Source organism: Streptomyces sp. NPDC058678 (assembly GCF_042714835.1).
GTDB lineage: Bacteria > Actinomycetota > Actinomycetes > Streptomycetales > Streptomycetaceae > Streptomyces.
In genome coordinates this window covers 1-55,425 of record NZ_JBHXSG010000059.1, presented here as the reverse complement: position 1 = coordinate 55,425, position 55,425 = coordinate 1, and the positions used below count along the sequence as shown (strand labels likewise).

General features: G+C 71.0%; 52 protein-coding genes, 2 pseudogenes and 1 riboswitch. Of the genes and pseudogenes, 25 read left to right on the top strand and 29 right to left on the bottom strand.

The window, feature by feature from the left end; all coding sequences use genetic code 11:
• Positions 1-212 precede the first annotated feature (212 nt).
• Together ACFWWR_RS37600 and ACFWWR_RS37595 are read right to left on the bottom strand one after the other, a co-directional pair.
• The gene (locus tag ACFWWR_RS37600; RefSeq protein WP_384308104.1) at positions 213-1,604 is read right to left on the bottom strand and encodes a trehalose-6-phosphate synthase; all 1,392 of its coding nucleotides are present in this window, start codon (positions 1,602-1,604) and stop codon (positions 213-215) included.
• A 100-nt stretch (positions 1,605-1,704) separates the two neighbouring features.
• Positions 1,705-2,649, bottom strand: coding sequence for a glucosyl-3-phosphoglycerate synthase (locus tag ACFWWR_RS37595; RefSeq protein WP_383870614.1), 945 nt, complete (start codon positions 2,647-2,649; stop codon positions 1,705-1,707).
• 187 nt (positions 2,650-2,836) lie between these two features.
• A riboswitch (SAM riboswitch) is annotated at positions 2,837-2,977 on the top strand.
• A gap of 17 nt (positions 2,978-2,994) precedes the next feature.
• Between ACFWWR_RS37595 and thrC the strand changes: the two genes are divergently transcribed.
• From thrC to ACFWWR_RS37560, 7 genes are all read left to right on the top strand, one after another.
• The gene (gene thrC / locus ACFWWR_RS37590; protein ID WP_383870617.1) at positions 2,995-4,278 is read left to right on the top strand and encodes a threonine synthase; all 1,284 of its coding nucleotides are present in this window, start codon (positions 2,995-2,997) and stop codon (positions 4,276-4,278) included.
• Positions 4,279-4,363: 85 nt separating this feature from the next.
• Positions 4,364-4,639: a MoaD/ThiS family protein gene (locus ACFWWR_RS37585; RefSeq protein ID WP_053749951.1), complete on the top strand. Its 276-nt coding sequence runs from the start codon at positions 4,364-4,366 to the stop codon at positions 4,637-4,639.
• Between the two features lie 432 nt (positions 4,640-5,071).
• Positions 5,072-5,278: a cold-shock protein gene (locus ACFWWR_RS37580; RefSeq protein ID WP_007493268.1), complete on the top strand. Its 207-nt coding sequence runs from the start codon at positions 5,072-5,074 to the stop codon at positions 5,276-5,278.
• Positions 5,279-5,653: 375 nt separating this feature from the next.
• Positions 5,654-7,279, top strand: a complete 1,626-nt coding sequence (gene groL / locus ACFWWR_RS37575) for a chaperonin GroEL (protein ID WP_383870623.1) — start codon at positions 5,654-5,656, stop codon at positions 7,277-7,279.
• 188 nt (positions 7,280-7,467) lie between these two features.
• Positions 7,468-8,598: an NADH:flavin oxidoreductase gene (locus tag ACFWWR_RS37570; protein WP_383870626.1), complete on the top strand. Its 1,131-nt coding sequence runs from the start codon at positions 7,468-7,470 to the stop codon at positions 8,596-8,598.
• A 27-nt stretch (positions 8,599-8,625) separates the two neighbouring features.
• The gene (locus ACFWWR_RS37565; protein ID WP_384308101.1) at positions 8,626-9,501 is read left to right on the top strand and encodes a metallophosphoesterase; all 876 of its coding nucleotides are present in this window, start codon (positions 8,626-8,628) and stop codon (positions 9,499-9,501) included.
• A 43-nt stretch (positions 9,502-9,544) separates the two neighbouring features.
• Positions 9,545-11,098, top strand: a complete 1,554-nt coding sequence (locus ACFWWR_RS37560; protein ID WP_384308098.1) for a carboxylesterase/lipase family protein — start codon at positions 9,545-9,547, stop codon at positions 11,096-11,098.
• Positions 11,099-11,105: 7 nt separating this feature from the next.
• Here ACFWWR_RS37560 and ACFWWR_RS37555 read toward each other — a convergent pair whose 3' ends face one another.
• From ACFWWR_RS37555 to ACFWWR_RS37530, 6 genes are all read right to left on the bottom strand, one after another.
• Complete coding sequence (locus ACFWWR_RS37555; protein WP_383870632.1) at positions 11,106-11,675, bottom strand: hypothetical protein; 570 nt, start codon at positions 11,673-11,675, stop codon at positions 11,106-11,108.
• Positions 11,676-11,721: 46 nt separating this feature from the next.
• On the bottom strand, positions 11,722-11,970 hold the full coding sequence (locus ACFWWR_RS37550) for a type II toxin-antitoxin system Phd/YefM family antitoxin (RefSeq protein WP_383870635.1): 249 nt from the start codon (positions 11,968-11,970) through the stop codon (positions 11,722-11,724).
• Positions 11,971-12,206: 236 nt separating this feature from the next.
• Positions 12,207-12,740, bottom strand: coding sequence for a DinB family protein (locus tag ACFWWR_RS37545; protein WP_383870638.1), 534 nt, complete (start codon positions 12,738-12,740; stop codon positions 12,207-12,209).
• A 221-nt stretch (positions 12,741-12,961) separates the two neighbouring features.
• The gene (locus ACFWWR_RS37540) at positions 12,962-13,804 is read right to left on the bottom strand and encodes an aldo/keto reductase (protein WP_384308095.1); all 843 of its coding nucleotides are present in this window, start codon (positions 13,802-13,804) and stop codon (positions 12,962-12,964) included.
• 52 nt (positions 13,805-13,856) lie between these two features.
• Positions 13,857-14,789 (bottom strand): N-acetylmuramic acid 6-phosphate etherase, encoded by a 933-nt coding sequence (gene murQ, locus ACFWWR_RS37535; RefSeq protein ID WP_383870644.1) that lies wholly within the window; start codon positions 14,787-14,789, stop codon positions 13,857-13,859.
• Between the two features lie 47 nt (positions 14,790-14,836).
• A complete protein-coding gene (locus ACFWWR_RS37530) occupies positions 14,837-15,724 on the bottom strand; it encodes a MurR/RpiR family transcriptional regulator (RefSeq protein WP_383870647.1) in 888 nt (295 codons plus the stop codon).
• Positions 15,725-15,779: 55 nt separating this feature from the next.
• Between ACFWWR_RS37530 and ACFWWR_RS37525 the strand changes: the two genes are divergently transcribed.
• Positions 15,780-16,163, top strand: a complete 384-nt coding sequence (locus ACFWWR_RS37525; RefSeq protein WP_383870650.1) for a hypothetical protein — start codon at positions 15,780-15,782, stop codon at positions 16,161-16,163.
• Positions 16,160-16,438 carry a DUF4031 domain-containing protein gene (locus tag ACFWWR_RS37520; RefSeq protein ID WP_383870653.1) on the top strand — a complete coding sequence of 93 codons (279 nt, stop codon included), beginning with the start codon at positions 16,160-16,162 and terminating at the stop codon, positions 16,436-16,438. Before ACFWWR_RS37525 ends, ACFWWR_RS37520 begins: the two co-directional genes overlap by 4 nt.
• Here the strand turns inward: ACFWWR_RS37520 and ACFWWR_RS37515 are convergent.
• Together ACFWWR_RS37515 and ACFWWR_RS37510 are read right to left on the bottom strand one after the other, a co-directional pair.
• A pseudogene (locus ACFWWR_RS37515) lies at positions 16,420-16,908 on the bottom strand (GNAT family N-acetyltransferase); the annotation flags it as partial. The gene ACFWWR_RS37520 and the pseudogene ACFWWR_RS37515 sit on opposite strands and share 19 nt — an antisense overlap.
• 75 nt (positions 16,909-16,983) lie before the next feature.
• On the bottom strand, positions 16,984-17,631 hold the full coding sequence (locus ACFWWR_RS37510; RefSeq protein WP_383870655.1) for a hypothetical protein: 648 nt from the start codon (positions 17,629-17,631) through the stop codon (positions 16,984-16,986).
• 47 nt (positions 17,632-17,678) lie between these two features.
• Here ACFWWR_RS37510 and ACFWWR_RS37505 point away from each other — a divergent pair, with 47 nt between their 5' ends.
• The gene (locus ACFWWR_RS37505) at positions 17,679-18,344 is read left to right on the top strand and encodes a maleylpyruvate isomerase family mycothiol-dependent enzyme (RefSeq protein ID WP_384308092.1); all 666 of its coding nucleotides are present in this window, start codon (positions 17,679-17,681) and stop codon (positions 18,342-18,344) included.
• Positions 18,345-18,462: 118 nt separating this feature from the next.
• Positions 18,463-19,170: a copper homeostasis protein CutC gene (locus ACFWWR_RS37500; protein WP_384308090.1), complete on the top strand. Its 708-nt coding sequence runs from the start codon at positions 18,463-18,465 to the stop codon at positions 19,168-19,170.
• Between the two features lie 25 nt (positions 19,171-19,195).
• Here the strand turns inward: ACFWWR_RS37500 and ACFWWR_RS37495 are convergent, their stop codons facing one another.
• A complete protein-coding gene (locus ACFWWR_RS37495) occupies positions 19,196-21,253 on the bottom strand; it encodes a HelD family protein (RefSeq protein WP_384308088.1) in 2,058 nt (685 codons plus the stop codon).
• A gap of 364 nt (positions 21,254-21,617) precedes the next feature.
• On the opposite strand from ACFWWR_RS37495, the gene ACFWWR_RS37490 reads away from it, so the two are divergent.
• Entirely contained in the window at positions 21,618-21,803 is a 186-nt protein-coding gene (locus ACFWWR_RS37490; protein WP_383870664.1) for a hypothetical protein, read from the top strand.
• A 19-nt stretch (positions 21,804-21,822) separates the two neighbouring features.
• Here ACFWWR_RS37490 and ACFWWR_RS37485 read toward each other — a convergent pair whose 3' ends face one another.
• Together ACFWWR_RS37485 and ACFWWR_RS37480 are read right to left on the bottom strand one after the other, a co-directional pair.
• Positions 21,823-23,466, bottom strand: a complete 1,644-nt coding sequence (locus ACFWWR_RS37485; protein WP_383870667.1) for a DNA repair helicase XPB — start codon at positions 23,464-23,466, stop codon at positions 21,823-21,825.
• Positions 23,467-23,595: 129 nt separating this feature from the next.
• Positions 23,596-26,124 (bottom strand): helicase-associated domain-containing protein, encoded by a 2,529-nt coding sequence (locus tag ACFWWR_RS37480; protein WP_383870670.1) that lies wholly within the window; start codon positions 26,122-26,124, stop codon positions 23,596-23,598.
• A gap of 380 nt (positions 26,125-26,504) precedes the next feature.
• Between ACFWWR_RS37480 and ACFWWR_RS37475 the strand changes: the two genes are divergently transcribed.
• Both ACFWWR_RS37475 and ACFWWR_RS37470 read left to right on the top strand, forming a co-directional pair.
• Complete coding sequence (locus ACFWWR_RS37475; protein ID WP_384308085.1) at positions 26,505-27,584, top strand: hypothetical protein; 1,080 nt, start codon at positions 26,505-26,507, stop codon at positions 27,582-27,584.
• 71 nt (positions 27,585-27,655) lie between these two features.
• Complete coding sequence (locus ACFWWR_RS37470) at positions 27,656-28,288, top strand: HAD family hydrolase (RefSeq protein WP_383870676.1); 633 nt, start codon at positions 27,656-27,658, stop codon at positions 28,286-28,288.
• Here the strand turns inward: ACFWWR_RS37470 and ACFWWR_RS37465 are convergent.
• A complete protein-coding gene (locus ACFWWR_RS37465; RefSeq protein WP_383870679.1) occupies positions 28,267-28,515 on the bottom strand; it encodes a hypothetical protein in 249 nt (82 codons plus the stop codon). The genes ACFWWR_RS37470 and ACFWWR_RS37465 overlap by 22 nt on opposite strands.
• Before the next feature lie 164 nt (positions 28,516-28,679).
• Between ACFWWR_RS37465 and ACFWWR_RS37460 the strand changes: the two genes are divergently transcribed.
• Positions 28,680-29,063: a cold-shock protein gene (locus ACFWWR_RS37460; RefSeq protein ID WP_217236935.1), complete on the top strand. Its 384-nt coding sequence runs from the start codon at positions 28,680-28,682 to the stop codon at positions 29,061-29,063.
• Positions 29,064-29,070: 7 nt separating this feature from the next.
• Here ACFWWR_RS37460 and ACFWWR_RS37455 read toward each other — a convergent pair whose 3' ends face one another.
• From ACFWWR_RS37455 to ACFWWR_RS37440, 4 genes are all read right to left on the bottom strand, one after another.
• A complete protein-coding gene (locus tag ACFWWR_RS37455) occupies positions 29,071-29,943 on the bottom strand; it encodes a 1,4-dihydroxy-6-naphthoate synthase (protein WP_384308083.1) in 873 nt (290 codons plus the stop codon).
• Positions 29,933-30,664: a futalosine hydrolase gene (locus ACFWWR_RS37450; protein ID WP_383870686.1), complete on the bottom strand. Its 732-nt coding sequence runs from the start codon at positions 30,662-30,664 to the stop codon at positions 29,933-29,935. Before ACFWWR_RS37450 ends, ACFWWR_RS37455 begins: the two co-directional genes overlap by 11 nt.
• A 13-nt stretch (positions 30,665-30,677) precedes the next feature.
• Positions 30,678-31,178, bottom strand: coding sequence for a hypothetical protein (locus ACFWWR_RS37445; RefSeq protein ID WP_383870689.1), 501 nt, complete (start codon positions 31,176-31,178; stop codon positions 30,678-30,680).
• 61 nt (positions 31,179-31,239) lie between these two features.
• The gene (locus ACFWWR_RS37440) at positions 31,240-32,694 is read right to left on the bottom strand and encodes an MFS transporter (RefSeq protein WP_383870692.1); all 1,455 of its coding nucleotides are present in this window, start codon (positions 32,692-32,694) and stop codon (positions 31,240-31,242) included.
• A gap of 269 nt (positions 32,695-32,963) precedes the next feature.
• Here ACFWWR_RS37440 and ACFWWR_RS37435 point away from each other — a divergent pair, with 269 nt between their 5' ends.
• Positions 32,964-33,890, top strand: a complete 927-nt coding sequence (locus ACFWWR_RS37435) for a DUF3027 domain-containing protein (RefSeq protein ID WP_383870695.1) — start codon at positions 32,964-32,966, stop codon at positions 33,888-33,890.
• Between the two features lie 15 nt (positions 33,891-33,905).
• Here the strand turns inward: ACFWWR_RS37435 and ACFWWR_RS37430 are convergent, their stop codons facing one another.
• The 3 genes from ACFWWR_RS37430 to ACFWWR_RS37420 all read right to left on the bottom strand — a co-directional run bounded on the left by ACFWWR_RS37430 (position 33,906) and on the right by ACFWWR_RS37420 (position 36,403).
• Positions 33,906-34,799 carry a hypothetical protein gene (locus ACFWWR_RS37430; protein ID WP_383870698.1) on the bottom strand — a complete coding sequence of 298 codons (894 nt, stop codon included), beginning with the start codon at positions 34,797-34,799 and terminating at the stop codon, positions 33,906-33,908.
• Between the two features lie 34 nt (positions 34,800-34,833).
• Positions 34,834-35,730 carry a helix-turn-helix domain-containing protein gene (locus ACFWWR_RS37425; protein WP_384308081.1) on the bottom strand — a complete coding sequence of 299 codons (897 nt, stop codon included), beginning with the start codon at positions 35,728-35,730 and terminating at the stop codon, positions 34,834-34,836.
• A gap of 208 nt (positions 35,731-35,938) precedes the next feature.
• Complete coding sequence (locus tag ACFWWR_RS37420) at positions 35,939-36,403, bottom strand: ATP-binding protein (RefSeq protein WP_384308078.1); 465 nt, start codon at positions 36,401-36,403, stop codon at positions 35,939-35,941.
• A gap of 155 nt (positions 36,404-36,558) precedes the next feature.
• On the opposite strand from ACFWWR_RS37420, the gene ACFWWR_RS37415 reads away from it, so the two are divergent.
• The 3 genes from ACFWWR_RS37415 to ACFWWR_RS37405 all read left to right on the top strand — a co-directional run bounded on the left by ACFWWR_RS37415 (position 36,559) and on the right by ACFWWR_RS37405 (position 38,060).
• A complete protein-coding gene (locus ACFWWR_RS37415; RefSeq protein ID WP_383870702.1) occupies positions 36,559-37,437 on the top strand; it encodes a helix-turn-helix domain-containing protein in 879 nt (292 codons plus the stop codon).
• On the top strand, positions 37,434-37,643 hold the full coding sequence (locus ACFWWR_RS37410) for a DUF397 domain-containing protein (RefSeq protein WP_383870705.1): 210 nt from the start codon (positions 37,434-37,436) through the stop codon (positions 37,641-37,643). Before ACFWWR_RS37415 ends, ACFWWR_RS37410 begins: the two co-directional genes overlap by 4 nt.
• A gap of 81 nt (positions 37,644-37,724) precedes the next feature.
• Positions 37,725-38,060: an ankyrin repeat domain-containing protein gene (locus tag ACFWWR_RS37405; RefSeq protein WP_383870707.1), complete on the top strand. Its 336-nt coding sequence runs from the start codon at positions 37,725-37,727 to the stop codon at positions 38,058-38,060.
• Here the strand turns inward: ACFWWR_RS37405 and ACFWWR_RS37400 are convergent.
• The 3 genes and pseudogenes from ACFWWR_RS37400 to ACFWWR_RS37390 form a co-directional block, all read right to left on the bottom strand.
• Positions 38,032-38,127, bottom strand: a pseudogene (locus tag ACFWWR_RS37400) (IS5/IS1182 family transposase); the annotation flags it as partial. The gene ACFWWR_RS37405 and the pseudogene ACFWWR_RS37400 sit on opposite strands and share 29 nt — an antisense overlap.
• A 100-nt stretch (positions 38,128-38,227) precedes the next feature.
• A complete protein-coding gene (locus tag ACFWWR_RS37395) occupies positions 38,228-39,241 on the bottom strand; it encodes a hypothetical protein (RefSeq protein ID WP_383870710.1) in 1,014 nt (337 codons plus the stop codon).
• Complete coding sequence (locus tag ACFWWR_RS37390; protein WP_384308075.1) at positions 39,238-41,862, bottom strand: hypothetical protein; 2,625 nt, start codon at positions 41,860-41,862, stop codon at positions 39,238-39,240. The genes ACFWWR_RS37395 and ACFWWR_RS37390 overlap by 4 nt, the downstream gene beginning before the upstream one ends.
• A 239-nt stretch (positions 41,863-42,101) precedes the next feature.
• Here ACFWWR_RS37390 and ACFWWR_RS37385 point away from each other — a divergent pair, with 239 nt between their 5' ends.
• The gene (locus ACFWWR_RS37385; RefSeq protein WP_384308072.1) at positions 42,102-45,230 is read left to right on the top strand and encodes a sacsin N-terminal ATP-binding-like domain-containing protein; all 3,129 of its coding nucleotides are present in this window, start codon (positions 42,102-42,104) and stop codon (positions 45,228-45,230) included.
• 63 nt (positions 45,231-45,293) lie between these two features.
• On the opposite strand, the gene ACFWWR_RS37380 is transcribed toward ACFWWR_RS37385, so the two are convergent.
• The gene (locus tag ACFWWR_RS37380) at positions 45,294-45,452 is read right to left on the bottom strand and encodes a hypothetical protein (RefSeq protein WP_383870718.1); all 159 of its coding nucleotides are present in this window, start codon (positions 45,450-45,452) and stop codon (positions 45,294-45,296) included.
• A 136-nt stretch (positions 45,453-45,588) separates the two neighbouring features.
• Between ACFWWR_RS37380 and ACFWWR_RS37375 the strand changes: the two genes are divergently transcribed.
• Positions 45,589-46,512 carry a hypothetical protein gene (locus ACFWWR_RS37375; protein WP_384308070.1) on the top strand — a complete coding sequence of 308 codons (924 nt, stop codon included), beginning with the start codon at positions 45,589-45,591 and terminating at the stop codon, positions 46,510-46,512.
• 217 nt (positions 46,513-46,729) lie between these two features.
• The gene (locus ACFWWR_RS37370) at positions 46,730-47,626 is read left to right on the top strand and encodes a hypothetical protein (RefSeq protein ID WP_383870723.1); all 897 of its coding nucleotides are present in this window, start codon (positions 46,730-46,732) and stop codon (positions 47,624-47,626) included.
• A 15-nt stretch (positions 47,627-47,641) separates the two neighbouring features.
• Here ACFWWR_RS37370 and ACFWWR_RS37365 read toward each other — a convergent pair whose 3' ends face one another.
• Entirely contained in the window at positions 47,642-50,035 is a 2,394-nt protein-coding gene (locus tag ACFWWR_RS37365) for an HAD-IC family P-type ATPase (RefSeq protein ID WP_384308067.1), read from the bottom strand.
• Positions 50,036-50,729: 694 nt separating this feature from the next.
• Complete coding sequence (locus ACFWWR_RS37360) at positions 50,730-50,996, bottom strand: DUF2530 domain-containing protein (protein ID WP_383870729.1); 267 nt, start codon at positions 50,994-50,996, stop codon at positions 50,730-50,732.
• Between the two features lie 151 nt (positions 50,997-51,147).
• Between ACFWWR_RS37360 and ACFWWR_RS37355 the strand changes: the two genes are divergently transcribed.
• On the top strand, positions 51,148-52,599 hold the full coding sequence (locus tag ACFWWR_RS37355) for an NCS2 family permease (protein WP_384308064.1): 1,452 nt from the start codon (positions 51,148-51,150) through the stop codon (positions 52,597-52,599).
• 10 nt (positions 52,600-52,609) lie between these two features.
• Here the strand turns inward: ACFWWR_RS37355 and ACFWWR_RS37350 are convergent, their stop codons facing one another.
• Entirely contained in the window at positions 52,610-52,792 is a 183-nt protein-coding gene (locus tag ACFWWR_RS37350; RefSeq protein WP_383870735.1) for a ribbon-helix-helix protein, CopG family, read from the bottom strand.
• A 150-nt stretch (positions 52,793-52,942) separates the two neighbouring features.
• On the opposite strand from ACFWWR_RS37350, the gene ACFWWR_RS37345 reads away from it, so the two are divergent.
• Both ACFWWR_RS37345 and ACFWWR_RS37340 read left to right on the top strand, forming a co-directional pair.
• Positions 52,943-53,380, top strand: coding sequence for a MarR family winged helix-turn-helix transcriptional regulator (locus ACFWWR_RS37345; RefSeq protein ID WP_383870737.1), 438 nt, complete (start codon positions 52,943-52,945; stop codon positions 53,378-53,380).
• Between the two features lie 25 nt (positions 53,381-53,405).
• Positions 53,406-54,755, top strand: a complete 1,350-nt coding sequence (locus ACFWWR_RS37340) for an MFS transporter (protein WP_383870740.1) — start codon at positions 53,406-53,408, stop codon at positions 54,753-54,755.
• Between the two features lie 43 nt (positions 54,756-54,798).
• On the opposite strand, the gene ACFWWR_RS37335 is transcribed toward ACFWWR_RS37340, so the two are convergent.
• A complete protein-coding gene (locus tag ACFWWR_RS37335; RefSeq protein ID WP_383870743.1) occupies positions 54,799-55,323 on the bottom strand; it encodes a GNAT family N-acetyltransferase in 525 nt (174 codons plus the stop codon).
• Positions 55,324-55,425 lie beyond the last annotated feature (102 nt).

The following is a 55,425-nucleotide window of genomic DNA, read 5'->3' as shown; positions in this document are numbered from 1 at the left end:
TCCGGCGGATCATGCCGCAGACGCGGGGCCTGGCACGCCGATCTGCGGCGTTGTCGTCGGTTGCCGACTCCCGCCACTCTCGACTTCGCTCGAGCAGGGGGCCCCATCGCGTCGACGCCCTCCTCCGCCTTGCAGCTCGACGCACCAGGCCCAGCTCACCTGCGTCGATGAGGCGCCGCGGACTTCCTGCGACTTGATCCGCCGGACGGGCCCTAGCCCAGCCGGCGCAGCGCGTCCAGCTGGTCCAGGAACCACCGTGCCGGCGGCAGGGCGGTCGCCGCCGCGGTGAGCCTCTTCGTCCGCTCCGCCCGTTCGCCGGTCGGCATGCTCAGCGCCTGGTGCAGCGCGCCCGCCGTGCCGACCACGTCGTACGGATTGACGGCGATCGCGTCCTCGCCCAGCTCCTCGAAGGCCCCCGCCTCCCGCGACAGCACCAGCACGCACCCCTCGTCGGAGACCAGCGGCACCTCCTTGGCGACGAGGTTCATGCCGTCCCGGATGGGGTTGACGAGGGCCACGTCGGCGAGACGGTACGCGGCCAGGGAGCGCGCGAAGTCGTCCTTCAGGTGCAGCAGGACCGGGGTCCAGCCCGGCGTGCCGTACTCCGCGTTGATCTCGTCCGCCAGCCGCTGCACCTCCGCCATGTACTCCCGGTACACGGCGAGGTCCTGGCGGGACGGGTACGCGAACGCCACGTGCACCACCCGCTCACGCCACTCGGGGTGGTCGTCGAGGAGCTGCCGGTAGGCGAGCAGGCCGCGCACGATGTTCTTGGACAGCTCGGTGCGGTCGACGCGGACGATCGCGCGACGGCCTTCGCCGATCTCCGCCCGCAGCGCCACCATGCGCTCCTCGACGTCCGGCTCGTGCGACCGCTCGCGCAGGAAGTCCGCGTCCGCGCCCAGTCCGTGCACGCCGATTTGGGTGTCCCCGAGGCCCCCGGCGAACTCCGTACAGCACGCGGTGAAGGCGTCCGCCCAGCGGCGGGTGAGGAAGCCGAGCCGGTCCGCGCCGAGCATGCCGCGCAGGATCTGCCCGGCGATGTCGTCCGGCAGCATCCGGAAGTACTCCGGCGGCGCCCACGGCGTATGGGAGAAGTGGCCGATCCGCAGGTCCGGGCGCAGCTCGCGGAGCATGCCCGGGACCAGGGTGAGGTGGTAGTCCTGTACGACGACCGCCGCCCCCTGGGCCGCCTCCTGTGCCAGCGCCTCGGCGAACGCGCGGTTGTACGTCTCGTACGAGGCCCACTGCCGCCGGAACTCCGTGTCGAAGACCGGCTCCAGCGGGGTCTGGTACAGCATGTGGTGGACGAACCACAGCACGGAGTTGGCGATGCCGTTGTACGCGTCGGCGTGCACGTCGGCGGGGATGTCGAGCATCCGGACGCCCGGCTCGCCGACCCCGCGCCGCACCGCCTCGCGGTCGCCGTCGCCCAGCGCCGAGCACACCCACAGGGCGCCCGCGTCGGGTCCGATGGCGGACAGGCCCGAGACCAGCCCGCCGCCACCCCGTTTGGCGTGCAGCGAGCCGTTCTCGCGCACCTCGTACGAAACCGGGCCGCGGTTGGACGCGACGAGTACCTCAGCATGGTGCGTGGAAGCCATACGCCTCAACTTAGCCCGGCCTGTAAACACTCAAACGTTCGGGCGGCTCCGAGGGCCGTATACGGACGTAGACGGCCCTCGGACGCCGGAACACGCCCGGTCAGGCGACCTTTCGATGTGCGTACTCGACGATCTCCACCATCGGCGGCCGCTCCTCGGTGTCCACGGAGTAGGTACGCGGCTCGAAGCCGTCCTCACCCCGTTCGAACTGGGTGAGGGAGGGGCGGACGAGGTGCCCGCGGGCCAGCCGCAGCTGGGCCGTGCGGTAGATCGCGGCGGACATCCTGCCCAGCGCCTGGCCGTCCTGGTGGCGGTGCTTGCGCACACCCACGTCGACCTGGGCCAGTGCGTCGAGGCCCACCAGGTGCAGGGCGTCGATCAGCATGCCCAGCTCCACGCCGTAGCCCACCGGGAAGGGGAGCTGTTCCAGGAGCGAACGACGGGCCGCGTACTCGCCGCCGAGCGGCTGGACGAAACCGGCCAGCTGCGGCCAGTGCATGTTCAGCAGCGGGCGGGCCATCAGTTCGGTGACCCGGCCGCCCTGGCCGGCCGCGCCGCGCAGCGGACGGTCGTACATGCCCTTGACGAGGTCGATGCCGGGGTCGGTGAGCAGCGGGCCCACGATCCCGGAGACGAAGTCGGAGGAGAACTCCTTCAGGTCGGCGTCGATGAAGCAGACGATGTCGCCGCTGGTGACCAGGAGCGAGCGCCAGAGCACCTCGCCCTTGCCGGGAGCGGTCGGGATGCGGGGCAGGATGTCGTCGCGATGGACGACCCGGGCCCCCGCGGCGGCGGCCACCTCGGAGGTGCGGTCGGTGGATCCCGAGTCCACGACGACTATCTCGTCGACGAGCGGGACCTGCTGCATGAGGTCGTGACGGATCACGGCGACGATGTCACCGACCGTCTCCTCCTCGTTGAGCGCGGGCAGCACGACACTGACCGTCTGGCCCGTGGCGCGTTTCGCGGCCAGGATCTTGTGGAGCGGGCGATCGGTCTTCGACCAGGAGTGAGTGCTCAGCCAACGCTCGACTTCCTTCAGCACAGTGCGCGGCTCCTCTGCGTTCTCTCGGCGAGCGTGTGATCCATGGTCTCTCGCAGAACATGTGATCCATCTCGCGGTTCGGACGGCTATCTCAACTGTCCTGGCCTTCGGTTACAGTCTTGAACAACGCTGATGACCATCGCATGTCGGGGTCCGCGTTCCGTTTCAACGATCAACAACTACATACCGCTCATCCAGAGGGGCAGAGGGATACGGCCCGATGAAGCCCCGGCAACCCTCCAGTCGGTTCTCGTCACCAGCGAGGCTCCCGACTAGGGAAGGTGCCAAATCCGTCTCACGGCGAAGTGCGTCGTGAGGAAGATGAGGAGAAAGGGCCTCGCCTCCATGGCTGTGCAGACTGATGCAAGCACCACGAACACCGTAGACCTCGGCCCCGCCGCCGCGCTGAGCTGCCGCGAGTGCGGTCACCGCGTGCCCCTCGGCCCGGTCTTCGCCTGCGAGGAGTGTTTCGGCCCGCTCGAGATCGCCTACGACTTCTCCGCCTACGACACGGAGGAACTCCGCAAGCAGATCGAGGCGGGACCCGCGAACATCTGGCGCTACGCGCCGCTGCTGCCCGTCCCGGCCGACGTGGCGGACAAGCCGAACATCAACCCCGGCTGGACCAAGCTCGTCCAGGCCGACAACCTCGCCCGCGAGCTGGGTGTCGACGCCGGCAAGCTCTTCGTCAAGGACGACTCCGGCAACCCGACGCACTCCTTCAAGGACCGCGTCGTCGCCCAGGCCATCGAGGCCGCCCGCGCGTTCCACTTCACCACCCTCTCCTGCTCCTCCACGGGCAACCTGGCCGGTGCCGTCGGCGCCGCCGCCGCCCGCGCCGGATTCCGCTCCTGCGTGTTCATCCCGCACGACCTGGAGCAGGGCAAGGTCGTCATGGCCGCCATCTACGGCGGCGAGCTCGTCGGCATCGAGGGCAACTACGACGACGTGAACCGCTTCTGCTCCGAGCTCATCGGCGACCCGGCCGGGGAGGGCTGGGGCTTCGTCAACGTCAACCTGCGGCCGTACTACGCCGAGGGCTCCAAGACCCTGGCGTACGAGATCTGCGAGCAGCTCGGCTGGCGGCTCCCGGACCAGCTGGTCGTCCCGATCGCCTCCGGCTCGCAGCTCACGAAGATCGACAAGGGGCTGCAGGAGCTGATCAAGCTCGGGCTCGTCGAGGACAAGCCGTACAAGATCTTCGGTGCGCAGGCCGAGGGCTGCTCGCCGGTGTCCGTCGCCTACAAGGCCGGTCACGACGTCGTCCGGCCGCAGAAGCCGAACACCATCGCCAAGTCGCTCGCGATCGGCAACCCGGCGGACGGTCCCTACGTCCTCGACATCGCGCGGCGTACCGGCGGTGCGGTGGAGGACGTGAACGACGAGCAGGTCGTGGACGCGATCAAGCTCCTCGCGCGCACGGAGGGCATCTTCGCGGAGACCGCCGGTGGTGTGACCGTGGGTGTGACGCGGAAGCTGATCGAGAGCGGTCTCCTCGACCCGACGAAGACCACGGTCGTGCTGAACACCGGTGACGGTCTCAAGACGTTGGACGCGGTGGCGGGGACCGGGCTGACTGCGACCATTCGTCCGAACCTCGATTCGTTCCGCGAGGCCGGACTCGCATAGCCGTTGTCATCTGCGGGCCGGTGGGGGCTGGTCGCGCAGTTCCCCGCGCCCCTGAGGGCGATTACCTGACCGGAGGTCATCAGACATGAGCGTTACCGTCCGCATCCCCACCATCCTGCGCACCTACACCGGTGGCAAGGCCGAGGTGGCCGCCGAGGGGGCCACCCTCGCCGAGGTCATCACCGACCTGGAGAAGAACCACACCGGCATCGCCGCGCGAGTCCTGGACGACCAGGGCAAGCTGCGGCGGTTCGTCAACGTGTACGTCAACGACGACGACGTCCGCTTCGAGCAGGGCCTGGAGACGGCGACGCCGGACGGTGCCGGAGTCTCCATCATTCCGGCCGTCGCCGGCGGCTGATTATTACCGTCGGTAACGCCGGTTACCGAGCGTTTCATTGAATTGCCCCCTCCGTGAGAGAAGCGGAGGGGGCAATTCAATGTGGTTGAGCGCGGTACAGTTGGGGAACGCGATGCCGATCCCCGGGTCGGAAGCCCTTGATCTCCACCTTGCACCCGATAAGAAGTAGCCAAAGTGTGCGCTTCTTTCGCGGCTTTTGTGCTTTTTGTGGAGCCCGACTTGCCCCGAATTCGGGTGAATTCTCGCCACATTCCGGACCCCGCGCGTCCGGAATTCTCGTCCGATTGACCTGTTGCAGAGGGCAGTTGGACAGATACATTCGGCCGCGGTCGACGCGTTCCGGCGCACGCCCCCAACCATGTGGGGGGTGAGGTCTGACCCGGATCCGCGAAGTGCGGATCTGTGCAAGGGCCAGTAATAGGGGAGTTAGGCATGGCTCAGGGCACCGTCAAGTGGTTCAACGCGGAGAAGGGGTACGGCTTCATCGCGGTCGACGGTGGTGCGGATGTTTTCGTCCACTACAGCGCGATTCAGATGGACGGCTACCGCACCCTGGAGGAAGGTCAGCGAGTCGATTTCGAGATCTCGCAGGGCCAGAAGGGGCCGCAGGCGGACATGGTCCGACTGGCGACCGGCTGAAGCACGCGCCGACTGACAGCGACGTTCTTCTGTTCTTCGAAGGGCTCGTATCCCATGGGGAGTCATGGGTTACGAGCCCTTCGGCATGTCCGGAACGGGTCGCCGCGGTGCGGACCGTTCCCCGGTGGGCGCTTGCGCCCACCCGTCACCCGACCGCCACCCCTCAACGAGCCCGCTTCGCGGGCGCTTGCACTCTCGAGGGGCGAGTGCTAATCATTGGCGTTAGCACTCTGAAGGTGAGAGTGACAACGAGGACCGGGTCGGTGAGGCCCGCAGGCCATGTGGGGCAAGGAACCACGAGGCAGGCAGGCCGTCCGTCGCGGGCGCCAGCGCGGTCCGGAGAAATCCACCCCCTGTCCGGGAGGACCACTTCACATGGCCAAGATCATCGCGTTCAACGAGGAGGCACGGCGCGGTCTCGAGCGCGGGATGAACCAGCTCGCCGACGCCGTCAAGGTCACTCTTGGCCCCAAGGGCCGCAACGTCGTCCTCGAGAAGAAGTGGGGCGCGCCCACGATCACCAACGATGGTGTTTCCATCGCCAAGGAGATCGAGCTCGAGGACCCGTACGAGAAGATCGGCGCCGAGCTGGTCAAGGAAGTCGCCAAGAAGACGGACGACGTCGCCGGCGACGGAACCACCACAGCGACCGTGCTCGCCCAGGCGCTCGTCCGCGAGGGCCTGCGCAACGTAGCCGCCGGCGCCAACCCGATGGCTCTCAAGCGCGGTATCGAGAAGGCCGTCGAGGCCGTCTCCGGTGCCCTGCTCGAGCAGGCCAAGGACGTCGAGACCAAGGAGCAGATCGCCTCCACGGCCTCCATCTCCGCCGCCGACACCCAGATCGGCGAGCTCATCGCCGAGGCGATGGACAAGGTCGGCAAGGAAGGCGTCATCACCGTCGAGGAGTCCCAGACCTTCGGGCTTGAGCTTGAGCTCACCGAGGGTATGCGCTTCGACAAGGGCTACATCTCGGCGTACTTCGCCACCGACATGGAGCGTATGGAGGCGTCGCTCGACGACCCGTACATCCTGATCGCCAACTCCAAGATCGGTTCCGTCAAGGACCTGCTCCCGCTCCTGGAGAAGGTCATGCAGTCGGGCAAGCCGCTGCTGATCATCGCCGAGGACGTCGAGGGCGAGGCCCTGTCGACCCTGGTCGTCAACAAGATCCGTGGCACCTTCAAGTCCGTCGCCGTCAAGGCCCCGGGCTTCGGTGACCGCCGCAAGGCGATGCTGAACGACATCGCCATCCTCACCGGCGGCGAGGTCATCTCCGAGGAGGTCGGCCTCAAGCTGGAGAACACCTCCATCGACCTCCTGGGCCGTGCCCGCAAGGTCGTCATCACCAAGGACGAGACCACCATCGTCGACGGTGCCGGCTCCTCCGAGCAGGTTCAGGGCCGGGTCAACCAGATCCGCGCCGAGATCGAGAACAGCGACTCCGACTACGACCGCGAGAAGCTCCAGGAGCGCCTGGCGAAGCTCGCGGGCGGCGTGGCCGTCATCAAGGCCGGTGCCGCGACCGAGGTCGAGCTCAAGGAGCGCAAGCACCGCATCGAGGACGCCGTTCGCAACGCGAAGGCGGCCGTCGAGGAGGGCATCGTCGCCGGTGGTGGCGTGGCCCTCATCCAGGCCTCCTCGGTCTTCGAGAAGCTGGACCTGGAGGGTGACGAGCTGACCGGCGCCAACGCCGTGAAGCTGGCCCTGGAGGCCCCGCTCAAGCAGATCGCCGTCAACGGTGGCCTCGAGGGTGGCGTCATCGTCGAGAAGGTGCGCAACCTGCCCGTCGGCCACGGCCTGAACGCCGCGACCGGTGAGTACGTCGACATGATCGCCGAAGGCATCATCGACCCGGCGAAGGTGACGCGCTCTGCCCTGCAGAACGCCGCCTCCATCGCCGCGCTGTTCCTCACCACCGAGGCCGTCATCGCCGACAAGCCGGAGAAGGCGGGCGCTGCCCCGGCCGGCGGCGGCATGCCGGGCGGTGACATGGACTTCTGATCCTCTCGAGGATCGCGAGTTCATCGCTGTACGACGCCGAGGGCGGTACTCCCTGGAGACAGGGGGTGCCGCCCTCGGGCGTGTCCGGGATCACAGCCCGGGCGGAATGTGGTGGCCGGTGGGTCAGTTGAAACCTGCGTACCGTATATGCGCATGCACATACCGCCTGGTTTCATTGGAGCCCCCACGTGACCGCCACCACCGCCGAGTCCACCTCCCGCGCGGCCCGCATCCTCGCCCGGCCGACCGCGATCAACGGCCTGACCGTCCCGAACCGCATCGTGATGGCGCCCATGACCCGCGCGTTCTCCCCGGGCGGCATCCCCGGCGCGGACGTGGCGTCGTACTACGCGCGCCGCGCCGCCGCGGGCGTCGGCCTGATCGTCACCGAGGGCACCTACGTCGGCCACGAGTCGGCGGGGCAGAGCGACAGCATCCCGCGCTTCCACGGCGAGGAGCAGCTCGCCGGCTGGGCGAAGGTCGCCGCTGACGTGCACGCGGCGGGCGGCACCATCGTGCCGCAGCTGTGGCACATCGGCATGGTGCGCGAGCAGGGCCAGCCGCCGTACGCCGACGCCCCCGCCGTCGGCCCCTCCGGCCTGCGCATCGGCGCCGACGAGCCCACCGGCAAGGCGATGACCCGGCGCGACCTGGACGACGTCATCGGCGCGTTCGCCGAGGCCGCCGCGGCCGCCGAGCGGATCGGCTTCGACGGTGTGGAGATCCACGGCGCCCACGGCTACCTCGTGGACCAGTTCCTGTGGGCCGGCACCAACCGCCGTACGGACGCCTACGGCGGCGACCCGGTGGCCCGCGCCAGGTTCGCCGAGGAGATCGTGGCGGCGGTCCGCGAGACCGTCTCGGCCGACTTCCCCGTGATCTTCCGCTACTCGCAGTGGAAGCAGGAGGCGTACCGCGCGCGTCTCGCCGAGACCCCCGAGGAGCTGGAGGCCGTCCTCGCCCCGCTCGCCGCGGCCGGTGTCGACGCCTTCCACGCCTCCACCCGCCGCTACTGGCTGCCCGAGTTCGACGGCTCGGACCTCAACCTGGCCGGCTGGACCAAGAAGCTCACCGGAAAGCCGGTCATCACGGTCGGCTCGGTCGGCCTCGACGGCGACTTCATCAAGGGCTTCATGGGCGAGGGTTCTCCGCTCAGGGGCATCGACGACCTGCTCGACCGGCTGGAGGCCGAGGAGTTCGACCTGATCGCCGTGGGCCGCGCCCTGCTCCAGGACCCGGAGTGGGCGGCCAAGGTGCTCTCCGACCGCTTCGCCGAGCTGAAGCCGTACGACGCGGCGGCGCTGAAGACCCTGAGCTGATCTCCAGGTCCCTCTAGTGTTCGAGAGATGCGGATACTGCATCTCTCGGACACCCACCTCGACCGGACCGCCACCCCCAACAAGTACGGCGTCGACGCCACCGAGTCGCTGCGCCTGATGCTCGCCGAACTCCGGCACCAGCAGGGCGTGGACGCGATCGTCGTGACCGGCGACCTCGCCGACGCCGGGGAGGTGGAGGCCTACGCGGCCGTCCGTGACCTGGTCGGGGAGTTCGCGCGGCGCACGGGCGCGCCGGTCTTCCTCACCACCGGCAACCACGACGAGCGGACGGCCTTCACCAAGGTGCTCGGCAGCGGCCACCTGACGGCGGACGGCACCGAACGCGCCGAGACGGTACTGGAGTCGGCCGTCGGTGAGCGGGCTGCGGTGAGCACGGTCGGCGGTTGGCGGTTCGTCACGCTGGACTCGCTGGTGCCGGGGAAGGTGCACGGCCACCTGAGCCCGGCCCAACTGGGCTGGCTGCGCCAGGTGTTGAGCGAGCCCGCGCCGAAGGGCACGATCCTCGCCTTCCACCACCCGCCGATCGCGCTGGACGTCGAGACGCAGCGCGTCTTCGGCCTGCGCGACCCGGAGGACCTGGCGGCGGTGATCGAGGGCACCGACGTGCGGGTCGTCCTCACCGGCCACTTCCACCTCCAGCTCCTCGGTTTCCTGGCGGCCGTGCCGGTCTGGGTCACCCCCGGCGTGGTCAACCGCATCGACCTGACGGCGGCACCAGGCACGGAACGGGCGGTGCGCGGGGCGTCCGCCTCCCTGGTGGAGCTGGGCGGGGCGACCGGCCCCCTGTTCCACACCTTCCACGCGCGGGACCCGCGGGCCCACGAGACGGTGTGGGAGCTGGGAGAGGAGCAGGTGCGGTCGCTTGTCGAGAATCATGGCTGAGGGCAGTGATTCAGCGGAGCAACGATCAGGAGGAGCGCCGACGATGACGACATCCGAGCCCCGAGACCCCGGGACCGACTCCGCCGCACCGCCCGTGGTCCGTACCCGCGCCGGTGCGGTGCGCGGGCGCCGGGAGGGCGCGCTGACCGTCTTCCGCGGTATCCCGTTCGCCGCCCCGCCGGTCGGGGAGGCCCGTTTCCAGGCGCCGCGCCCGGCCCCGGCGTGGGACGGCATACGCGACGCGTACTCCTTCGGCCCGCCGCCCCCGCAGGAGGCGGCCTTCCTGGGCCGTGGCGACGTACGGGACGTGCCCCCGGGTGACGACTGGCTGACGGTCAACGTCTGGACGCCCGACCCGGACCCGGCCGCCCACCGTCCGGTCATGGTGTGGATCTACGGCGGCGCCTACAAGCTCGGCCACGCCGGCAGCCCGGGCTATGACGCCCGGCACATCGCGCACGACGGCGACGTCGTGGTCGTCAGCCTGAACTACCGCGTCGGCATCGAGGGTTTCGCCCACATCGACGGGGCGCCCGCCAACCGCGGCCTGCTCGACCAGGTCGCCGCCCTGGAGTGGGTGCGGGACAACATCACGGCGTTCGGCGGCGACCCCGGCCAGGTGACCGTCTTCGGCGAGTCGGCCGGCGCGGGGTCGGCGGCGGCCCTGCTGGCCATGCCGAGGGCGTCCGGCCTGTTCCGGCGGGCCATCGCCCAGAGCGTGCCGGGCACCTACTTCTCCGACGCGCTGGCCCGTGACATCGCGACGGCGATCGCGGCGGAGGCGGGGCTGCGGCCCACGGTGGCCGATCTGTCCACGGTCGACCCGCGCGCACTGCCCGCCGCGGGCGAGGCACTGGGCACGAAGATGCTGCAGTACGTCGGCAGGTGGGGTCAGGCCGCTCCCACGCTGACCCCCTTCTCCCCTGTCGTCGACGGCGAGGTGCTGCCGGTCACGCCCTGGCAGGCGCTGGCCGCCGGGGCGGGCCGGGACGTGGAGCTGGTCGTCGGTCACAACCGGGACGAGTTCCGGCTGTTCCTGGCGATGGGCGGGCAGCTGGGGATGATCACGGAGGAGCAGGCGCGGGGGGCGTTGCGGTTGTTCGCCCCGGGTGCGGCCGGAGAGGCGGGGTACCGCGCGGCCTTCCCCGACGCCTCACCGGGTGAGCTGTTCGAACGCGTCCAGACCGACTGGCTGTTCGCCATGCCCAGCCATCACCTGGCCGAGGCGCAGACCACGGGCGGCGGCCGCGCCCACCTCTACGAACTGACCTGGCCGGCGCCGGGCAACGGAGGCGCCCTGGGTGCCTGCCACGCGCTGGACATCCCGCTGCTCTTCGGCACGTTCACCGCCGATGTCGGCCTCATGCTGTTCCCCGGCGGGGAGGTCCCGCCGGAGGCCGAGGCGCTGTCGGCCCGCTTCCGGGCGTCCTGGACGGCGTTCGCGAGGACGGGCGACCCGGGCTGGCCGGCGTACGGCACCGAGGAGCGGCTGGTACAGGTGCTGGACGTGGAGCCGCAGGTCAGGGCCTATCCGGAGGAGGCGTCGAGGCGTATGTGGGAGGGGTACGAGTTCGCGCCGATGCCGCTGCTGACGTGAGTGAGCCCTACAGGTTCCCGAGCGGCTCGATGTCGACGCGCACCGGGGTGCCCCACACGCGCAGCACCTCGTAGTCGGTGAACTCGTGCACGAGCCGGTAGGCCATGGCCGCCCGGGGCCCGCGCCGCTGGGCGGCGAGATACAGCTCGGCCTCGTGCCGGTCCCGACGGGGGGTCCCGCACAGCTGCCACGCCTGTCCGTTCCACAGCTCCGGCAGCCAGCGCTGCTGGGGCTGCGGCCGGTCCTCCCGCACGCCGTACCGGGAAGGGGTGGGATCGGCGGGGCGGGCATGCGCGGAGGGTCCGTTGAACTCGGAGCGCCGGGCCGCCCGCCGCCGGGTCTCGCACAGCAGACACAGGTCGGGGGCGTTCTCGTCGACCGGGCCGCCCGGGTGTTCGGGGCACCGCGTGGAGGGCACGGCCCCGGTGACGCTGTCCGCCAACAGGTCCAGGGCGCGCTTGAGGTCCGCCTTGACCTCGTGGAGCCGGGTGTCCGGGGTGTCACCGGTGAGGGCCTCGCCGTGCTCTCCGAGGAGACGCAGGGCGCGGCCGAGGGCGGTGAGCTGGGCGTGGTTCATTGGGTGCGGCTCCGGTTCTCGCGGGTGCCTCGGGCTGGACGCTGCATCAGCGGATGCGCCCGACCTTGAGTCGGTCCTCTGCCTCCAGCCCGGACGCAGCCCTCTCACGGGCCCGGGCTTCGGCGATGTCCGCCTCGTCGCGCAGCCGCTGCAGTTCTTCCAGCTCGCTCATCGGGATGAGCGCGGCCGCGGGCTTGCCGTACTCGGTGATCAGGATGTGCTCCTGGCCGTGCCGGACCCGGCCGACCAGTTGACCGAGTTGGTTGCGGGCTTCCACCAGCGGATACGTCTCCATGGGGGAACCGTACACACCTGCGACTGTGTGCGATGCGTATGCCGACGGAAGGCGGATGTCGTCATACCGGTGTCCTTCCTCGTCGCTGCGCCATGGCGCAGCGACGAGGAAGGACACGTCGCTGCGCCATGGCGGCGCGAATCCCTGCCGTGTGGGCGTGGCTCGGGCGGGTTGAGGCCCTCCGGCCATTCCTTGCAAAGAGGGCTCGGAGCTGGGGGCTTGAGCTTCGGGACCGGTCAGCCCATGCTCTTGGCACCGTCCAGGGCCTCGCGGATGATGTCGGCGTGGCCGGCGTGCTGGGCGGTCTCGGAGGCGATGTGCAGCAGCACCCTGCGGGCCGACCATCGAGCCCCGGGCTTGTTCCATGGGGCCTTGGGCAGCGGGTGGGTGGCGTTCAGGTCGGGCAGGGTCGTGACGAGTTCGTCGGTCCGGCGGGCCGTCTCGTCGTAGTCGGCCAGCACACCGGCCAGCGTCTCGCCGGGCAGCATCCGGAACTCGTCGGCCCGCCGGGCGAAGTCGGCCTCGGTCATGGCGGTGAAGTCGGGCATCGCTGTCGGGCCGTTGAGGATGAACTCCGCCCAGTGCCGCTCCACCGATGTGACGTGTTTGATCAGGCCGCCCAGACACAGCTCACTGACGGTGGTCCGCTGCCCGGCTTGTTCGTCGGTGAGGTCCCGGGCGGTGAAGCGCAGGAAGTGCCGGCTGTGGGCCAGCGTTTCCAGCAGGTCGGCGCGCTCGTCGGTCGCGATGGCGTGTGTGGTGTCGGTCATGCGGCCACGCTAGAAGTCATGTAGGTCAGATCCTGACCTCCATGACCGCCGTAGCGCGTCACGGTGGCGGGGTCGTCCTCCAGCCGTCCGGTGCCGACACCTTCGAGGTAGACCAGTGGGCAGGCGCGTCGTCGCAGCGCCGAAGGGCGGGAGTGGGACTGTCCGCCGGAGTCGACGGGGCCTGCGCCGCGAGGAGGTGCTGCGGGCGAGGGTCCGCAGAGTCAACAAGGAGGAGCGGCTGCCCGGTTGAGGCGGTCGTACTGGTCCCGGGTCAGTCGGATGTCCGCCGCCGCCACGTTCTCCTCCAGGTGTCCCAGGCTCGCCGTACCCGGAATCGGCGCCATCACCGGCGAGTGCGCGAGCAGCCACGCCAGGGCGACCTGTGTCGGGGTCGCCTCCAGTTCGGATGCCACGGCCGCGATCTCGGGCTCCTTGTCCGCCGCCCCGGGCGCCAGCGGACGCCACGGCAGGAACGCGATGTCCGCCGCCTCGCACGCCTTGAGTACCGGCTCGTACTCGCGGTCGAGCAGGTTGTAGCGGTTCTGGACGCTCGCGATGTCGACGATCGAGCGGGCCTCGGCCAGCTCCGCGACCGTGACCTCGGACAGGCCGATCCGGCCGATCTTGCCTTGGGAGCGGAGTTCGCCCAGTGCTCCCAGCTGGTCGGCGAGCGGGGTGTCCGGGTCGATGCGGTGGAGTTGGAGGAGTTCGACGCGGTCGGTGCGGAGGCGGCGCAGGGCTTCGTCCACCTGGGTGCGCAGGGAGGCCGGGCGGGCGTCGTAGGCCCATGCGTCGGCGGCCGGCCGGACGACGCCGACCTTTGTGGTGACGAGGAGGCCGGAGGGGTAGGGGTGCAGCGCCTCGGCGACCAGTTCCTCGTTGGCTCCCCAGCCGTACAAGTGGGCCGTGTCGATGAGGGTCACGCCCAGTTCGACCGCCCGCCGGAGCAGCGCGACGGACGCGGCGCGGGCGTCCGCCGGCTCGGTCGGCAGTCGCATCGCGCCGAATCCGAGCCGGCGTATCTCCAGGTCTCCGCCGACACGGAACGTGGTCGTGGGCTTCATTTCGGTTCCTCCCCCTGGTCGAACGCCCACGCTAACAAGACCAGTTGGCGTATCAGCGGGCCGCCGCCAGCGCGACGCGCAGGTGGCCGTCGGAGTCCTCCAGGAGGCGGGCCGCCGTCGGACCGTCGACGCCGGCCAGGATGGTCAGGATGGCGTTCTTCACCTCGCCGTCGGTGGCGGCGAGGGCCCGCTCGATCTCGTCGTCCCGCGCGCCGGTGGCGAGGGCGACGATGCGGCGGGAGCGGGCGCGCAGCTTCTCGTTCGAGGCGCGTACGTCGACCATGAGGTTCCCGTACGTCTTGCCCAGGCGGATCATCGTGATCGTCGACAGCATGTTGAGGACGAGCTTCTGGGCCGTGCCCGCCTTCAGGCGGGTGGAGCCGGTGAGCAGCTCGGGGCCGACGACGATCTCGATGCCGTGCTCGGCGGCCGCCGCGAGCGCGCTGCCCGCGTTGCAGGCCAGGCCGATGGTCAAGGCGCCCTGATGCCGGGCGTGTTCCACCGCGCCGATGGCGTACGGGGTACGGCCGGAGGCGGAGATGCCGACCACCGTGTCGGCGGCGGTCAGCGCGAGGGCGTCGAGGTCGGCGCGGGCCAGCTCCGCCGAGTCCTCGGCCCCTTCGACCGAGGTGATCATGGCCTCCCGGCCGCCCGCGATCAGCCCGACGACCTGCTCCGGCTCGGTGTTGAAGGTCGGCGGACACTCGGACGCGTCCAGCACCCCGAGCCGTCCGGCGGTACCGGCGCCCGCGTAGACCAGCCGCCCGCCCCGCTCCATCCGCTCGGCCACGGCGTCGATCGCGGCGGCGATCTCCGGCAGCCGTCGCGCCACCGCGTCCGGCACGGAGGCGTCCTCGCCGTTCATGAGACGGGCGATGTCGAGGGTGGGCAGCCGGTCGATGTCGGCGAGCTCGGGGCGGAAGGCCTCGGTGGTGAGGGACTCCAACTGGGCCTGGAGGTCACGGGGGTCGGAGGTGGAGGTCATGGCGTGACGGCTCTTTTCCACGTCGTTCTGTCGGTCTGCCCTGCGGTCTACCGCCGGTGCCGGTGCGCGAGCGCCTCGTACGACGCCGCCAGCGCCGGCGCCGCCGTCTCGTACGTCTGCTGCGCCACCCCCACCAGCAGACAGTCCACCACCAGCAACTGGCTGGTCCGCGACGACATGGCCGCCGGCCGGAGTTCACTCTCGCGGGCCGTGGACGTGGTCAGCACATGGTCGGCGTACTGCGTGACGGGTCCGTCGGGCCGGCCGGTGATCGCCACCGTCGTCGCCCCGTGCTCGAAGGCGACCCGGAGCGGCTCGATGACGTCACCGGTTGAGCCCGAGTGGGTGATCGCCATCGCCACGTCCCCCGCGCGCAGTTGCACGGCGTTGGTGACGGCGAGGTGCGGATCGCTGTGGGCGTGCGCGATCAGCCCTATCCGCAGCAGCTTCTGGGTGAGGTCCTGGGCGACCAGCCCGCTCGCACCGACCCCGTACACGTCCGTGCGCCGCGCCCCCGCCAGCGCGGACACCGCCGCCGCGAGCTGCACGGTGTCGAGGCCGGCCGCCGTGTCGGCGAGGGTCTGCTGTTCGTCGTACGCGAGCTTCGCCACCACGTCGGCGATGGGATCGTCCACCGCGATGTCCGTGGTGATCGCGGGCGCGCGGCCGGACTGCTGCTGGGCGGCGAGGCCGGCGAGGGCGAGGCGCAGGTCGCGGTAGCCGGGGTAGCCCAGGACGCGGGCGGTGCGCACGACGGTCGCCTCGCTGGTGCCGGTGAGTTCGGCGAGGCCGGTGACCGTGAGGGCGGCGCAGCCGGCCGGGTCGTGCGCGACGGCCTCGGCGACGCGCTGCATGGAGCGGGTCATCGAGGGCGCGAGGGTGCGCACCTTGGCGGCGAGGCTGTTGCCGAAAATTTCCTTCACGTTCCGGGTCACACCTGAAAGATATTTTCGGCTCGGTGTCGGGGTCAAGAGTGCGCACAATGGGTGCATGGACCCCATCAGCCCCCTGGAGCAGGCGTTGCACGCGGCGCGCGCCCTCGTGCTCGCCGACCTGGCCGCGTGCGAGGTGGCCGCAGCGGACGTGGTGTCGATGGTCGAGGACTCCGTCGTGCAGCGGCGCTGGTGGGTCGAGCAGTGGCCGGAGGGCGCGGGCTTCGTGGCCGGGCTGGTCGCACAGGACGTACAGGACTCGCTCCTCGACCGGTACGGACGCTGGCCGCTGTGCCCGGTGTGCGGCACCGGCGACCCGCACGCCCTGGACGTCGAGCCGGAACTCGGGCCCGACCCGCACTGGGTGTGCCACAAGGCGGGTGTGAAGGTCGCCGCGGTGGGGGCGCTCGGGTCGGCGACCGGCGGGGCGCCGTCGTCGTGACGGTGTACATCGACCCGCCCACCTGGCCGGGCCACGGGCGCCTGTGGTCCCACCTCGTCAGCGACGTCTCGTACGCCGAACTGCACACGTTCGCCGAGAAGTTGGGCGTGCCCCCGCGGGCCTTCGAGCGGGACCACTACGACATCCCGTCGCACCGGTACGCCGAGGTGGTGTCCGCGGGAGCGGTGGAGGTCAGCAGCCGTGAGGTGGTGCGGCTGCTGCACGGGGCGGGGCTGCGGAGGCGGAAGGGACGCAATCAGCCGCGTAGTTCGTAGGCGTAGTGCTCGTCGTCGCCGGCCTCGCCACTCACCTTGGTGAACCCGGCACGCGAGATCACCCGCTGGGACGGAAGGTTCCCCCGCTCGATCACCGCGAACAGCACCCGCACCTCCGGGCGGGCCAGCGCCCACCGCGACAGCACGCGCAGCGCCTCCGTGGCGAAGCCGTTGCCGCGGGCGGACTCGGCGAGGTCGTAGCCGATCTCGACGCGGCCCTCCTCGTCCGGCGGCCCGTGGAAGCCCATCGCGCCGACCGCGAGGCCGTCCTCCCGCCGCACGAGCGCGAACATCCCCCACTCCGGCCGGTGCACGCCCGCCTCGTACGCCGTCACCAACAGCCCGGCGCCGTCCCGGGTCCCCTGGATCGGTCCGTCCGCGACCCAGGCGAACCCGCCCTCACCGCCCAGGTTCAGGTCGGCCGCGGCGGCGGGGGTGACGCCCTGCAGAATGAGCCGGTCGGAGTGGATGCGAATCGGGGCGTCGCCCACGGAGGGTGATCCTTCCTGCGGAGGTCCAGGTCTGTGACGCTACTCCGGCCGGGCTCACCCCGTCAGCAGTTCCAGCTCGGCGGCGAGGTTGTAGCGGGCCGTCGCCTCCCACTCCGCCTGCCCGTGCGGCGTCCTGAACAGCCTGGGCAGGGCGAGGAGTTGCCCCAGGACCGCGGCCCGGCCCGCGCGGAAGGCGTCGGAGGGGACGAAGCCGTACTCCTCGCGGACGGCGGCCGTGTACGCGGCGTACGCCGACGGCGGCGCGGCGAGGATCGCCAGGTCGGCGTCGCAGAGGACCTGCCCGTCCGGGTCGTCGTCGGCGGGGTCGTGGGTCGTGGTGAGGCGGACCAGGCGGGCGACCTCGGCGGTCCGGTCCGCCGGGACCCCCGCCTCGGGCAGGGCGCGTTCGGCGAGGCGGGCCGAGCGTTCCTCGTTCTCGGAGCGGTCGGGGAGGTAGACCGCGTCGTGGAACCAGGCGGCGAGGCGGACGACGTCCGGGTCGGCGGCGTACTTCTCCAGCACGTCGACGTGGTCGAGGACCGCGGTGAGGTGGGTCAGCGTGTGGTAGCGGCGCTGCGGCTCCTGCCAGCGCGCCAGCAGGTTGTCGGCGTACGGCGCCGGGTCGGGTCCGGCGGCCTCGCGGCCCCGGGCTCCTTCCAGGGCGCGGGCGAAACGGGTGCGCAGGGCGTCTGGATCGGCCATGTCTCCATTGTCCCCGCGCGCCGCGGGTGACCCCTAGCGTGGTGCCCATGACTTCTGCCGACGTACGTGACCCGGACCTGCCCGGCCGACTTCTGACCACCGAGCGGGACGCCCTCGTCCCGCTGCTGCGGGCCAGGCCCGACGACGACTACGCCCTGCCGGCCGCCGCGTGTCCGGGGTGGACCGTGCGCGATGTGCTGGCCCACTGTTCGGCCGCGTTGATGCGGGTGGTGGAGAGCAGGTACGACAAGGACGTCTTCTCGCCCGAGTCGAACGACCGGGACATCGCCGAGCGGGCCGACTGGCCGAACGCGCGGGTCGTCGACGAGCTGGAGCGCGGGATGACCGAGGCCGGGCCGGTGATCGCCCGCGCGGGCGGGGTGCTGGACGGGATCGCGCTGGGGGAGTGGGTGCACGCCGGCGACGTGCGCGAGGCGCTCGGGGAGCCGGGTGCGTACGCGGGGCCGGGGCTGCCGGACGCGCTGGCGCTGCTGGTCCGGATCACCCGGGAGCGGGACCACGTGCCGCTCCAGGCCGACCTCGACGACGTCGACGAGCCGCTGCGGCTGGGCGGTGTCCCCGGGGAGCGGCCGCCGGCGCGGTACATCGGCGACGCCGCCACCCTCGTACGGCTGTACGCGGGGCGTTCGGCGGCGGGGGCGGCGTACGAACTGGCGGGGGCGAAGGAGGAGGAGCTGAACATCTACGGGTGAGCGGCTCCGGGCGTACGGGGCCCCGTAGCGGCGTGGTGGCACAGGGGTAGTCTTGGATTGGACTAGACCTGTGCCAGACGTGCAGGCAGATCTGCAGCCGCCCGACGAATGGGGTCCCATGAGCAAGCGTGCAGTCCTGGAGGTGATCGCCCTCGACGTCGAGGACGCCGTCGCCGCCCAGGCCGGAGGCGCGGACCGACTCGAGCTGGTCACCGACATCGCGGCCGACGGGCTGACCCCCTCGGCCGCGACGGTCGCCGGGATCCGGGCCGCCGTCGACATCTCGCTGCGCGTGATGCTGCGGCCCGCGGACGGGTTCGCGGCGGGAGGCGCCGAGGACGTCGACCGGCTGGTGGGGGTCGCGGCGGAGCTGCGGGCCGTGGGCGCCGAGGAGTTCGTGCTCGGGTTCCTCGACGCGGACGGCGGAGTGGATCTGCCGGCCGTGGAACGGGTGGCCGGCGCGCTGGACGGCTGCCGGTGGACCTTCCACCGGGCGATCGACCACTGCGCCGACCGGGACGCCCTGCGCAAGCAGCTCGACGGGCTGCCCGGCCTCGACACCCTCCTCACCGCCGGCTCGGCGTCCGGCGTGGACGACGGGCTCCCCGCACTGCTCGCCGAGGCGGCCCGCAGGCGGGACGGGGAGCCCGGGTACGAGCCGCGGATCCTGGTGGGCGGAGGGCTGCGCCTGGACCACGTGCCGACGCTCCGGGCCGCCGGGATCGACGCCTTTCACATCGGCGGGGCCGCCCGGCCGGACGGCTGGGGCGGCCCGGTGTCGGTGGCGGCGGTCGCGGAGTGGCGGCGGGTGCTGGACGGCGGGTGACGTCGGGAAACCTGCCGCGCGGCCGCTAGCCGAGCTGGGCGGGCAGCGGTGCCGCGTGCGTCACGATCAGGCCCGACACCGCTCGGGTCAAGGAGACGTACAGGCGCCGCAGGCCGGTGCGTTCGTCGGGTTCGCCGTCGACCACGGCCCGGGGTTCGTCGAGGACCACGTAGTCGTACTCCAGGCCCTTGGCCAGTGAGGCCGGGACCAGGGTCAGGCGGGTTTCCGCCGTCGTCTCCTCGCCCGGGGCCAGACACCCGATGCCCGCCTCGGCCAGCGCCTCGGCCAGCGCCGGGATCCGGGCGTCGGCGGCGATCAGACCGGTGGAGCCCTCGCGGCGCAGCAACTCCTCGCAGGCGGCGATCACTTCGGCGGTGCCGGAGATCGCGCGGACGTCGAAGAAGCCCGGGTTCTCGCGGACCGAGGCGACCGGCGTCAGGCCCGGGGCGATGTGCGGGAGGAGGCGGGAGGCGTAGGTGATGACGTCGGTCGGCACGCGGAAACCGGCCGTCAGCTCCTCGATCACGCCGTCCGTCTTGCCGAGGTGGGCGAGGGCCTCGTCCCAGCTCCGGGTCGCCCAGGGGGTGGTGCCCTGGGCGAGGTCGCCGAGGACGGTGGCCGAACCGGTGGTGCAGCGGCGGCCGACGGCCCGGTACTGCATGGGGGAGAGGTCCTGCGCCTCGTCCAGCACCACGTGCCCGAGCGAGTGCGTGCGCTGGATCAGGTCGTTCGCCTCGTCGATGAGCACCGCGTCCGCGGGCGCCCACTTGGCGGACTTCACGGACCGCACGGGCTTCGCCCACAGGATCGTCTTCTGCTCGTCCTCGGTCAGGACGCCCTCCGCGTGTACGGCGAGGAAGTCCGCGTCCGTGAGCAGCCGCAGCACGAGTTTCGCCGGGTCGACGGGCGGCCAGATCGCCTTGACGGCCGCCTTGACCGCGCTGTTGCGGGCCACCGCGTCCTGCACCCGGTCGTCCGGTGCCTCGCCGGAGTGTTCCATCTGGACCAGCACGGCGTGCGCGATGCGCTGCGGGAGGGCCTCGCGGGCGGCGCCGTAGCGGATGTCGCGGTCGAGCAACTCACGGACGATGACCTCGAGTTCGTACGCCGGTACCCGCCAGCGGCGCGAGCCGCGCACGACGACGACCGGCTCGGCAGGCATGCTCACGTGCGCGTAAACGGCCCGCCTCAGCACCTCCGCCATCCTCGCGTCGCCCTTGATGACCGCCGCGGCCGCGTCGTCCGTGCCCCGCACCTCCGCGGTCCGGGAGACCAGGTCGTCGACGGTGGCCTGCTGGACCGCCAGCTCGCCCAGCGCGGGCAGCACCTGCTCGATGTAGTGCAGGAACGAGCTGTTCGGCCCGATGACGAGGGTGCCGGTGCGGGCGAGCCGCTCGCGGTGGGCGTAGAGGAGATAGGCGACTCGGTGCAGGCCGACGGCCGTCTTCCCGGTCCCGGGACCTCCCTGCACGCACACCGTCCCGCCCAGCCCGGAGCGCACGATCTCGTCCTGCTCGGGCTGGATGGTCGCCACGATGTCCCGCATCGGGCCCACCCGGGGGCGCTCGATCTCCTGCTGGAGCAGCTTGCTGGTGGCGGCCGCCGCCTCAGCCGGATCGGAGAGGTGCTCGTCCTCGTACGCCGTGAGGTCGCCGCCCGTGTAACCGAAGCGGCGGCGCAGCGCGATGTCCATCGGGGCCTTCTTGGACGCCCGGTAGAACGGCTGCGAGACCGGCGCACGCCAGTCGATGACCATCGGGTCGCCGTCGTGGTCGTGCACGTGCCGGCGCCCGATGTAGAAGCGCTCCCCCTCGCCGCCCTCGGCCTGCTCGGCACCGGGTGCGTGCAGGTAGTCGAGCCGGCCGAAGAACAGCGGGGTGTGGCTGAGGTCGGCGAGCGCCTTGATGCGCTCGCCGATCTGGCGCTCCAGGATCTGGGCGTTGACCCAGTTCGCGGTGACGTCGCTGATGTCGAGGGACTCGGCGTCCTCGCGCATGGCGCGCAGGGCGGCACGGGACCGGGCGAGGTGGGCGCGTTCGCGGGCGAGGGGATCGTCGTCGACGGGCGTGGGCGGGGTGGACAAGGGGGTGCCTCCGGAAGGACCTGCGGTGGGGGTGGCGCGGGATACCGACCGGTTTCCGTCCGGGCGGCGGCACTCCGTGGGGAGGCGGGCAAGAGCGGAGATTGTAGGTGAGCCGCACGTCCCGGAGCGAATGGTTTTCTCCACCCCCGAACGCGTGGCTTTCGCCGCCCTCTGAGCGCGTGGCTTTCGCCGTCTCTGAGCCCATCGCTTTCGCCGTCCCCGAGCGAACGGCTTTCCCCGCCCCCTAGGGGACGCCCCCTGCACCCTGAGGGTGGCCGATCACCCCGAAGTACTACGCGACGACCACCCGGGTTCGCCCCGCAGACCGATGCCGTCCTTATGTCCGGAAAGCCACCATGGAGGCATGAGCGCAGCAACCGTCAACCCAGTCCCGCGCCCGCCCCGCCCGGCCGGCGCCACACCCGTCCTCGGCAGCCACCGGCACGTCCTCGGCGAGGCCCTGCGTGCCGTGAAGGTGTTCGCGGGCGCCGCCTTCGACGTCCTCGTCCTCGGGGAGTACCGCGAGGAGGTGGGCGTCCGCCGCAAGTGAGATGCCCCCTCCTGGGCGCTCAGCTGTCCGCGAGCAGCTCGTCCGCGTCCACGATCCGGTAGGCGTACCCCTGTTCCGCCAGGAACCGCTGCCGGTGCGCGGCGAAGTCCTGGTCGATGGTGTCCCGGGCGACCACGGAGTAGAAGTGGGCCTGGTGACCGTCCGCCTTCGGCCGCAGCACCCGCCCCAGCCGCTGTGCCTCCTCCTGCCGTGACCCGAAGGTCCCCGACACCTGGATGGCGACCGTCGCCTCGGGCAGGTCGATGGAGAAGTTCGCCACCTTCGACACCACCAGCACGCTGATCTCACCCTGCCGGAAGGCCTCGAAGAGCTTCTCGCGCTGCGCGTTGGACGTCTCGCCCTTGATCACGGGGGCGTCGAGGTGTTCTCCCAGCTCGTCGAGCTGGTCGATGTACTGCCCGATGACGAGGATCTGCTGCCCGGCGAACCGGCGCACGATCGCCTCCGTCACCTTCCGCTTGGTCACGGTCGTCGCGCAGAAGCGGTACTTCTCCTCCGTCTCGGCGGTGGCGTACGCGAGCCGCTCGGCGTCGGTCAGGTTCACCCGGACCTCGACGCAGTCGGCGGGCGCGATGTACCCCTGCGCCTCGATCTCCTTCCACGGCGCGTCGAACCGCTTCGGCCCGATGAGCGAGAACACGTCGGACTCCCGCCCGTCCTCCCGCACGAGCGTCGCGGTCAGACCCAGCCGCCGCCGCGCTTGCAGATCCGCCGTGAACTTGAAGACCGGCGCCGGCAGCAGGTGCACCTCGTCGTAGAGGATCAGCCCCCAGTCCCGGGAGTCGAAGAGCTCCAGGTGCGGGTAGACGCCCTTCCGTCTGGTCGTCAGCACCTGGTAGGTGGCGATGGTGACGGGCCGGATCTCCTTCCTCGTCCCGCTGTACTCGCCGATCTCCTCCTCGGTCAGGGAGGTCCGCTTCACCAGCTCGTGCTTCCACTGCCGCGCGGAGACGGTGTTCGTGACGAGGATGAGGGTGGTCGACTTGGCCTGTGCCATGGCCCCGGCGCCGACGAGCGTCTTCCCGGCCCCACAGGGCAGGACGACCACACCGGACCCGCCGTGCCAGAAGTTCTCCACGGCCTGCTTCTGGTACGGCCTGAGCGCCCATCCCTCCTCGGCCAGCTCGATCGCGTGCGCCTCGCCGTCGACGTACCCGGCGAGGTCCTCGGCCGGCCAGCCCAGCTTGAGCAGTGTCTGCTTGATCTGCCCGCGCTCGGAGGGGTGCACGGCGACGGTGTCGGGGTCGATGCGGTTGCCGACCAGCGGGGCGATCCGCTTCGAGCGCAGGACCTCCTCCAGGACCGGCCGGTCGGTGGAGGTGAGGACCAGCCCGTGCGCCGGGTGCTTGGACAGGGTGAGGCGGCCGTAGCGGTCCATCGTCTCCGCGATGTCCACGAGCAGCGCGTGCGGCACCGGATAGCGGCTGAACTCCACCAGCGCGTCCACGACCTGCTCGGCATCGTGCCCGGCCGCCCGCGCGTTCCACAGCCCGAGGGGCGTCACCCGGTAGGTGTGGATGTGCTCCGGTGCCCGCTCCAGCTCCGCGAACGGCGCGATGACCCGACGGCACTCGTCGGCCCGCTCGTGGTCGACTTCGAGCAGCAGAGTCTTGTCCGACTGGACGATGAGTGGACCATTCACGCTCGGCACCCTTTCCGAAAGGCCAGAGGTCACGGCCAAACGTCCAGTGTGCCTCACGGTTCGCGGTTGGGGTGGGGCGCGCGTCACACCGGGACGGCACGGAGGGCGGCGGCGGGCCGGGCCCGCCGGTCAGCCGGTGTCCTCCGCCAGCTCCGCCACCCCCGTCACCCGGTGCAGCGGATACGTCCGTACCTCGTCCGCCGTGTGGTCGTACGCCGTGACGAAGCCGCCTTCGACGCGGATCGGGGCGATGAGGCGCTGGGAGGCGGTGCCCTCGGCGTTGACGTAGCCGATCCACACGGCCTCGCCGGTGAGGACGGCGGCCTGCATGGTGGCGAGGGTCTCGGCCGGGCTGGTGCGAGGGAGGTCGCCGCCGGTGACGGGTGTGGCCGCCGTCGGCTTGAGGGGGGTCGTGGAGGCCAGGTCGCCGGCGCGGATGGCGCGGATCGCGGCGTTCAGGAGGGTCGCGTCGGGGACCGGAGGGCCCTCCGGCACCGGCGCGGGCGCGGTGCGCGGCGGGGTGCGGTGGGCGTGGGCGCGGGAGATCAGGACGTCGCCCTCGGCGGACTCGGCGGCCGGCGCGAACCCCATCGCGCGCAGCCCGTCGAGCAGGGCGGCCGGGTCGGCCTGGGTCGCCAGGACCGTGGGGGCCAGGCGGCGGAGGCGGAGGCCCGCGGCCCGCTTGTCGGCCATGATCTCGTTGAGCAGGGCGTCGTCGTCACAGCGGACGTAGGCGGAGGCGGCCCCGACGCGCAGATGGCCGTGCCTGCGCGCCACGTCGTCGATCAGGTACGAGAGCGGTTGCGGAACCGGCGTACGGGAGTGCTCGGCCAGGAACGCGTGCAGGTCGGAGGCGGCTTGGCCGGAGTCCAGCGCGCGGCGCACCGAGCCCGGCGTGAACCGGTAGACCGTCGCCCCGCCCTTCGACTCCACGTCGGCGAGCACCCCCAGCAGCTCCGCCAGGGGCCGCCGCAACGGTCCCGGCGCCACCGCCGTCAGGTCGGCCTGGAGCAGGACGTGGTCCAGGGGCTCGGGCAGGAGGGGTGCGAGAAGGCGGGCGGCCGTCGCGGAGGCGGTGGCCTGTTCGGGGGGCGAGAGGGGTTCGACGGCCGGCGCGGGGTGATGGTGGACGGGGAGCTTGTCGCCGGGTCCGACCGGTTCTTCCGCCACCGCTTTCGGCGCCGGGGCGCCCAGCAGCGCCCGCCCCTGCGTCGACATCGCGCCCCGGCCGGTCACCCCCAGCAGCTCCGCCTCCGACAGCGTCCACCGGGCGAGCCGGGTCCGCAGGTCGTCGTCCCGCTGGGGCCCGCGCAGCGGGCGCTCCCAGCTCAGGCGGGCCAGCACCGACTCGGCGGACGGCGAGGCGCCCGCCGGCAGCCCGGCCAGCAGGGCCAGCACCCGGTGCCGCACCTCGGGTGCGGCCGAGCGGTCCAGCCCCGGACCCAGCGCCGACAACGTGCGCTCCTTCACGTCCCGGCCGCCCACCAGCCCGGACGTCCGCGTCGCCGTCAGCCACGCCTCGGCGAGCCGCGCCCAGCGCTGTGCCGCGGGCTGCTCCAGCCACTCGTCGTGGGCGGGCGTCGCCGCGTACCGCTCGTCGGGCTCGCCGTCGGAGGCCAACAGGCCCGCCGCGTAGGCGAGTTCGACCCAGAAGGCGGCGATCGGCTCGGGCACGTCGAGGGCGACCGCGGTCCGCTTCAGGTCACGGAGGCTGAGTCCGCCCGCCCGCAGCACCGCGGGCCCGCCCTCGTCCCAGTCCTTCAGCAGTTCCTCGACGGTCGCCAGCGCGGTGTAGGCCTGCCCGGCCGCCGTCGCGTCCACAACCTGTGGACGATGCGTGGCCGCGGCCTCCACGGCCGGCGGCAGCGGCTCGGCGGCCCGGTGCGCCCGGCCGCCCCGCAGGTGCAGGGCCACCTCGCGGGGGAGTACGACCGTCCCCGGCGCCGTCGGCAGCAGCAGACCCCGGTCGATGAGCCAGCGCAGATGGGCCGCGGGATCCGCGGTGACCTGGCCGTACGGCGGCCCCCAGACCAGCCGGGCCAGCACCTCGCGCGACTCCTCAGGGGCGCCGGCGAGCAGCGCCCCCATCCGCTTCCGGTTCTTGAACAGTGCGGTGAGCGCCGCCACCGCCGAGACCGCGTCGTGCGTGGACGCCAGCCCCGCCGCCGTCACGATGTCCTGGATCCGGCCCGGCGACATGCCCGCGGTCGCCTCCTGCACCGTCGGACCCAGCCCCGTCGGCGACGGATGCTGCGGCGAGGGCGCCAGCAGCTCCCGGGCCGTACGGACCAGCCGCAGCCGGTCGTCGGCGCCCCACACCAGCGCCTGCTCGCGCAGCGTCCCGAGCGCCCGGGGCAGCGCGGCCGCGACCGCCGGGTCCCGCTCGTCGCCCGCCATCAGCCCCAGCAGCTCCTCGTACGCCGCCGGGTCCGCCGCCACCGCCAGCGCCTCCGCCGTCTGCAACGCGAACCGGTCGAGCCGCTCCAGGGCACGGACGACCGACGCGCGCGTGCCGGCACGGGTCGCGAGCTGGGTGAGGTCGGTGGGGACGGGCGTGATGAGGTCGGGACGGGCGCGCAGGAGTGCGGCCAGGGAGGCGTCGTCCCTGGCACGGAGCGCTTCGGCGAGGGAGCGCGGCGGTGTTGCCGGGTTGCTCATCCGACCCACGTTAGCGGGTGGGTACGACGACGGGGTGTCCGTGTGCCACCGATCCTCCCCAGCCGCGCCACCCCAGCTGCGGGCAGTCGTGCCGCCGGGGCGATGGGGGAGGGTGGGCGCAGCGGCACCTCGCAGCACCGGGCTGCGCGTCCCACCCGCACGGCACCTCACAGCGCCGGGCTGCGCGTCCCACCCGCACGGCACCTCGCAGCGCCGGGCTGCGCGTCCCACCCGCACGGCACCCCGCAACGCCGGGCTGCGCGACCCATCCCGCCGACCCACCCCGCCGACGCGGCTGCCCGCGGCTACGGCAGACGCGCCCACCCGCGATACCGTCGTCCGACGAGGTATCCAACGCGCCCAACCCCGGAGGGGACTTCGTGGGTATCGAGAGCGACCAGGTCGTCTACGAGTATCTGAGCCGCGTCGGTGACGTGGCTCAGCAGCGGCAGTTGCCGTCGGCCACCCGGATGCGCCTGGTGTCGGAGCTGCGCAACGAGATCGACCGGCGCCGCGCGAAGGTCACCGTCGACAGCCCCGCCGCCGTCCGCCGCATCATCGACCGCCTGGGCACCCCGGACGAGGTCGTCCAGGCCGCCGGCGGGACCGGCGGCAGTACGCCCCAGGCCCCGGCCGCCGCCGTGCCCGAACAGCGGGACGGGGAGGCGGGGGACGGTGTCCGGCCGAAGGGGTTCCGGCGGGTCGTACCGCGGCCGCGACCGGCCCGGACCTCCCCCGACCCCGGACCCTCCGACGTCCCCTCCCCGCCGCACCTGGCGAGCACGCACGAGCTCGGGGACAGCGCGACGCAGCCGGACTGGTGGCGGGTGGACAGCAGTCCGTTCGGGGTGGGCGACAGCGTGCCCGGCTTCGTCGGCGGCGTGGAGATCCCGGAACTGCTCAGGCCTCCGCCGCCGAAGGAGGATCCCGCGGTCGAGAAGGAGACCGCCGAACAGCAGCCCGCGCCCACGGTCCGGCAGAAGGCCGGAGGCCTCGGGAAGCTGGTCCGGCTCGGGAAGACCGCTCCCGCGCCCGCCGCGGAGGCCGTGGCCGAGGCGCCCGCCGCCCGCCGCCGCTTCCGGCTCCTGGGCAACGGCGGCACCGGTGGCGACGGCGGCACGGGCGGCTGGACCAACCCCTTCCTCCTCCTCGCCGCCGTACTGCTCGTCGCCGGTGCCGTGCTCGGCAACTGGATCGCCCTCGTGCTGGGCTGGGGCATCGCCTACGCCTCGCGGCGGCTGAGCGACGCCGAGACGAAGTGGGCGGTCGTGATCCTGCCCGGCCTGTCTCTGACGGCCGGTGCGGTGTGGCTGTGGGGGCGGACCGAGGGCCGGTGGGGCGACCCCGTCGCCGAGGGGCACATGAACGACGCGATCGCGCAGACCTGGCCGTGGGTGGTGCGGGGTGCGGCCGTCGCGTCGGCACTGTTCCTGGTGTGGCGGTCGCAGCGGCGACGGTAGGTCACGGGCAAGGGGGCGGGCCGGACACATGGCTCGCCTGCCGGTGACAGCGGCTGGGCACAATGGCCCATATGGCCTCCACGACCTCCCCCGCGCTGACCGTCGGCTTCGACCTCGACATGACCCTCATCGACTCCCGGCCCGGCATCCACGCCTGCTACCTGGCGCTGTCCGAGCGGACGGGGACGTACATCGACGCCGATCTGGCGGTCACCCGGCTCGGGCCGCCGCTCGCTCAGGAGCTGGTCAACTGGTTCCCCGCGGAGCGGGTCGAGCCGATGGCCGACCTGTACCGCTCGATGTACCCGACCATCGCCATCGTGCCGACACCCGCGATGCCCGGCGCCCGTGAGGCGATCACGGCGGTGCGGGCGGCCGGCGGCCGCGCGATCGTCGTCACCGCCAAGCACGAGCCCAACGCCGAGCTGCACCTGGAGCACCTGGGCATCGCGCCGGACGAGGTCATCGGCGACCTGTGGGCGGAGCAGAAGGCGGACGCACTGCGCGAGCACGACGCGGGCGTCTACGTCGGCGACCACGTCGGGGACGTACGCGGCGCGCGGAAGGCGGGCGCGCTCTCGGTCGCGGTGGCCACCGGCCCGTGCGACCCCGACGAACTGCGAACGGCGGGCGCGGACGTCGTGCTGAAGGACCTCACCGAGTTCCCCGACTGGCTGGCGGCCTACCTCCCGGCCCGTGCCTGACGGCGCCCCGCCGCGACCGACCGCAGCACTCCCGCGCCGGCCACCAGGAAGCCGACGCCCATGAGCATGCTCAGGCCGAACATGTACGTCGGAAAGGGCGTCGTACCGAGCAGCATCGGGGCCACCGTGACCAAAGTGGCCACGGCGCCGATGAAGAACACGAGCGCTCCGGCGCGGATCAGTCGGTCACCGGGCTCGGCGGAATTCGTTTGGGTTTTGTCACGCACCGGACCAGGGTAGTTCCCTGCGCGAAGGAACAACCGGGTGACGTCTTGTCACCGGCCTGAAGACCATTAGCCTGGGAACCGGCGGGTCCCGACGACCCGCCCCAGTGCTATCAAGAGCCGTTTCCAGAAGCAGTTTTCCGACGAGTACGAGGACGAGGACAGACGTGCCTACCGGCAAGGTCAAGTGGTTCAACAGCGAGAAGGGCTTCGGCTTTCTCTCCCGCGACGACGGCGGTGACGTCTTCGTCCATTCCTCGGTCCTCCCCGCCGGAGTCGAGATGCTCAAGCCGGGTCAGCGAGTGGAGTTCGGTGTCGTCGCCGGCCAGCGCGGCGACCAGGCTCTTTCGGTCACCATCCTCGACCCGACGCCCTCGGTCGCGGCCGCGACCCGCAAGAAGCCGGACGAACTGGCCTCCATCGTCCAGGACCTGACGACCCTCCTCGAAAACATCACGCCGATGCTCGAAAGGGGCCGTTACCCCGACAAGGCCGCCGGCGCGAAGATCGCCGGCCTGTTGCGGGCGGTCGCCGACCAGCTCGACGTTTAACCGTCCCTCAGGGGAAATCCAGCGCGTTCGGGCCGAGGGGCGGTACCAGCCCCTCGGCCGCCGCACGTGTGAGCAGCCCGCGTACGGCCGCGTAACCGTCCTCGCCCAGGTCCGCCGTGAATTCGTTGACGTACAGCCCGATGTGCTGGTCGGCCACGGCCGGATCCATTTCCTGGGCGTGCTCCATGACGTACGGGCGGGAAACCTCGGGATCGTCCCAGGCCGCGCGGACGGACGTACGGATCGAGTCGGCGAGCAGCGTCAGCTTCTCCGTGCCCAGCGACCGCCTGGCGATGATCGCGCCCAGCGGGATCGGCAGCCCGGTCGTGTTCTCCCAGTGCTCGCCCATGTCCGCGAGCTTGTGCAGCCCGTAGTTCTGGTACGTGAAACGCGCCTCGTGGATGACGAGTCCCGCGTCGACCTTCCCGTCCCGCACGGCGGGCATGATCTCGTGGAACGGCATCACCACGATCTCGCCCACGCCCTGCGGGAGCGTGTCCGCCGCCCACAGCCGGAACAGCAGGTACGCGGTCGACCTCTCGCTCGGCACGGCGACCCTACGGCCCGTCAGGTCTCCCGGTCCGCGGGTGAGGACGAGCGGCCCGCAGCCGCGGCCCAGCGCACCCCCGCACGGCAGCAGCGCGTACGTGTCGAGGACGTACGGCAGCACGGCGTACGACACCTTCAGCACGTCGGACTCGCCGCGCTCGGCCATGCCGTTGGTGATGTCGATGTCCGCGAAGGTCACGTCGAGGGCGGGCGCGCCGGGGACGCGGCCGTGGGCTAGGGCGTCGAAGGTGAAGGTGTCGTTGGGGCAGGGGGAGTACGCGGTCCGCAAAGACTGCGAAGACGGCAACGGCTGCAACGGCTCACTGGTCATGTGGGTTCCAACTCTCCAGTACGGGTGTGAGCTTCCCGAAGGCCGTCGTCAGCGCGCTCAGCGCGTCGCCGATGCGCCAGGCGGCCCGGTCGCGCGGGCCGACCGGGTTGGAGACGGCCCGCAGCTCGAGGACCGGCACGCGGTGCGCGGCGGCCGCCTCGGCGACACCGAAGCCCTCCATGGCCTCGGCGAGGGCGCGGGGGTGGCGCTCGCGCAGGGCGGTGGCCCGGGCGGTCGTCCCGGTCACCGTCGACACGGTGAGGACCGCGCCGGGGCGCGCCCCGGTCACCGACACGACAGCTCGTACGAGTGTTTCCGGCGGACGGTGGGTGACGGTCCCGAAGCCCAGCTCGGTCACCGGCAGGAATCCGTCGGCCGTTTCGGCCCCCAGGTCGGCCGCGGTGATCTCGTCGGCGACGACGAGCGAGCCGAGGGGCGCCTCCGGCTGGAAGCCGCCGCCGATCCCCGCGGAGACGACGAGGTCGTAGGGGGTGCCTTCGAGCGCGGCCGCGGTGAGGGCGGCGGCGGTGGAGGCGGCGGCGAGGGCGGGGCCGACACCGGCGGCGAGAAGGTCGTACCCGCCGGGGGCGCCGCGCAGGGCCGTGCCGGCGAGCCGGTGGAGGGTCGTGCCGGGGATCGGCACCTCACGGGCGGTGCCCGTGAACGCGCGCGCCACCGCGTCCCGTTCGACCGGGACCGCGGTGGCTACGAGGATGCGCATGGACGAAGGCGGATCAGTTGTCCGCGTTCTTCAGCTTGAAGCTCCAGACGCCCTTGTACACCTTGCTGACCGTCGAGTCGGTCTTGTCCTGCTCGACGATGCTGATGTTCAGTTCCTTCGGCGCGGCCTGACCCTGCTGGTCGGCGAAGAGGTCGACGCCCTCGAAGGCGTAGTACGTCTTCTTGTAGACGTTGGTGACCTGCTGGCCGTTGATCCACAGGGCCCAGCCCGTGTCGGCGACCTCAGGGTCGACTCCGATGCGCAGCGTCTCGCTCTGCGGCACCTCGATCGTGTGCGACGCCTTCTTGGCGGCGCACTTGGTGGCCTCTTCCTTGCCGAGGTCCTTGCCGTCGTCGTAGCAGGCGGCCTCGGCGCTCACCGAGTCCGAGCCGACCGTCACGGTGGCGCGCGGCGTCGGCTTGTCGCAGGCCGACAGGACGAGCAGTCCGGCGGATACGGCGCCGGCGGCGGCGACGACGCGGCGGCGTCGCACTACGGATTGCAGCATGGTCATGGCCGAAGGCTATCGGGCACACCCACCCGCCCCCCTACGCGGGGGTGCGACGTGCCGTGCGTTACGCCACCCTCGGTCGCGCGGGGCCCCCGTGGCGGGCCGACGTCAGCAGGCCCCTGACGGTGGCCAGCCAGCCGGCGGCGACGATCGCGGCACCCACGAACAGGCCCAGCGTGCCGTTGAGAGGCATCACGATGCCGACCGCGCCGCCGAACACCCAGGACACCTGGAGGATCGTCTCGGAGCGCGCGAACGCCGACGTCCGCACCTGTTCCGGCACGTCCCGCTGGATCAGCGCGTCCAGCGACAGCTTGGCGAGGGCCTGCGCGAACCCGGCGACGGCCGCGAGGCACGCCACCAGGAAGGCGCCGAAGAATATGGCCGCCGTGATCGCCGTGCCCACCACGCACGCCACCACCGTCACGATGATGATCTCCGGTGACTTCGACCGGAGCCACGCCCCGACCGCCGTACCGAGCGCGTTGCCCGTGCCCGCCGCGGCGATCACTATGCCCAGCGACACGGCCGCGCTCTCCCCGGTCAGCGGATGCTCCCGCAGCAGGAAGGCGAGGAAGAAGATCAGGAAGCCTGACAGGCAGCGCAGCCCGGCGTTGGCGCCGAGGGCGTGCGTGACGGCGATGCCGACCGTGCGCAGCCCGGGCCGCTTGACCGGCTTGAGGTGCGGCCCGTGCAGATGTGCCTCGTCCGCGGCCAGCAGCGCCACGTCCTCGCCCTTGGCCGAGTCGACCTTCGGCGGCAGGGTGAAGGACAGGAACGTACCCACCATGAAGATCACGAAGGCGCCGTAGAGCGGCCAGCTCGACCCGATCGACTGCAGCCCCGCCGCGATCGGCGCGGCGACGCCGGTCGCGAGCAGCCCGCCGAGGGTGACCCGGGAGTTGGCCTTCACCAGGGAGAACCGGGGCGGCAGCAGCCGGGGCACCACGGCGCTTCTGACGACCCCGTACGCCTTCGAGGCGACGAGTACGCCCAGCGCTGCCGGATACAGCTCCAGACTGCCGCTGGCGACCGCCCCGGACAGGATCAGCGCCAGCAGCGCCCGGGCCAGCATCGCGCCCGCCATCGCCGCACGGCGGCCGTGCGGAAGACGGTCCAGGAGCGGGCCGATCACCGGAGCGAGGACCGTGAAGGGGGCCATCGTGATCGCGAGATAGAGCGCGACGCGTCCCCGGGCCTCGTCCGTGGGGACCGAGAAGAACACGGTGGAGGCCAGCGCGACCGTGATCATCACATCCCCGGCGCCGTTCACACCGTGCAGTTCGATCAGCTTGCCCAGCCCGGACTCACCGGCCCCGTGCGCGTGGGTCGCCTTGCGGATGCCGCGAGCGGGACCTGTCACCGGCAGATGCAGGGCACGGCCCACCGCGCGGAGAGGCCCGCCGTTCCGGCCCGATCCGCTGCCTCGGCCGCTCCCCTTGCTGCCTTTGATCTCTTTGGACATCCCTTTTGACCCACCGACCCCGGTGGCACCTTCGGGAGTCTTCGCGGCTGCCACCCCGTCATAGTGCCCCGAGAAAGCCGTGTGTAGTGCGGTTACCGCGCGTATGGCGGTGCACTTCTGTAAGCGAACAGACCCGTCGGTGTAGGCCAAGCGCACGCGAACAGGTAGCGTGCGTATCTCAGCCATCCCGCAGAATGGGTGGTACAGGTGCGCCCGAGTGTGAGTGGGCGCGGACGTCGACGCGGTCCCCTGGTCCGCTCCGTCCGCCCCGCCGCCGACAGGCAGACGCACCAGAGAGACGGCGTAGGAGAGAAGCGATACCTGTGAGCGCAGCGACCACGCGAAGCCGCACCCCCGACCGCCTGTGCGCCGAGGCCGTCGACCTTGCCCGCTCAGCCGCCGAAGAGGCCGCCGCACCCGGAGTGGTCGGCGAGCACGCGGGGCTGGTGTCCGAGGGCGACCGTGTCGTCACGCACTTCTTCGAGTGCAAGGAACTGGGCTACCGGGGCTGGCGCTGGGCCGTCACGGTCGCCCGCGCCTCCCGCGCCAAGTTCGTCACCCTGGACGAGGTGGTGCTCCTGCCGGGCCCGGACGCCCTCCTCGCCCCCGAGTGGGTGCCCTGGAGCGAGCGGCTGCGCCCCGGTGACATGGGCCCGGGAGATCTCCTCCCCACCGACGCCGAGGACCTCCGTCTGGAGCCCGGCTACACCGGCGAGGACGAGCCGCTGCCGAGCTCGCCCGTCTCCGAGGAGATGGCCGAGCTGGTCGAGGCCGAGGACGCCGAGGTCACACCCGGCGCCCCCGCGACCCTGCCGGTGGTCCCCGCCCGCGGTTCCATCGCCGCCGTCGCCGAGGAACTCGGCATGCGCCGGGCCCGCGTCCTGTCCCGCTACGGCCTGCACATCGCCGCCGACCGCTGGGAGGAGTCCTACGGCGCGAAGACCCCCATGGCCCAGGCCGCACCCGCGGCCTGCGTCAGCTGCGGTTTCCTCGTGCCGATGGGCGGCTCCCTGGGCCAGGCCTTCGGCGTCTGCGCCAACGAGTTCGCCCCGGCCGACGGGCGCCTCGTCTCCCTGTCCTACGGCTGCGGAGGCCACTCCGAGGCAGCGGTCATGCCCAAGCCGCCGCGGCCGGCCCCGCCGGTGATCGACGAGACGACGGTCGACCCCTTCCCGCTGCGGCCGGCCCGGGACTCCGGATCGGTGCCGGATGTCTCCGACGAGGATGCGGCGGAGTTGGGGCACTCGTAGGGGGCCTGGTGGCCCCTATTCGTCCGTGAAAATCTTTTCGGCGGACGGTGCGGTGGCGGCCCGGACGAGCCAGGTGCGCAGGACCTCGGGGTCGTGGCAGCCGATGATCCGTTCGCGGATCTCGTCGCGGACGTCGAGACCACGTGCCTCCAGGACGAGTAGCACGTCCTCGGAGGCCGTCTGGACGCGAGCTTCTGCCCGCCCCTCGTCACGCCCCTCGTCACGGATCTCTTCCGAGATGTACGACTTGTAGAAGGAGAGGTCCACGGCCACCAGGTTCCTCCAGAGTTCTGCAGCCCGACGATTGCCGCCCAGGCCTTGTGCGGTGAATTCGATGATCGGGTCGGCGACCGCTTCGGGCACGTGCTTCAGAGCGGTGCACAGGGCCTTCAGTATCCCATCGACGGCCGGTTCCTTCGCGTGGGTGATGGCGGACAGCGTGGCCAGCGCCAGGTCGGCACGGGCCTCGTCCGGATCGTTGATCACGGGCATGTTGTGCGGACCGGCCACCAGTGGGTGGAGCGTGAGGGAGGCCCACCACCGGGGCCCGATCGGTACGGGCTGGGCGGCCCACTCGGCTGTGGCCCGGTCCTGGCAGACGACCAGCAGCAGGGGCGGGGTCTTGTACTTGGTGTGCAGGAAGGACAGGTAGTACGCCCAGCTGGCCGGCTTGTTCGGGTCCTTCGCGCTCTGCGCTTCGACGGCCAGCAGGACCGGCTCCTCGCCGTCGAACCGCAGGAGTGTGTCGACGCGGCGCTCGACGGGCTGGATCTCGGTGAGGTCGGTCGGCAGAACCGTGACGGACGTGGGCTGGATGACCGGCAGCCCGAGGGCCTTGGAGACGCCGGAGAACAGGCCCGGGTACTCCTGGAAGATGCGGTGCATCGCCTCGTGGGACGAGTTGACCATGCGGTTCCTTGTGCTGGGGCGGGTCTGTGGATCCTCAGACGGGTGCGGGTGCGGGTGCGGGTGCGGGTGCGGGTGACGGGGCCCGGCAGTCGCGGCAGTGGCCGGGTGCGGGGGAGCGGAAGGCGCGGTCGCAGGCGTCGCAGGTCTGGAGGGGGTGGCGGGTGGCCGGTGGTGGCGCGGTCGGTGTGCGGAAGGGGGGTGGGGGCGGCAGTTGGGCGGTGAGGCGGTGGGCGAGGAGGGCGGCGGGGCGTCGTAGGCCCTCGGGTGGGAGATCCGCGGTCAGGGCGTGGCGTACGGCGGTGTGGCTGACGTCGCGTTCCAGCCAGGCGGCGACGCCGGGGGCCAGGTGGGCTGTGTCGCAGGTGGAGAGGAGCAGGCCGGGGTCGTGGCGGCGGAGGTCGGCGAGGAGATCCGTGGCCGTCCGGAGGAGGGCGGGGGCGGGGTGCGCCGGGTGCGGCACCGCGGGTAGGGGCTTTCGGGGTGCCCGTTTCCTCGGGGTGGGGTGTGAGGGGCGTACGACGGGCTCGTGATCGGCCTCGCGGTGCCGTCCGGGCTGGTTGCAGGAGACGGTCCGGGTGATGATGCGGCCGCCGGGGACGCGTTCGCGGGTGCGGCGGAGGTAGCCGTGGGTTTCGAGTTCACGCAGGGCGGCGGCGATACGGGTCGCGCCCTCGGGGAAGCGGGCGGCGAGGGTTTTGATGTCGACGCGGGCGCCTTTGGGCAGGGACTGGATGTGCGCGCCGAGCCCGATCGCGAGGAGCGAGAGCTCGGGGTGCTGGGCGAGGTGGTTGCCGATCACCGTGAAGCGGGTGGTGTGGCGGGTGTGGTCGTGGTCCAGGCCGCCGCCGGGGTGGGAGTGCCGGTGGGGGTGGTTTTTGCCCGCGGGCCGGGACTGGGCGTGCGGGGGCACGCTAATGTCGTGCGTATCCATCGGGAAGAGGTCCTGTCTTCCTTGGTGGTCAGGCCCTCGCACTGGGATTGCCGTCCCGGCGGGGGCCGTCGCATGTCTGCGGTCGTGTTGCGCTGAGAGTAAGGCCAGCAACCGGACGGAAATCCAGCCGAGTTGGTGATGTTCACTCGCCCGGGTGAGGCGGCGTGCGGCGCGGCGGGAGGGTGGGGTGGGGCTTGGTGAGGTGCTTTCACCGTCGTGGTTCTTTGGGGAAGGCGCCCCTGTCACCGAAGCCCGCGTTTCTGTGTGCCGGTGGGAGATTCAGCTCCGCCCAGACGGTCTTGCGCGGGTGCGGCCCCTGGGCTGTGCCCCAGCGGTCGGCAAGCGCCTCGACGAGGACGCGACCCCGGCCTGACTCGGCGTCGGGGTCGGGGACTTGGAGGCTGGGCAGGCGGTCGCCACAGGTGTCGGTGACCTCGATGCGCAGGGTGTCGGCGACGACGTACAGGGTGACCCGGAAGTCCCGGCCGGGGACGCGGCTGTGGGTGGCGGCGTTGGTGGCGAGTTCGGCGACGAGGTGGCGTGCCGGGTCCAACGGGAGTCCCCAGGCGCGGAGTTGCTCGGTGGCGAGCAGGCGCGCGAGGCGGGCTCCGCGGGGCGTGGGGGACAGCTGCACGCTGAAGTTGCGGACGGGGGCGGCGGTTTCGTGGATCACGTCACTCAGAGTGGCCGTCCGCGCCTACCGTGAACAGTGGCGACTCCGTTGCGTACGGTGACTGTCCGGACGTTGTCCGGTGGTGTCCGGGCTGTCGGGAGAGGCCGTGCGGGTAGGGGCGTCGCGGGCACGGTCGTACGACGGAGGGGTGCGGTATGCAGCAGGTGGACGGCCACGTGGCGCGGCTCAAGACCGAGGCCGACGAGCCGGGGTGGGAGGTCGACCCGGACGACGACTGGGGTGTGGCGGTCGTCGCCACGGTGGGGCGTCAGCTGAGGCTGCGGCGGGAGGCGGTGGACATGCGGGCCGCCGACTTCGGGGAGGCGGTCGGGTACGGCGAGGACATGGTCTACAAGATCGAGGCCGGGAAGCGGATTCCCCGCCCCGAGTACCTGGACAGGGCGGACGAAGTGCTGGCGGCGGGCGGACTGCTCGCGGCGATGAAGGAGGACGTGAAGAAGGTCCGGTACCCGAAGAAGGTGCGGGACCTGGCGCAGATGGAGGCGAAGGCGGTCGAGCTTCAGCTCTACGACCCGCTGAACGTCCACGGGCTGTTGCAGACGCCGGAGTACGCGCGAGGGCTACTGCTGATGCGGCGCCCCGCGTACACCGAGGACGAGGTAGAGCGGTTCATCGCCGCACGGGTGGCGCGCAAGGCCGTCTTCGAGCGGGACCCCGTGCCTGAACTCAGCTTCGTCCTGGAGGAGTGGACGCTTCGCCGCCCGCTCGGCGGGAGGGCGGTGCTGCGACGCCAGCTCGAGCATCTGCTGGTCACCGGGCAGTTGCGGAACGTCGAGCTTCAGGTGATGCCGATGGATCGGGAGGAGCATGCCGGGCTTGCGGGCGGTATCGAGGTGCTGAAATTCGCCGACGGCTTGGCGATGGGCCGTTCGCCGGCCGTCGCCAACGGCCGACCGGTGTCCGAGCCCAGGCAGCTCCGTATCCTTGAACTTCGGTATGGCATCATCCGGGCGCAGGCTCTCACGCCGCGTGAGTCCGCCGCCTTCATCGAGCAAATGCTGGGGGAAACATGAGTCGTAACACCTCAGCCGGGGGCGCGTCCGACCTGGCGTGGTTCAAGAGCAGTTACAGCAGCAGCAGTGAGGGCGACTCCTGCGTCGAGATCGCCCCCACCCCCGGCACCATCCACGTCCGCGACTCCAAGCACACAAAGGGCCCTCGGCTCGCCGTCACCCCGGCCGCGTGGGCCGACTTCGTGACGTACGCGTCGGCGGGCTGACCCTGAGACGTCATCTCCGTTGGTGATAGTGCAATGGAGATAGTCGCTGGCAGACGGGTGTGGTGACGGTTGAATGCCTAGGTGAGTGACTACTGGACGCCTGCCCATGACGCGGTCGAGCACGACAATGCGGAAGCTCTGACCCGGTTGCTGGCCGACGGTGTTGATCCCGACGAGGTCTTCAGCAACATGACGCTGCTCACGCACGCCATCGATGCCGAGGGCGACGGCTCCCTGCAGAGTGGTGAGCCGCTGACGGTTCACCACACTGCTGTACTGCTGGCCTTCGGCGCTGACCCGGAGCTCGCGGATCCAAAGGGTCACACACCGCTGGATGTGGCTGCCCACTACGGTCACGACCTGGCGGTGCATCTGCTGCGGGCCCACATCAGCAGGCGAGCCGCCGGTAACAGATGAGGGTGCAGGCGATGCTCGTGAAGGCGAGGAAGTGTTCGGCTCTACGCTCGTATCGGCACCGAAGTTGGTTCCGGCGCTCAGCTGATGGTCCCGCGCCGCGCAGTCGTAGTGGGTCCACACATGGCGGTCCAGATCGATGCAGGACGCGGGAAGCCGGGTCACGGTTGTCAGCCGGCCTCGCGGTCGCGCAGGGCGGTGAGGGCAGCGGTGCGAGGCTCGGATGTCGGGTCCACGTGGCCTGCGCCCTTCTCGTCCGGCATGGCGGACAACTCGACCAAGGCTGCTGCCGGGGACAGGCCCCGGTCGTACGCAGATCGCAGACGCTGCAGCCAGATCAACCCGGCCTGGTAGACCGTGTCGTCGCCGACGTCCTGCGGCTCGAAGCTCGCTGCCGGCTCGGAGTCGGAGACCCACAGATAGCCGAGCACGTCACCGCGATCGTCTTTGACCGGCACGTACCGGACGTCGCCCTCGACCGTGCGTCGGTATCCGATCCGTCCGAAACCAGGCGTCTGCGTGAACATCCCGTGCCGGTAGGGGACTTCGAAGCTCCCCCATACGTCCAGCGCGTTGGCGTTCTCGTCGAAGAAGTTCGCGGCGCCCGTCTCGTTCGGCTTCGCGAAGTACGTCGGATCGTCCGGGTCCGTCTCCGAGTCGAGTGCCTCGGAAAGATCGCGCAGCGCCGCGGAGAGTCGCGGACCGTTGGATGCGCAGACCTCGGGCTGAGGCCATCCCTTGAGGTCGTACGGCAACCAGACATCAGTGTGCGTCACCAGATCCACGCTGATGTAATCGAACAGCGTTGAGGCTCCCAGTCGGAAGAGGTCCGCCTCCTCATGGGTGTCGTTTCCGATCACCACCTCGCCGCCGCTACTGGCGCCCGCATACACTGACCCGATTTCGCCGGGACGCATAGAGGCCTCGATCCTCTCGGCCAATTCCGCCGCAGCGTCCGCGGGAGGGGAGGTTGCCTCTGGCTCGAATCCGCCCTGGAAAAGGTAGGTGTTCTTCACGCCGGCCTCGTGGACGGACACGGAAACACGCGGTGTACCGACCATGAGCCTGTGCTCGCTCAGGACGGCGTACGCGGTGAACAGTTCATGCAGGCAGGCGGCCACGCTGCTGCCGGCGTCGTGATCGCGTCCCCACGTCCAGCGGGCGACAGGGGTGGTGGCTTTCACAGTGTTCCCTCCGGCATGAATTTACCGCCGGGCGGGATGGTCAGGACCCCGTCCTCGACGCGAATCACGAACTGGATTCCAGTCTTGCCGTAAACGTCCACGAGACGCTGCTCTGTGCGGAGGGCCACATGATCAGCCAATGTGCCCTTCGTGTCGACCACGAACGTGTTGAAGTCGGCGCCGGAATTCTCCATTTGCTTCATGTTTTCGAAGATCTTCTTCACGAGCCTCTTCGGGTTCTGGATTTCCTTGAACTGATACCCGTGGGCCTTGCCGTCCATATCTCGGGCCATCACGTCGAGATCTGTTCCGTCGGCCGTCGTAACCCCCGATTTTATCTCCACGCCCCCCTTGACCTCGAAGGATATGTCGTGGATCCCGCTGTCGTACAGCCGGTTACCGAGACGCAGCTGCTCTATGCCGCCGGACATCTTGTCTACATGGCTCAGGCTGGATACGACCTGCCCGTAATTATCGAGTCCCTTGAATCTGCCGGATGCGATCGTGTCAGCAATCTCTTTGCCTGCCGGGTGGTTGGAAAGGTTGGTCAGAACCCGCTCCAAGTCGTCCGGCTTCACACTCGATCGACGCAACTGGTCACGGATCTGCTGCTCGGTATCGCCGCCACGCTCCATCGGCCCCGACTCCCGAGAGGGACGCTCCCAGTTCGCCACGCCACCGTGGGAGCCTGATCCACTAGATGTGTCGGTGTCCGGGCTTCTCGAACCACCGTCGGCGGGCGCCTCTCGGTGGCCACCGGCCGTGGGCCCCTCAGTGTGGCCGCCCGAAGACGGCTGCTCGTGGCCGCCGACAGGTGCCTCGTGCGCCTCACCGTCACTGCTGTGTTCACCGCCACGACCGCTGGGCGGTTCATGGCCGGCAGACGGGCCCGCCTCGGGCTCGTGAGCTGTTCCGCCAGGCAGTTGGTCGCCTGCGCTGCCTCCGGGGAGGTGGTTGCCTATTCCGCCGCCGGGGAGCTCGCCTCCGGCGTGGGCAGTCGGGGCGTTGTCACCAACCGCGCGTACCCCTGCGTTGTCGGGCGCCCGGCCCACATCCCCGAGGTCGTCGCCCACGCTGTCGCCAAGCCGCACCGGCTGGCCTGCCTGCTCGGCGGTGTGGGCTCCCGCGCCCACCAGGGCGGGTTCCCTGACCGGGGAGTCGACGCGGGGGACGTCCGCCCCATCAGCCGGGGTGCCCGATGCCGGCCGGTCCACCACGTCCCTCGGCGCGTTGTCGACGCCGTCGATCACGTTGCCGTGCTGGTCGAGGAGGTTGCCGTTGCCGTCGATGTACTGGGCCGGGGAGCCGTCCACGCTTGGCAGCTTCGTCGTGCCCGGGGGGAGGGTCAGGGTGTCGTGGGGGAGTTGGACGGTGCCGTCGGGGAGCCGGGTCGCGCCCTCCGGGATCGTCGCGCCCTCGGGCAATCTCACCGTGCCGTCCGGGAGCTTCAGAGAGCCCTCGGGGAGGGTGAAGGCGCCCTCCGGGAGGGGCGGGACGTGGATCGCGCCGACGCCCCGCAGCCCCTTGGTGATGTCGCCGATCTTCGACAGGCCCGCGCCGGCGGCCTTGACGACGTAGGTCATGGGGTCGACGAAGTGGCTCGCCCTGCCCGCCGCCGACAGCACCTTCGCCGCCGCGCCCGCCTTGCCCGCGCCCGACACACCGGCACCCGCGCCGCCCGTGAAGACCGTGGTCAGGACGTTGAAGGTGACCGCTCCGGCCGCGCGGCCAGGATTCTTGCCCCACTCGTCCCACGCCAGGAGGGCCTTACCGGTCTCCTTCATCGCCGTACGTGAATCGCGGATCGAGGCCGGGAGTTTGTCCTCCGGCAGCAGCCAGAACGCCGTGCCCAGGATCGGGTTCATGGTGAGGGCGATGCCGGCGCCGAGTTGGGCGAGGCCCGTCCATGCCTGGCCCATGGCGTCCCAGCCATCGACGCCGACCAGGGTGCCGAGGCCCTTGATGGTGCCCCAGATACCGTCGACTATGAAGCCGTCCCAGACAAAGGACTTCACCCAGTGGCCGACCTCGTACCAGTGGTGCTTCTCCTCGACCGGGTCACCCCACGGCACCTTGGCGTTCTTCATGTCCTCGGCCGCGAAGCCGTACTGGTCCTTGCGGTCGGAGCCGTCCCCGGCGACCACCTGCGTCCCGTCCCACAGGGCGGTGATCTTGTTGTGGCAGGTGCGTTCCGCCGCCCAGAACGCCGCCACCGTCGCGGTGATCTCGTCCCGGATCTCGTTGTGCTTGTCGACCTTGTCCTCGTCGTACTCCCACTCGTCGTCGTCCTTGACCGACGTCACGAACGTCGTCGCGTCCGCCTTGAGCCGCTTCAGCTTGTCGACGAGGGGGCGGACCTCGGTGGCATACGACGACAGCGCGCCGGACACCGTTTCCAGGTCGTCGGCGAACGCGTCCGCGCGGTCCGCGACCGGCTTCGTCTTCGCGAAGAGCTCCTCCGCCTCCGACGCGACGTAGTACGCCGACAGGCCCTGGAACTGGGAGTGGACGTCCTCGCCGGTCTTGCGGACGTTGCCCGCGTCCTTCTTCAGGTCCGCGCAGTCGATCTCCAGCTGATCCAAGTCGCCCTGGAACTGCGGTATTTCCCCCGGCTTGAGCACGCCGCCACTCGCCCCCACTGCTCCCACACGTCACCGACTCGATCATCTGTATCAATCGGCGCGTTGCACCCGCAATGCGGTTCTGGCCAAAGGTTGGCCCCCCGGGGCTGCTCGCTTACGTGCGGTCCCTGCCCCGGGGCCGTCCCCGGCACGCCGACGACCCCGATCCGCCCAGGCGGCCCACGCACCCCCGCCCTCCGAGCGGTACCTTCATCGTCACGCCGATGAGGAGAGTCAACGTGAGTAAGTTCGTGCGGCCCGCGGCCGAGGGTGCTGACCCCTTCGGGACCGCCCGTCTCAGGCGAGGCGTGCTCGACGCCTGGGCCACCAGTCCCGCTCGCTTCCGCGAGGACGCAAACGCGGAGGAGGACCTGGTACTCGGCGGGTATCGGGACCGGCTCGTCGTGGAGCTCGCGCAGAACGCCGCCGATGCGGCCGGCCGGGCAGGGGTGCCCGGGCGGCTCCGGCTCACGCTCCGCGAGGGTGTCCTCGTGGCCGCCAACACCGGTGCCCCCCTTGACGCGGCGGGTGTGGAGTCGCTCGCCACCCTCCGCGCATCCGCCAAGCGCGACACCCCTTCCATCGGCCGTTTCGGCGTCGGTTTCGCGGCCGTTCTCTCCGTCACCGACGAGCCCGCGGTGGTTGGGCGGCACGGCGGTGTCCGCTGGTCTCTCGCGGAGGCCCGGGAGTTGGCCGCGGACGTCGCCCGGCACAGTCCGGGGCTGGGTGACGAGGTCCGTCGGCGTGACGGGCACGTGCCCCTGCTGCGGCTGCCGTTCGCCGCCGAGGGCACCGCTCCCGACCCGTACGACACGGCCGTCATCCTGCCGCTGCGCGACCCGGCCGCCGCCGACCTCGCCGGACGCCTGCTCGCCGCCGTGGACGACGCCCTGCTCCTCGCCCTGCCGGGGCTGGAGGAGGTCGTCATCGAGGTCGACGGGGAGGCCCCGCGGACCCTGCGGCGACGGACCGACGGCGACTTCACCGTCGTGGAGGACTCGCGGGACGGTACGACCCGGTGGCGTACGGCCGCAGGGCACGGGCCGCTCACCCCCGACCTGCTCGCCGACCGCCCCGTCGAGGAACGTTTGCGACCGCACTGGTCGGTCACCTGGGCCGTGCCGGTCGACGAGGACGGCACCCCCGCCCGGCCCCGCACCACCCCCTTCGTGCACGCGCCCACCCCCAGCGACGAGCCCCTCGGCGTCCCCGCCCTGCTCATCGCGTCCCTGCCGCTGGACACGACCCGTCGGCACGCGGCCCCCGGTCCGCTGACCGACTTCCTCGTGCAGCGGGCGGCCGACGCCTACGCCGGACTCCTCGCCGACTGGCGCCCGGTGACCGCCGGCATCATCGACCTCGTGCCCGGCCCGCTGGGCAAGGGCGAGCTGGACGGGGCGCTGCGGCAGGCGATCCTGGAGCGGCTGCCGCGGACCTCCTTCCTGCCGCCGGCCGTAGAGCCCTCAGCAGATGCCTCAGAGGACGAGGACCTGCCCGAGTCCCTCCGTCCCCGTGACGCCGAGATCGTCGAGGGCGCCGGGTCCGACACCGTCCGGGTGCTGGCCGAGGTGCTGCCCACCCTTCTGCCCGCCGGGCTCGAACGGCGTGTGGAGTTGCGGACGTTGGGCGTCGCCCGGGTCCCGCTGACCGACGCCGTCGACCGGCTGGCCGGGCTGGAGAAGGAGCCCGACTGGTGGCGGCGGCTGTACGACAGCCTGGCCGGGGTCGATCCGGACCGGCTGTCCGGGCTGCCCGTGCCGCTCGCCGACGGGCGGACCACCATCGGGCCCCGCCAGGTGCTGCTGCCCACCGCCGACGCCGCCCGGGTCGACCCCGAGGTCCTCGCCCGGCTCGGCCTCAAGGTCGCGCACCCGGACGCCGCCCACCCCCTGTTGGAGAAGCTCGGCGCCCTTCCGGCCACGGCCCGGGCCGTGCTGACGACCCCGCAGGTCCGGGCCGCCGTGGCCGCCTCCCTCGACGACGAGGGCGGACTGGACTGGGAGCGGGAAGCGCCCGACGCCGAGGAGTTGGCCGACACCGTCCTCGCGCTGGTCCGGGACGCGGACCTGGAACCCGGCGACGAGCCCTGGCTCGGTGCCCTCGCCCTCCCCGACGAGGACGGGGAACTGTCCCCGGCGGGCGAACTCGTCCTGCCCGGCAGCCCCTTCCACCAGGTCATGCGCGAGGACGAACTCGCCTCCATCGACCCCGAGCTGGCCGACAAGTGGGGCGAGCAGCCGCTGGCCGCCTGTGGCGTCCTCGCCAACTTCGCCCTGGTCCGCGCCACCGACGTGGTCCTCGACCCGGACGAACTGGAGCCCCGCGAAGGCGACTTCGCCGAGCCGGACGACGTCGGTCTGCTCGACGCCGTCGACGTGTGGTGCGAGGACATCCTCGACCGCTTCCCGGACACGCCGGTACCGCCCGTCGCCACCGAGCTGGTCGCCGTACGCGATCTGGACCTGGTCGACGACGACAAGTGGCCGCAGACTCTGTCGCTCCTCTCGAAGCCCCCCTTGCGTGACGCGATCACCCAGCAGGTGCGGATGCTGCTGCCGGACGGCACGCACGAGGTCGTACGGCCTTACACCGCCTGGTGGTTGCGCGGGCAGCCGGTCCTCGACGGCCGTCGCCCCGCCGGGCTCCTCGCCGCCGGCGGCGACCCGCTCCTGCGCGGGCTGTACGACGAGGCCGACGCGACCGGGTTCGACGACGAGCAGGTGCTGCGGGCGCTGGGCGTACGGACGTCGGTGGCCGCGCTGCTCGACGAGCCGGGCGGCGCCGCCGAACTCCTCGACCGGCTCGCCGACCCGACCCGGACCGTCACCGGTGCCCAACTGCACGCCCTGTACAGCGCGTTGGCCGACCTGGACCCCGAGCAGGTGACCCTGCCGGACGAGCTGCGCGCCGTCGTCGACGGGCGGGTCGAGGTGGTCGACGCGGCCGACGCCGTGGTCGTCGACTCGCCCGACCTGCTGCCCTTCACCGAGGGCGTCCCGCTGCTGCCCGTACGGCCCGCCCGCGCCGCGGAGCTGGCCGAACTGTTCCAGGTGCGGCGGCTCAGCGAGTCCGTCACCGGCGAGGTGGACTCCGAGGGCACCGAACACGACGTACCGGAGTCGGTGCGGCTACTGCTCGGGGAGCGGGCCCCTTCGACGTACGTCGAGCACGAGGAACTCTTCGTCGACGGCGTGGAGATCGACTGGAGTCTGACGAACGACGGCGTCCTGCACGCCGCGACCCTGGAGGGCGTCGCCGCGGGCCTCGCCTGGGCGGCGGGGCAGTGGCCCCGCCGGTTCGAGGTGGCGGCGTTGATGGAGGATCCGTCGCGGACGGGGGAGTTGGCGCGGGACCGCTGGTTCGACTGATGCGATGACATGACATGACGACAGGGGCCGTCCTGCCGGACGGCCCCTGTCGCTTTGTGTTCGTCAGTCCGCCTCGACCTCGAGGAAGTACTCGAAGCGGTCCAGGTCGAGCGTCATGCCGGTCAGCCGGTGGACATCGGCCGCGTGGTTCCGCTCCAGCGGATGGGGTCCGTGGACTTGGTCTCCCGAGGGGTTTCTCAAAAACCCGTCAGGATTCTCCATTTCTTCGTACAACCATTCACACGCGTCACGAATCTCACCACATGAGCCAACAGGCTCCACCATCACTTGGGCCCCGTGCGACGACGAGCCGTAGGGAACGACCACTGCCGGGGCCCCTTCTCCACGTGGGGAACACATGCGCATTCGTGCCACCGTGGCCGCCGTCTCCGGCGCCCTGGCCCTGTCCGCCCTCGTAGTACCGGCCGCACAGGCCGACAGCTCGTCGCACAGCAAGTCCGACATCCAGAAGACCGTCCAGGCCGCGAAGTCGGCCTCCGGCAAGAGCGCCTTCGCCGCCGCCGACATCGGCGAGCCGTACGCGCTCGACCTGTCCTTCTCCGGCGTGAAGATCAACAACGGCAAGCCGATCGTCGCGGGCGTCGCCGCCCAGGTGACCGTCCCGGTGACGTACAAGGTCACGCACGCTGCGGATGTCAACCTCAACGCCTCCGACTTCCTGATGGACGTCGAGCTCTACCGCGGCCCGTCCTACGCGGACTACGACTACACCCTCTACGGCGACGAGTGGCCGACCTGCACGGCGACCTCGACCACCACCGCCAACTGCAAGGGCACCATCGACGTCTACCCGGACGTCGAGCTGATCAACTCCTTCGCCACCACGTGGAAGGTCGGCGGCTACGCCATCGCCCTGAACGGCGAAGACCCCGACGCCGAGGACACCGACTGGAGCAAGGTCGGTTACGTCGAGCAGGACGGGCTGGGCACCACCAGGCTCCAGCGCCTCTCCAAGCTGACGGTCAACGCCTCGCCGGAGCCGGTCGTCAAGGGCAAGACCATCACCGTCACGGGCAAGCTGTCCCGCGCGAACTGGGAGACCCACAAGTACGCGGGTTACGCGACCCAGTCGGTCAAGCTCCAGTTCCGTAAGAAGGGCTCCAGCACCTACACCACGGTGAAGACCATCAAGACGAACTCCACGGGCAACCTGAGCACCACCGTGAAGGCGTCCACCGACGGCTACTTCCGTTACAGCTTCGCGGGTACGGCCAGCACCCCGGCGGTCAGCGCCGCGGGTGACTTCGTCGACGTGAAGTAAGCGTTGCAGGTGAAGTAAGCGTTGAAGTGAGCAGCACGGCCGAGCGCCGGTTTCGGGGTTTCCCGGAGCCGGCGTTCCGCTTTTCCCATACGGGTTCCAAGCCTTGCCTATGCGCACACAAAATCGGGATCCGGCCGTACAACCAGGGACATGGGTCGCGGATCTGATCGCGTGAGTCAACAGACTCCTAGCTCACTTCTCCCCCTGGGGAACGCACATGCGCATTCGTGCCACCGTGGCCGCCGTCACCGGCGCCCTGGCTCTGTCCGCTCTCGTCGTGCCGGCCGCGCAGGCCGCCGACGCCTCGTCGTCCTACCGTACGGACGCCACGAAGGCCTTCGCCGCGGCGCACGCCGCCGGCTCCGGAAGGACCGCGTTCAGCGCCGCCGCCGACACGACGGACCCGGACGTCACCTTCTCGAACCTCAAGATCGCCAGTGCGATCAAGGTCGGCACCACCAACGAGGTCACCACCACGGTCACCTACACCCTGACCCACGGCACGGACGTCGACATCACCTCCGACGACTTCGCCACCGGCCCCGTCATCTACAAGGGCTCGTACGACGCCCCGAGCAACGTGCTGGGGGGCGACTACCCGGCGACCTGCACCGCGACCTCGTCGACCACCGCCAGCTGCAAGGGCGACATCAACATCTACCCGGCCGACGCCTACCTGATCAACGCCGACGCCGGCACCTGGACGGCCGGCGCGCTGGCCCTCACCTACAGCGACCAGGACGGAAGCATCCAGGGCGAAACCGACCAGGGCAGCCTCGGCACCACCAAGGTCCAGCGCTACTCCAGGCTGACGGTCAACGCCGGTCCCGAGCCCGTCTACAAGGGCAAGACCATCACCTCCACGGGCAAGCTGTCCCGCGCCAACTGGGAGGACAACCACTACCACGGCTACACCTACCAGCCCGTCAAGCTCCAGTTCCGCAAGGCGGGCACGAGCACGTACACCACCGTCAAGACGGTGACCTCGGACAAGTACGGCAACCTGAAGGCCACCGCCACCGCCGCCTACGACGGCTACTGGCGCTTCAGCTTCGCCGGCACCACGACGACTCCGGCGGTCAGCGCCGTCGGTGACTACGTCGACGTGCGGTAACCAACCCCCTCGGCTCTACGCCGGGACGCGGCGGTCGACCACCCTCCACAGCAGTTCCAGGGCGACCGCCGCCACCGCCGCGATGCCGACCGCGATCCAGGGCATCGTCACGCCGACCAGCTTCAGCGCGAAGAAGTCCTGCAGCCACGGCACGATCAGTACGAGCAGGAACCCGGCACCCATCGTCGCCACCAGCGCGACCCGCCACCAGGTGTAGGGGCGGGCGATGATCGCCAGTACCCACATCGAGACCAGGAACAGTGTCAGCGTCGCGGCACTGGTCTCCGCGTCCAGCGCGCCGCTGCCCGTGTAGTGGTGCCGGGCGAGCAGATACGTCGTGAAGGTCGCCGTCGCGGCCACCACCCCACCGGGGATCGAGTACCGCATCACTCGCCGTACGAAGTTCGGTTTCGCCCGTTCCTTGTTGGGCGCGAGGGCGAGGAAGAAGGCCGGGACGCCGATGGTGAGGGTCGACAGCAGGGTCAGGTGCCGGGGCAGGAAGGGGTACTCGACCTGCCAGCACACCACCAGGATCGCCAGCAGGACGGAGTAGACCGTCTTCACGAGGAAGAGCGTCGCCACCCTCGTGATGTTGCCGATGACGCGCCGGCCCTCCGCGACGACCGACGGCAGCGTCGCGAAGCTGTTGTTGAGCAGCACGATCTGCGCGACCGCCCGGGTCGCCTCCGAGCCCGAGCCCATCGCCACGCCGATGTCGGCGTCCTTCAGGGCGAGCACGTCGTTCACGCCGTCGCCGGTCATCGCGACCGTGTGCCCGTGCGACTGCAGGGCGCCCACCATGTCCCGCTTCTGCTGCGGGGTGACCCGTCCGAACACCGTGCCCTCGTCGAGGGCCGTGGCCATCCCGTCCTGGTCGGCGGGGAGCCGACGGGCGTCGATGGTGGTTCCGGTGAGTCCCAGCTTCGAGGCCACCGCCCCCACCGACACCGCGTTGTCCCCGGAGAGGACCTTGGCTCGGACGTCCTGCTCGTCGAAGTAGCGCAGGGTCTCGGCCGCGTCCGGCCGCAGCCGCTGCTCCAGTACGACCAGGGCGGTGGGCCGGGCGCCCCCGGCGACCTCGGGATCGTCCAGGACGCGGGCGGCCCGCGCGAGCAGCAGTACCCGCAGCCCCTGCTCGTTGAGACGCTCGGTCTCGGTCAGGGCGGGATCGTCGGGAGCGAGGAGGACGTCGGGGGCGCCGAGGAGCCACGTGCTGATCTCGCCGTCGCCCTCGCTGAAGGAGGCGCCGCTGTACTTGCGGGCGGAGGAGAAGGGCAGGGACTCGGTGCAGCGCCAGTCCACGCCGTCCGGGTAGGCGTCGATGATCGCCTGGAGGGAGGCGTTCGGCCGCGGGTCGGACTCGCCGAGGGCACCGAGCACGTTGCGTACGTACGACTCGTCGGCGCCCTGCAGCGGCCTGAGCTCGGTGACGTCCATGCCGCCCTCGGTGAGGGTGCCCGTCTTGTCGAGGCAGACCGTGTCGACGCGGGCGAGGCCCTCGATGGCGGGGAGTTCCTGAACCAGGCACTGTTTTCGGCCGAGTCGGATGACGCCGATCGCGAAGGCGACGGAGGTGAGCAGCACCAGCCCCTCCGGGACCATCGGGACGATGCCGCCGACCGTCCGGGCGATGGAGTCCTTGAGGTCGTTGTCCTTGACGAACAGCTGGCTGACGATCAGGCCGATCGCGGTCGGGACCATCATCCACGTCACGTACTTGAGGATCGTGGAGATGCCGGAGCGCAGCTCGGAATGGACCAGCGTGAACCGGGAGGCCTCCTCGGCGAGCTGGGCGGCGTAGGCCTCCCGGCCGACCTTGGTCGCCTGGAAGGCGCCGCCGCCCGCGACCACGAAGCTCCCGGACATGACCTGGTCCCCGGGGCGTTTCACGACCGGGTCGGCTTCCCCCGTGAGCAGTGACTCGTCGATCTCCAGCCCGTCGGACTCGACGCACACCCCGTCGACCACGGCCTTGTCGCCGGGCCCTATCTCCATGAGGTCGCCCAGCACGATGTCGCTGGTGGCCACCTGGGAGGCGGTCCCGTCCCGCCGCACGGTCGGCCGGGCCTCCCCGATCACGGCCAGCGAGTCCAGGGTCTTCTTCGCCCGCCACTCCTGGATGATGCCGATGCCCGTGTTGGCGAGGATCACGTAGCCGAACAGGCTGTCCTGGAACGGCGCGACGAACATCATGATCACCCACAGCACGCCGATGATCGCGTTGAACCGGGTGAACACGTTCGCACGGACGATCTCGACGGTGGACCGGCTGCTGCGCACCGGCACGTCGTTGACCTGCCCTCGCGCGACCCGCTCGGCGACCTCGGCCGCGGTCAGTCCGGTCGCCGCGGCCGTAACCGTCGTCGGGTGTGCCGGATCCAGTTCGGCGCCCGCGTCGATGTGCGTCATGCATTCGACGGTACGTGCGGATTTACGGCTTCACCCGGTGAGTGGGCGGAAGATCCGACTTGGGGATGAGGGCGGGGGAGGGGGAGTGGTGCCGTAGTACTACGGGGGGGCGTGGTCACTCGGCAGCAGCGGCGCCGTCGGTGGGCGCGGGGCTTTCCTCGCCCCCGCCGCCCCTACCCGTCCCATCCGCAGGGGCTCCGCCCCTTCGACCCCGCCAGGGGCGCTGCCCCTGAGCCCCGGCGGGGACTGCGTCCCCTGCACCCGTGGCGGGGCTCGGCTCGTGGGTCCGGGTGGTGGCGGGTGCGCGTCGCGACTTGCGGGGCGCTGCCCCTGCACCTCGGCGGGGACTGCGTCCCCTGCACCCGTGGCGGGGCTCGGCTCGTGGGTCCGGGTGGTGGCGGGTGCGCGTCGCGACTTGCGGGGCGCTGCCCCTGCACCTCGGCGGGGACTGCGTCCCCTGCACCCGTGGCGGGGCTCGGCTCGTGGGTCCGGGTGGTGGCCGCGTCCGTGTCACGGCTTGCGGGGCTCCGCCCCTGCACCCCGCTGGGGCCGTGCCCCAGACCCCGCTTCGGCCCGGAGGGCCTCGTCCTCAAACGCCGGACGGGCTGAGGGGGTGGCTGAGCGTTCGGCCGACCGAGTCGGGTGGTGGGTGGGCATAGGTCGGGGGTCTGGGGGCGGAGCCCCCAGTGGGGGGTTAGTCGGCCGAGGTTGTCTCGGACGGCGCCGCCCGCTTGATCGCCGCGTCCCGCTTCCGGACGTACCAGATGCCGATCAGGCCCAGGCCGGCTCCGGCCAGGCAGGTCCAGACCCACCAGGTGTGGCCGTGGTCGTCGAACCAGCCGTAGAAGGGGAGCTGTACCAGGAAGAGGACGAACCAGAGGATCGTGCCGCCAACGATGGTGGGGACGATGGGGCCCTCCAGGGGCTCCGGCGCCTCGTGCTCGGGGGTCCACTTCTCCATGGGGACAGCTTACGAGGCGATCAGGTCTACGCGCGGAGATGGCGCCGACCGGGTCATATGTTCATACTGAACCTGTTTTTGTCCGGCCACTTCTCTTCGTACGAAACACCAAAGGTCTCCTGGGGGAGGGCCACCGGTGATGAGGTCACGCATGTCCACCTCGGCCCCCGCCAAGGTTCCCGCGCCCCAGCAGCCGGGCGGCACGTCCGGCCACGGCGCCCTCGACCGCCACTTCCGGATCTCCGAGCGCGGCAGCACGCTGTCCCGGGAGGTCCGGGGCGGTTTCGCCACCTTCTTCGCGATGGCCTACATCATCGTGCTGAACCCGATCATCCTCGGCAGCGCGAAGGACATGTACGGGCACCAGCTCGACAACGGCCAGCTGGTCACGGCGACGGCCGTGACGGCGGCGTTCACCACCCTGCTCATGGGCGTCGTCGGCAACGTCCCGATCGCGCTCGCCGCCGGCCTCGGTGTGAACTCGGTCGTCGCGCTCCAGCTCGCACCCCGGATGTCCTGGCCGGACGCCATGGGCATGGTTGTCCTGGCCGGCTTCATCGTGATGATCCTCGTCGCCACCGGTCTGCGCGAGCGCGTGATGAACGCCGTGCCCTACAGCCTCCGCAAGGCCATCTCCATCGGCATCGGCCTGTTCATCATGCTGATCGGCCTCGTTGACTCCGGCTTCGTCTCCCGCATCCCGGACGTCGCCCGGACCACCGTCCCCCTCCAGCTCGGTGGCGACGGTCACCTCAACGGCTGGCCGGTGCTCGTCTTCGTCCTCGGCGCGCTGCTGACCCTGGCCCTCATCGTCCGCAAGGTCTCGGGCGCGATCCTCATCTCGATCGTCACGATGACCGTCCTCGCGGTGATCATCAACGCGGTCGCGGACATCCCCTCCTGGGGTCTGACCACGCCCAAGTGGCCCGGCAACCCCGTCGCCGCCCCGGACTTCGGCCTGATCGGCGAGGTCAGCCTCTTCGGCGGCTTCGCGAAGGTCGGCGTACTGACCGGCGTCCTCTTCGTCTTCACCGTGCTGCTGTCGTGCTTCTTCGACGCGATGGGCACGATCATGGGCGTCAGTGACGAGGCCAGGCTGACCGACGCCCAGGGCCAGATGCCCGGCATCAACAAGGTCCTCTTCGTCGACGGTCTCGCCGTCGCCGCCGGTGGCGCGAGCTCCTCCTCCGCCACCACCGCCTTCGTGGAGTCCACGGCCGGCGTCGGCGAGGGGGCACGGACCGGCTTCGCGAACGTCGTCACCGGCGGGCTCTTCACCGTGGCGCTCTTCCTCACGCCCATCGCCACGATGGTCCCGTCCCAGGCCGCCACCCCGGCCCTGCTCGCGGTCGGCTTCCTGATCCTGTCCGGCTCGGTCAAGGAGATCGACTGGGCCGACCACACCCTCGCGATCCCGGCCTTCGTGACGATGGTGATGATGCCGTTCACCTACTCGATCACCAACGGCATCGGCATGGGCTTCATCACCTTCGTGGTGCTGCGCCTGGCGGTCGGCCGCGGCAGGGAGATCCCGGCGGCGATGTACGTGGTGTCCGCGGTGTTCGCGTTCTACTACCTGATGCCGGCGCTGGGTCTCACCTGAGCCGAGCGGGTCACGTGACCCCGTAGAACTTCTCCGTCTCCTCGACGGCGGACTGGAACCGCTCGTCGAAGTCGTCGCGAACGAGCGTCCGGACCACGTAGTCCTGGACGCTCATCCCCCTTTTCGCCGCATGGTCCCGGAGCCGCTCGAGCAGCTCCCCGTCTATCCGCAGGCTGAGCACACTGGTCCCCATGAACAGAGGTTCGCGGGCGGGCCGGGGCGGCGTTCACTTTCCGCTGCCCACTCACTCGTACGGGTGATGATCGGGTTTCAGTGGCGGGCGTCACGGGAATCCGTGCGCGCGCCAGCTTGTTTAGCGAGGGTAATGAGTTATGCTAAAGAGATGCCGGACCTAACCCATGGCGACGACGCTGCCGCCGTGAACTCCCTGCGCTCCGCCGTGATGCGGCTCTCCCGTCGCCTCAAGCACCAACGGGTCGACGAGTCGCTGAGCCCGACCGAGATGTCGGTGCTCGGCACCCTGTCCCTCCACGGCAAGGCCACCCCGGGCGAACTCGCCCGCAAGGAGCACGTCCAGCCACCGTCGATGACCCGCATCGTGGCGCTGCTGGAGGCCAAGGGACTGGTCCGACTGGAGCCGCACCCCGAGGACCGGCGGCAGAAGGTCGTCACGAAGACCGAGCAGGCCGAGGCGATGCTCGAGGAGAGCCGCCGCAAGCGGAACCTCTTCCTGGCCACCCTGGTCGACGGCCTGGACGAGGACGAGTGGGCGAAACTCCGCGCCGCCGCCCCCGTCCTGGAGAAGCTCGCACACCTGTAAGCAGCGTTCACAAGGAGGCGACCCTTTGAGTTCGGGACCCGGAGCAGACTCCGCCCCCGCACCGACCACCCACGACTCCCTGTCCGATCCCAAGCGCTCGTCCATGTTCAGCTCCCTGAGGGTCAGGAACTACCGCCTGTTCTTCATGGGCCAGGTCGTCTCCAACATCGGCACCTGGATGCAGCGCATCGCCCAGGACTGGCTGGTGCTCAGCCTCACCGGCTCCGCCACCGCCGTCGGCGTCACGACCGCCCTGCAGTTCCTGCCGATGCTGCTCTTCGGCCTCTACGGCGGCGTTCTCGTCGACCGTCTGCCCAAGCGCCGCACGCTGCTGTTCACCCAGTCGGCGATGGCGCTCACCGGCATCGCGCTCGCCGTCCTCACCCTCTCCGGCCAGGTCCAGGTCTGGCACGTCTACGTCGCCGCCTTCGCCGTGGGCCTCGCGACCGTCCTGGACAATCCGGCCCGCCAGACCTTCGTCTCCGAGATGGTCGGCCCCGACCAACTGCAGAACGCGGTCAGCCTCAACTCCGCGAACTTCCAGTCGGCCCGGCTGGTCGGCCCCGCCGTGGCCGGCGTGATGATCACCGGCGTCGGTACCGGCTGGGCGTTCCTCTTCAACGGCCTGTCCTTCGTCGCCCCCCTCGCCGGCCTGCTGCTGATGCGCTCACGCGACCTGCGCGTCGTCGAGCGGGCCCCGCGCGGGAAGGGTCAGCTGCGAGAAGGCCTGCACTACGTCGCCGGACGCCCGGAGCTGATCTGGACCATCGTCCTGGTCGGCTTCGTCAGCACCTTCGGCTTCAACTTCCCCGTCTACCTCTCGGCCTTCGCCGACGACGTCTTCCACGCGGGCGCCGGCGCCTACAGCCTCTTCAACACGCTGATGGCGGTGGGCTCCCTGGCGGGCGCGCTGCTCGCGGCGCGACGCGGCACCGCCCGGCTGCGCGTGCTGGTCGCGGGTGCGGTGGCCTTCGGCGCGATGGAGCTGGTGGCCGCGACCGCCCCCTCCCTGTGGCTGTTCGCCCTGCTCATGGCCCCGATCGGCATGTTCGGCATGACCGTGAACGTCACTGCCAACAGCAGTGTCCAACTGAGCACCGACCCGGCCATGCGAGGCCGGGTGATGGCCCTGTACATGATGGTGTTCATGGGCGGAGCGCCGGTGGGCGCACCCATCGCCGGCTGGATCACGGACGCGTACGGCGTCCGGGCGGGTATGGCGGCAGGCGGTGCCGTCTCGGCCGTCGCGGCCGTGACGATCGGCCTGGTTCTGGCCCGCGTCGGCAACCTGCGGCTGTCGGTCGGCTGGAACCGCGGACACCCGCAGGTGCGGTTCGTGCCGCGGGAGCGGGAGAAGCTGGCCGCGGCGGCCTGAGCGTCGTACGCCCCGTCGTAGGCCCCACTGGAACCCGGAGGGCTCAGACCCTCCGGGCCAGTACCTGCCCAGGCCACTTGCCGTCCCCGACCGTGAACGCCTCGGTGCGGGTGAAGCCGTTGCTCTCGTAGTAGCGGACGAGCTTGCCGTCGTCGCCGGCGTAGCAGTCCACCCGCAGCAGCGAGACGCCCGCCCGCCTGGTCTCCTCGACCGCGTGCGCGAGCAGGGCGCTGCCCACGCCGTGCCCCTTGAAGCGGCGGTCGGAAGCGAGCCAGTGGATGTACCGCTCGGGCTCGCCGGGGGGTGTGAGGTGGGACAGGTAGGCGCCGGCCGAGTCGGTGAGGGTGAGGGTGGCGGCCGGCACCCCCTCGACCTCGGCGATGAACACGTCGCCCTCGTCCATGTACCGGGCGACCGACTCCACCGTCTTCGGGCTCTCGGACAGCGGCTTCGTCCCCCACTGTCCGGTGCGCCCCTGCGAGACCAGCCACTCCACGCTGCTGTCGAGCATGCCGAGTATCGCGGGGATGTCGTCGGGCCCGCCCTCCCTGATCCTGATGATCTCCATGACGGCACCCTAGTGACCTGAGTCGAAGGTTCGTCGTTGGTTCGGTATGAGTCGTCCGGGTCCGAAGATTCCGCCGTTGTCGTTGACTGATGCCCAGCGGGC

Excerpts from the sequence above, each read along its gene's own strand:
- ACFWWR_RS37600 (WP_384308104.1), bottom strand. The coding sequence starts at position 1,604 with ATGGCTTCCACGCACCATGCTGAGGTACTCGTCGCGTCCAACCGCGGC.
- thrC (WP_383870617.1), top strand. The coding sequence starts at position 2,995 with ATGGCTGTGCAGACTGATGCAAGCACCACGAACACCGTAGACCTCGGC.
- ACFWWR_RS37585 (WP_053749951.1), top strand. The coding sequence starts at position 4,364 with ATGAGCGTTACCGTCCGCATCCCCACCATCCTGCGCACCTACACCGGT.
- ACFWWR_RS37580 (WP_007493268.1), top strand. The coding sequence starts at position 5,072 with ATGGCTCAGGGCACCGTCAAGTGGTTCAACGCGGAGAAGGGGTACGGC.
- groL (WP_383870623.1), top strand. The coding sequence starts at position 5,654 with ATGGCCAAGATCATCGCGTTCAACGAGGAGGCACGGCGCGGTCTCGAG.
- ACFWWR_RS37565 (WP_384308101.1), top strand. The coding sequence starts at position 8,626 with ATGCGGATACTGCATCTCTCGGACACCCACCTCGACCGGACCGCCACC.
- ACFWWR_RS37560 (WP_384308098.1), top strand. The coding sequence starts at position 9,545 with ATGACGACATCCGAGCCCCGAGACCCCGGGACCGACTCCGCCGCACCG.
- ACFWWR_RS37555 (WP_383870632.1), bottom strand. The coding sequence starts at position 11,675 with ATGAACCACGCCCAGCTCACCGCCCTCGGCCGCGCCCTGCGTCTCCTC.
- ACFWWR_RS37550 (WP_383870635.1), bottom strand. The coding sequence starts at position 11,970 with ATGGAGACGTATCCGCTGGTGGAAGCCCGCAACCAACTCGGTCAACTG.
- ACFWWR_RS37545 (WP_383870638.1), bottom strand. The coding sequence starts at position 12,740 with ATGACCGACACCACACACGCCATCGCGACCGACGAGCGCGCCGACCTG.
- ACFWWR_RS37540 (WP_384308095.1), bottom strand. The coding sequence starts at position 13,804 with ATGAAGCCCACGACCACGTTCCGTGTCGGCGGAGACCTGGAGATACGC.
- murQ (WP_383870644.1), bottom strand. The coding sequence starts at position 14,789 with ATGACCTCCACCTCCGACCCCCGTGACCTCCAGGCCCAGTTGGAGTCC.
- ACFWWR_RS37525 (WP_383870650.1), top strand. The coding sequence starts at position 15,780 with ATGGACCCCATCAGCCCCCTGGAGCAGGCGTTGCACGCGGCGCGCGCC.
- ACFWWR_RS37510 (WP_383870655.1), bottom strand. The coding sequence starts at position 17,631 with ATGGCCGATCCAGACGCCCTGCGCACCCGTTTCGCCCGCGCCCTGGAA.
- ACFWWR_RS37505 (WP_384308092.1), top strand. The coding sequence starts at position 17,679 with ATGACTTCTGCCGACGTACGTGACCCGGACCTGCCCGGCCGACTTCTG.
- ACFWWR_RS37500 (WP_384308090.1), top strand. The coding sequence starts at position 18,463 with ATGAGCAAGCGTGCAGTCCTGGAGGTGATCGCCCTCGACGTCGAGGAC.
- ACFWWR_RS37490 (WP_383870664.1), top strand. The coding sequence starts at position 21,618 with ATGAGCGCAGCAACCGTCAACCCAGTCCCGCGCCCGCCCCGCCCGGCC.
- ACFWWR_RS37480 (WP_383870670.1), bottom strand. The coding sequence starts at position 26,124 with ATGAGCAACCCGGCAACACCGCCGCGCTCCCTCGCCGAAGCGCTCCGT.
- ACFWWR_RS37470 (WP_383870676.1), top strand. The coding sequence starts at position 27,656 with ATGGCCTCCACGACCTCCCCCGCGCTGACCGTCGGCTTCGACCTCGAC.
- ACFWWR_RS37455 (WP_384308083.1), bottom strand. The coding sequence starts at position 29,943 with ATGACCAGTGAGCCGTTGCAGCCGTTGCCGTCTTCGCAGTCTTTGCGG.
- ACFWWR_RS37450 (WP_383870686.1), bottom strand. The coding sequence starts at position 30,664 with ATGCGCATCCTCGTAGCCACCGCGGTCCCGGTCGAACGGGACGCGGTG.
- ACFWWR_RS37445 (WP_383870689.1), bottom strand. The coding sequence starts at position 31,178 with ATGACCATGCTGCAATCCGTAGTGCGACGCCGCCGCGTCGTCGCCGCC.
- ACFWWR_RS37430 (WP_383870698.1), bottom strand. The coding sequence starts at position 34,799 with ATGGTCAACTCGTCCCACGAGGCGATGCACCGCATCTTCCAGGAGTAC.
- ACFWWR_RS37425 (WP_384308081.1), bottom strand. The coding sequence starts at position 35,730 with ATGGATACGCACGACATTAGCGTGCCCCCGCACGCCCAGTCCCGGCCC.
- ACFWWR_RS37415 (WP_383870702.1), top strand. The coding sequence starts at position 36,559 with ATGCAGCAGGTGGACGGCCACGTGGCGCGGCTCAAGACCGAGGCCGAC.
- ACFWWR_RS37410 (WP_383870705.1), top strand. The coding sequence starts at position 37,434 with ATGAGTCGTAACACCTCAGCCGGGGGCGCGTCCGACCTGGCGTGGTTC.
- ACFWWR_RS37380 (WP_383870718.1), bottom strand. The coding sequence starts at position 45,452 with ATGGAGAATCCTGACGGGTTTTTGAGAAACCCCTCGGGAGACCAAGTC.
- ACFWWR_RS37375 (WP_384308070.1), top strand. The coding sequence starts at position 45,589 with ATGCGCATTCGTGCCACCGTGGCCGCCGTCTCCGGCGCCCTGGCCCTG.
- ACFWWR_RS37370 (WP_383870723.1), top strand. The coding sequence starts at position 46,730 with ATGCGCATTCGTGCCACCGTGGCCGCCGTCACCGGCGCCCTGGCTCTG.
- ACFWWR_RS37365 (WP_384308067.1), bottom strand. The coding sequence starts at position 50,035 with ATGACGCACATCGACGCGGGCGCCGAACTGGATCCGGCACACCCGACG.
- ACFWWR_RS37360 (WP_383870729.1), bottom strand. The coding sequence starts at position 50,996 with ATGGAGAAGTGGACCCCCGAGCACGAGGCGCCGGAGCCCCTGGAGGGC.
- ACFWWR_RS37355 (WP_384308064.1), top strand. The coding sequence starts at position 51,148 with ATGTCCACCTCGGCCCCCGCCAAGGTTCCCGCGCCCCAGCAGCCGGGC.
- ACFWWR_RS37350 (WP_383870735.1), bottom strand. The coding sequence starts at position 52,792 with ATGGGGACCAGTGTGCTCAGCCTGCGGATAGACGGGGAGCTGCTCGAG.
- ACFWWR_RS37345 (WP_383870737.1), top strand. The coding sequence starts at position 52,943 with ATGCCGGACCTAACCCATGGCGACGACGCTGCCGCCGTGAACTCCCTG.
- ACFWWR_RS37335 (WP_383870743.1), bottom strand. The coding sequence starts at position 55,323 with ATGGAGATCATCAGGATCAGGGAGGGCGGGCCCGACGACATCCCCGCG.